At 69.0% G+C, this 57,151-nt stretch carries 49 protein-coding genes and 4 pseudogenes (2 of these 53 running past the window's edge); 27 read left to right on the top strand and 26 right to left on the bottom strand.

Annotation, left to right across the window (positions count from 1 at the left end; translation table 11 throughout):
* The 3 genes and pseudogenes from ACQP1V_RS24900 to ACQP1V_RS24890 form a co-directional block, all read right to left on the bottom strand.
* Positions 1-262 carry the beginning of a valine--pyruvate transaminase gene (locus ACQP1V_RS24900; protein WP_433412209.1) on the bottom strand. It extends 1,004 nt beyond the left edge of the window, so only the first 262 of its 1,266 coding nucleotides appear in the window; it begins with the start codon at positions 260-262; its stop codon lies off the left edge, out of view.
* Positions 263-391: 129 nt separating this feature from the next.
* Entirely contained in the window at positions 392-880 is a 489-nt protein-coding gene (locus ACQP1V_RS24895) for an N-acetyltransferase family protein (protein ID WP_433412207.1), read from the bottom strand.
* Between the two features lie 226 nt (positions 881-1,106).
* Positions 1,107-2,044, bottom strand: a pseudogene (locus ACQP1V_RS24890) (AraC family transcriptional regulator).
* Positions 2,045-2,307: 263 nt separating this feature from the next.
* Between ACQP1V_RS24890 and ACQP1V_RS24885 the strand changes: the two are divergent.
* The 4 genes from ACQP1V_RS24885 (at position 2,308) to ACQP1V_RS24870 (ending at position 6,326) form a co-directional block, all read left to right on the top strand.
* On the top strand, positions 2,308-2,964 hold the full coding sequence (locus ACQP1V_RS24885; RefSeq protein ID WP_433412205.1) for an NAD(P)H-binding protein: 657 nt from the start codon (positions 2,308-2,310) through the stop codon (positions 2,962-2,964).
* A 263-nt stretch (positions 2,965-3,227) separates the two neighbouring features.
* On the top strand, positions 3,228-4,079 hold the full coding sequence (locus ACQP1V_RS24880) for an alpha/beta fold hydrolase (protein WP_433412203.1): 852 nt from the start codon (positions 3,228-3,230) through the stop codon (positions 4,077-4,079).
* Between the two features lie 59 nt (positions 4,080-4,138).
* Complete coding sequence (locus tag ACQP1V_RS24875; protein ID WP_433412201.1) at positions 4,139-4,555, top strand: hypothetical protein; 417 nt, start codon at positions 4,139-4,141, stop codon at positions 4,553-4,555.
* 151 nt (positions 4,556-4,706) lie between these two features.
* Positions 4,707-6,326, top strand: a complete 1,620-nt coding sequence (locus ACQP1V_RS24870; RefSeq protein ID WP_433412199.1) for an OmpA family protein — start codon at positions 4,707-4,709, stop codon at positions 6,324-6,326.
* 48 nt (positions 6,327-6,374) lie between these two features.
* Here ACQP1V_RS24870 and ACQP1V_RS24865 read toward each other — a convergent pair whose 3' ends face one another.
* Positions 6,375-7,916, bottom strand: coding sequence for an LCP family protein (locus ACQP1V_RS24865; protein WP_433412197.1), 1,542 nt, complete (start codon positions 7,914-7,916; stop codon positions 6,375-6,377).
* A gap of 49 nt (positions 7,917-7,965) precedes the next feature.
* Positions 7,966-9,030, bottom strand: coding sequence for a sodium:calcium antiporter (locus ACQP1V_RS24860; RefSeq protein WP_433412195.1), 1,065 nt, complete (start codon positions 9,028-9,030; stop codon positions 7,966-7,968).
* A 398-nt stretch (positions 9,031-9,428) separates the two neighbouring features.
* On the opposite strand from ACQP1V_RS24860, the gene ACQP1V_RS24855 reads away from it, so the two are divergent.
* On the top strand, positions 9,429-10,751 hold the full coding sequence (locus ACQP1V_RS24855) for a YibE/F family protein (RefSeq protein ID WP_433412193.1): 1,323 nt from the start codon (positions 9,429-9,431) through the stop codon (positions 10,749-10,751).
* Positions 10,752-10,842: 91 nt separating this feature from the next.
* Here ACQP1V_RS24855 and ACQP1V_RS24850 read toward each other — a convergent pair.
* Positions 10,843-11,076: pseudogene (locus tag ACQP1V_RS24850) on the bottom strand (transposase); the annotation flags it as partial.
* A 345-nt stretch (positions 11,077-11,421) separates the two neighbouring features.
* On the opposite strand from ACQP1V_RS24850, the gene ACQP1V_RS24845 reads away from it, so the two are divergent.
* The 9 genes and pseudogenes from ACQP1V_RS24845 to ACQP1V_RS24805 all read left to right on the top strand — a co-directional run bounded on the left by ACQP1V_RS24845 (position 11,422) and on the right by ACQP1V_RS24805 (position 23,359).
* Positions 11,422-12,168, top strand: coding sequence for a hypothetical protein (locus ACQP1V_RS24845; RefSeq protein WP_433412191.1), 747 nt, complete (start codon positions 11,422-11,424; stop codon positions 12,166-12,168).
* Positions 12,126-14,855, top strand: coding sequence for a PQQ-binding-like beta-propeller repeat protein (locus tag ACQP1V_RS24840; RefSeq protein WP_433412189.1), 2,730 nt, complete (start codon positions 12,126-12,128; stop codon positions 14,853-14,855). Before ACQP1V_RS24845 ends, ACQP1V_RS24840 begins: the two co-directional genes overlap by 43 nt.
* A 926-nt stretch (positions 14,856-15,781) precedes the next feature.
* On the top strand, positions 15,782-16,831 hold the full coding sequence (locus ACQP1V_RS24835; protein ID WP_433412187.1) for an NAD(P)-dependent alcohol dehydrogenase: 1,050 nt from the start codon (positions 15,782-15,784) through the stop codon (positions 16,829-16,831).
* 36 nt (positions 16,832-16,867) lie between these two features.
* Positions 16,868-18,697: a glycoside hydrolase family 15 protein gene (locus ACQP1V_RS24830; protein ID WP_433412185.1), complete on the top strand. Its 1,830-nt coding sequence runs from the start codon at positions 16,868-16,870 to the stop codon at positions 18,695-18,697.
* A complete protein-coding gene (locus ACQP1V_RS24825) occupies positions 18,694-20,061 on the top strand; it encodes a glucose-6-phosphate dehydrogenase (RefSeq protein WP_433412183.1) in 1,368 nt (455 codons plus the stop codon). The genes ACQP1V_RS24830 and ACQP1V_RS24825 overlap by 4 nt, the downstream gene beginning before the upstream one ends.
* Before the next feature lie 454 nt (positions 20,062-20,515).
* Positions 20,516-21,922, top strand: coding sequence for an amidase (locus tag ACQP1V_RS24820; protein WP_433412181.1), 1,407 nt, complete (start codon positions 20,516-20,518; stop codon positions 21,920-21,922).
* Between the two features lie 345 nt (positions 21,923-22,267).
* Positions 22,268-22,510 (top strand): annotated as a pseudogene (locus ACQP1V_RS24815) (hypothetical protein); the annotation flags it as partial.
* The gene (locus tag ACQP1V_RS24810) at positions 22,498-23,106 is read left to right on the top strand and encodes a hypothetical protein (RefSeq protein ID WP_433412179.1); all 609 of its coding nucleotides are present in this window, start codon (positions 22,498-22,500) and stop codon (positions 23,104-23,106) included. The pseudogene ACQP1V_RS24815 and the gene ACQP1V_RS24810, both read left to right, overlap by 13 nt.
* A complete protein-coding gene (locus tag ACQP1V_RS24805) occupies positions 23,054-23,359 on the top strand; it encodes a hypothetical protein (RefSeq protein WP_433412177.1) in 306 nt (101 codons plus the stop codon). Before ACQP1V_RS24810 ends, ACQP1V_RS24805 begins: the two co-directional genes overlap by 53 nt.
* Here the strand turns inward: ACQP1V_RS24805 and ACQP1V_RS24800 are convergent.
* The 4 genes from ACQP1V_RS24800 to ACQP1V_RS24785 are packed head-to-tail and all read right to left on the bottom strand — an operon-like array spanning position 23,334 to position 27,481.
* Positions 23,334-24,365 carry a carbohydrate ABC transporter permease gene (locus ACQP1V_RS24800; RefSeq protein ID WP_433412175.1) on the bottom strand — a complete coding sequence of 344 codons (1,032 nt, stop codon included), beginning with the start codon at positions 24,363-24,365 and terminating at the stop codon, positions 23,334-23,336. The genes ACQP1V_RS24805 and ACQP1V_RS24800 overlap by 26 nt on opposite strands.
* A gap of 4 nt (positions 24,366-24,369) precedes the next feature.
* Entirely contained in the window at positions 24,370-25,269 is a 900-nt protein-coding gene (locus ACQP1V_RS24795) for a carbohydrate ABC transporter permease (protein ID WP_433412173.1), read from the bottom strand.
* Between the two features lie 38 nt (positions 25,270-25,307).
* Positions 25,308-26,696 carry an ABC transporter substrate-binding protein gene (locus ACQP1V_RS24790; RefSeq protein ID WP_387417065.1) on the bottom strand — a complete coding sequence of 463 codons (1,389 nt, stop codon included), beginning with the start codon at positions 26,694-26,696 and terminating at the stop codon, positions 25,308-25,310.
* A complete protein-coding gene (locus tag ACQP1V_RS24785) occupies positions 26,693-27,481 on the bottom strand; it encodes a GntR family transcriptional regulator (RefSeq protein WP_433412171.1) in 789 nt (262 codons plus the stop codon). The genes ACQP1V_RS24790 and ACQP1V_RS24785 overlap by 4 nt, the downstream gene beginning before the upstream one ends.
* Before the next feature lie 143 nt (positions 27,482-27,624).
* On the opposite strand from ACQP1V_RS24785, the gene ACQP1V_RS24780 reads away from it, so the two are divergent.
* From ACQP1V_RS24780 to ACQP1V_RS24770, 3 genes are read left to right on the top strand one after another with little or no spacing between them, the layout of a single operon-like run.
* Complete coding sequence (locus tag ACQP1V_RS24780; RefSeq protein ID WP_433412169.1) at positions 27,625-28,245, top strand: polysaccharide deacetylase family protein; 621 nt, start codon at positions 27,625-27,627, stop codon at positions 28,243-28,245.
* Positions 28,242-29,240, top strand: coding sequence for a Gfo/Idh/MocA family protein (locus ACQP1V_RS24775; protein ID WP_433412167.1), 999 nt, complete (start codon positions 28,242-28,244; stop codon positions 29,238-29,240). Before ACQP1V_RS24780 ends, ACQP1V_RS24775 begins: the two co-directional genes overlap by 4 nt.
* The gene (locus tag ACQP1V_RS24770) at positions 29,237-30,247 is read left to right on the top strand and encodes a zinc-dependent alcohol dehydrogenase (RefSeq protein ID WP_433412165.1); all 1,011 of its coding nucleotides are present in this window, start codon (positions 29,237-29,239) and stop codon (positions 30,245-30,247) included. The genes ACQP1V_RS24775 and ACQP1V_RS24770 overlap by 4 nt, the downstream gene beginning before the upstream one ends.
* Positions 30,248-30,326: 79 nt before the next feature.
* Here the strand turns inward: ACQP1V_RS24770 and ACQP1V_RS24765 are convergent, their stop codons facing one another.
* Positions 30,327-31,043: a hypothetical protein gene (locus tag ACQP1V_RS24765; RefSeq protein ID WP_433412163.1), complete on the bottom strand. Its 717-nt coding sequence runs from the start codon at positions 31,041-31,043 to the stop codon at positions 30,327-30,329.
* A gap of 230 nt (positions 31,044-31,273) precedes the next feature.
* On the opposite strand from ACQP1V_RS24765, the pseudogene ACQP1V_RS24760 reads away from it, so the two are divergent.
* From ACQP1V_RS24760 to ACQP1V_RS24750, 3 genes and pseudogenes are all read left to right on the top strand, one after another.
* Positions 31,274-32,413, top strand: a pseudogene (locus tag ACQP1V_RS24760) (IS701 family transposase); the annotation flags it as partial.
* Positions 32,414-32,608: 195 nt separating this feature from the next.
* Positions 32,609-33,706, top strand: coding sequence for an IS630 family transposase (locus tag ACQP1V_RS24755; RefSeq protein WP_433412161.1), 1,098 nt, complete (start codon positions 32,609-32,611; stop codon positions 33,704-33,706).
* A gap of 595 nt (positions 33,707-34,301) precedes the next feature.
* Positions 34,302-34,763 (top strand): hypothetical protein, encoded by a 462-nt coding sequence (locus ACQP1V_RS24750; RefSeq protein WP_433412159.1) that lies wholly within the window; start codon positions 34,302-34,304, stop codon positions 34,761-34,763.
* A gap of 191 nt (positions 34,764-34,954) precedes the next feature.
* Here the strand turns inward: ACQP1V_RS24750 and ACQP1V_RS24745 are convergent, their stop codons facing one another.
* The 7 genes from ACQP1V_RS24745 to ACQP1V_RS24715 all read right to left on the bottom strand — a co-directional run bounded on the left by ACQP1V_RS24745 (position 34,955) and on the right by ACQP1V_RS24715 (position 41,818).
* Complete coding sequence (locus tag ACQP1V_RS24745; RefSeq protein WP_433412157.1) at positions 34,955-36,514, bottom strand: IS4 family transposase; 1,560 nt, start codon at positions 36,512-36,514, stop codon at positions 34,955-34,957.
* Positions 36,515-36,762: 248 nt separating this feature from the next.
* A protein-coding gene (locus ACQP1V_RS24740; RefSeq protein ID WP_433412153.1) for an IS3 family transposase occupies positions 36,763-37,949 on the bottom strand; the annotation gives its coding sequence in 2 pieces (ribosomal slippage) (positions 36,763-37,677 and positions 37,680-37,949; 1,185 coding nt in all).
* A 65-nt stretch (positions 37,950-38,014) separates the two neighbouring features.
* On the bottom strand, positions 38,015-38,740 hold the full coding sequence (locus ACQP1V_RS24735) for a hypothetical protein (protein WP_433412155.1): 726 nt from the start codon (positions 38,738-38,740) through the stop codon (positions 38,015-38,017).
* Positions 38,700-39,886, bottom strand: a protein-coding gene (locus ACQP1V_RS24730; protein WP_433412153.1) for an IS3 family transposase whose coding sequence is annotated in 2 segments (ribosomal slippage) — positions 38,700-39,614 and positions 39,617-39,886 — 1,185 coding nt in all. Because the reading frame shifts where the segments join, the coding sequence is not laid out codon by codon here. Before ACQP1V_RS24730 ends, ACQP1V_RS24735 begins: the two co-directional genes overlap by 41 nt.
* A 65-nt stretch (positions 39,887-39,951) precedes the next feature.
* Complete coding sequence (locus tag ACQP1V_RS24725) at positions 39,952-40,311, bottom strand: hypothetical protein (protein WP_433412151.1); 360 nt, start codon at positions 40,309-40,311, stop codon at positions 39,952-39,954.
* Positions 40,312-40,762: 451 nt separating this feature from the next.
* Positions 40,763-41,059, bottom strand: a complete 297-nt coding sequence (locus tag ACQP1V_RS24720) for an alpha/beta fold hydrolase (RefSeq protein WP_433412149.1) — start codon at positions 41,057-41,059, stop codon at positions 40,763-40,765.
* Between the two features lie 9 nt (positions 41,060-41,068).
* A complete protein-coding gene (locus ACQP1V_RS24715) occupies positions 41,069-41,818 on the bottom strand; it encodes a methyltransferase domain-containing protein (RefSeq protein WP_433412147.1) in 750 nt (249 codons plus the stop codon).
* A gap of 46 nt (positions 41,819-41,864) precedes the next feature.
* Between ACQP1V_RS24715 and ACQP1V_RS24710 the strand changes: the two genes are divergently transcribed.
* Positions 41,865-42,299 (top strand): MerR family transcriptional regulator, encoded by a 435-nt coding sequence (locus ACQP1V_RS24710; protein ID WP_433412145.1) that lies wholly within the window; start codon positions 41,865-41,867, stop codon positions 42,297-42,299.
* Between the two features lie 208 nt (positions 42,300-42,507).
* On the opposite strand, the gene ACQP1V_RS24705 is transcribed toward ACQP1V_RS24710, so the two are convergent.
* From ACQP1V_RS24705 to ACQP1V_RS24695, 3 genes are all read right to left on the bottom strand, one after another.
* A complete protein-coding gene (locus tag ACQP1V_RS24705) occupies positions 42,508-43,215 on the bottom strand; it encodes a DUF305 domain-containing protein (protein ID WP_433412143.1) in 708 nt (235 codons plus the stop codon).
* A 179-nt stretch (positions 43,216-43,394) separates the two neighbouring features.
* Positions 43,395-43,790 (bottom strand): hypothetical protein, encoded by a 396-nt coding sequence (locus ACQP1V_RS24700; protein WP_433412141.1) that lies wholly within the window; start codon positions 43,788-43,790, stop codon positions 43,395-43,397.
* A gap of 585 nt (positions 43,791-44,375) precedes the next feature.
* Positions 44,376-45,824 carry an endo-1,4-beta-xylanase gene (locus ACQP1V_RS24695; RefSeq protein WP_433412139.1) on the bottom strand — a complete coding sequence of 483 codons (1,449 nt, stop codon included), beginning with the start codon at positions 45,822-45,824 and terminating at the stop codon, positions 44,376-44,378.
* Positions 45,825-46,150: 326 nt separating this feature from the next.
* Between ACQP1V_RS24695 and ACQP1V_RS24690 the strand changes: the two genes are divergently transcribed.
* Positions 46,151-46,912 (top strand): group II truncated hemoglobin, encoded by a 762-nt coding sequence (locus tag ACQP1V_RS24690; protein ID WP_433412137.1) that lies wholly within the window; start codon positions 46,151-46,153, stop codon positions 46,910-46,912.
* Positions 46,913-46,972: 60 nt separating this feature from the next.
* On the opposite strand, the gene ACQP1V_RS24685 is transcribed toward ACQP1V_RS24690, so the two are convergent.
* A complete protein-coding gene (locus tag ACQP1V_RS24685; protein ID WP_433412135.1) occupies positions 46,973-47,695 on the bottom strand; it encodes a MerR family DNA-binding transcriptional regulator in 723 nt (240 codons plus the stop codon).
* 113 nt (positions 47,696-47,808) lie between these two features.
* Between ACQP1V_RS24685 and ACQP1V_RS24680 the strand changes: the two genes are divergently transcribed.
* From ACQP1V_RS24680 to ACQP1V_RS24670, 3 genes are all read left to right on the top strand, one after another.
* The gene (locus ACQP1V_RS24680) at positions 47,809-49,065 is read left to right on the top strand and encodes an erythromycin esterase family protein (RefSeq protein WP_433412133.1); all 1,257 of its coding nucleotides are present in this window, start codon (positions 47,809-47,811) and stop codon (positions 49,063-49,065) included.
* Between the two features lie 114 nt (positions 49,066-49,179).
* Complete coding sequence (locus ACQP1V_RS24675) at positions 49,180-50,166, top strand: hypothetical protein (protein WP_433412132.1); 987 nt, start codon at positions 49,180-49,182, stop codon at positions 50,164-50,166.
* Between the two features lie 137 nt (positions 50,167-50,303).
* Positions 50,304-51,260, top strand: a complete 957-nt coding sequence (locus ACQP1V_RS24670; RefSeq protein ID WP_433412130.1) for a TIGR01777 family oxidoreductase — start codon at positions 50,304-50,306, stop codon at positions 51,258-51,260.
* Positions 51,261-51,321: 61 nt separating this feature from the next.
* Here ACQP1V_RS24670 and ACQP1V_RS24665 read toward each other — a convergent pair whose 3' ends face one another.
* Together ACQP1V_RS24665 and ACQP1V_RS24660 are read right to left on the bottom strand one after the other, a co-directional pair.
* Entirely contained in the window at positions 51,322-52,581 is a 1,260-nt protein-coding gene (locus ACQP1V_RS24665) for a low temperature requirement protein A (RefSeq protein ID WP_433412128.1), read from the bottom strand.
* A gap of 90 nt (positions 52,582-52,671) precedes the next feature.
* Entirely contained in the window at positions 52,672-53,532 is an 861-nt protein-coding gene (locus tag ACQP1V_RS24660; protein ID WP_433412126.1) for an alpha/beta fold hydrolase, read from the bottom strand.
* 85 nt (positions 53,533-53,617) lie between these two features.
* Between ACQP1V_RS24660 and ACQP1V_RS24655 the strand changes: the two genes are divergently transcribed.
* On the top strand, positions 53,618-54,238 hold the full coding sequence (locus ACQP1V_RS24655) for a TetR/AcrR family transcriptional regulator (RefSeq protein WP_433412124.1): 621 nt from the start codon (positions 53,618-53,620) through the stop codon (positions 54,236-54,238).
* Positions 54,239-54,269: 31 nt separating this feature from the next.
* Here the strand turns inward: ACQP1V_RS24655 and ACQP1V_RS24650 are convergent, their stop codons facing one another.
* Positions 54,270-55,688: an MFS transporter gene (locus tag ACQP1V_RS24650; RefSeq protein WP_433412122.1), complete on the bottom strand. Its 1,419-nt coding sequence runs from the start codon at positions 55,686-55,688 to the stop codon at positions 54,270-54,272.
* A gap of 549 nt (positions 55,689-56,237) precedes the next feature.
* Here ACQP1V_RS24650 and ACQP1V_RS24645 point away from each other — a divergent pair.
* Complete coding sequence (locus ACQP1V_RS24645) at positions 56,238-56,693, top strand: hypothetical protein (RefSeq protein WP_387417039.1); 456 nt, start codon at positions 56,238-56,240, stop codon at positions 56,691-56,693.
* A 60-nt stretch (positions 56,694-56,753) separates the two neighbouring features.
* Here the strand turns inward: ACQP1V_RS24645 and ACQP1V_RS24640 are convergent, their stop codons facing one another.
* Positions 56,754-57,151: the final stretch of a sensor histidine kinase gene (locus tag ACQP1V_RS24640; protein WP_433412120.1), read on the bottom strand. The gene runs 649 nt beyond the window's last position; 398 of the gene's 1,047 nt are visible here — the last part of the coding sequence; its start codon lies off the right edge, out of view — the gene reads right to left on this strand; the stop codon is at positions 56,754-56,756.

Below are 57,151 nucleotides of genomic sequence, written 5' to 3'. Positions count from 1 at the left end.
AAGAGCGGACGATCTCCTCGACCAAGGCGGGCATGCCGCGCGAAGGCCCGTACCGGCTGCTCGTCGCGGTGAAGTCCTCTGCCGCGACGGTCGCGGTCAGGCTGCTCCAGGCGTCGATGACCTCCTTGATCGAGGCAGGGTTGCCGATGCTCAGGTTCAGCCAGTCGGACGCGTCCACGGCGGTGGAAGTCGCGACGTCCTCCATGATGGCGCGAAGGCCCGACATATCGGACATCTTCTGGCCGCTCCGCGATAACTGCACTCTTCCGTATCCCCTTCTTGGATCTCGCCGGCTACCAGCACATGCACACGGCGCCGGCGATGTCAGGTGAGTGTGCCGCCGCACAGACGCCGGCCGCCGGCTCGGGCGGGCCGTGCGACGGGGTGACTGTCACTTCAGGCGCTGATACATGACATGCAGGCCGACGAGGCCGTCATCCGGGTGGTCGAACGCCTCGGGAACGGTGCCGATCACGTCGAAGCCGAGGGAACGCCACAGGTGGACGGCTCGGTGATTCGACTCGACCACCGCGTTGAACTGGATGCTGTGGAACCCCTCGGCGCGGCACCAGTCGAGCACGTACTGTCCCAGCGCCCGGCCGGTGCCCTTTCCCTGGTGCGTGGGATCGACCAGGAAGGACGCGGTCGCCACATGCGAGGCCCGTCCGGGCCGGTTGGGGCCCATCTTGGCCGAGCCGATGATGACACCGTCGCTGACCGCGACGACGGTTTTCCCGGGCGCCTGTTCCATCCACCACGGCCGGGCCTCTTCGAGGGTCTGGTTCTCCGGAAATGGATATGTCCGCCCTTCCGCCATGATTGCAGCGTAGAAGGGGTAAATGTCCGCCCAATCGTGATCGTCGGCATCCCTGATGATCATTCGGTCAGCTTACTCCCTTGGTCCATATTTTTAGCAGTGTGCGGCCCGAAATACTGGAGAGTATTAATGGCACCGATTGTCGCTTTTGTGGCACTGTGTCTTTTGGTGAAGTCCTGGCCGGGCAGTGCGTGCGACAGGGCGTTGGCACGTTCGATGAACCGCCTGGCCCGGGCGTCTCATTCGATCGGACGAGTAGGACGATCCGGGTCGGAACGCGGCGCCGGGATCAGTGCACCCGGCGGCGCCAGACCGAGGGACTGACGCCGCGGGCGCGCTTGAACGCCACGCTGAAGGCGAAGGCGTCCTCGTACCCGACCGTGCGGGCCACGGCGGCGACGGTCGCCTCGGTGTCACGGAGCAGGTCCGCCGCCAAGGTCATCCGCCAGCTGGTGAGGTAGGTGAGCGGGCGCCGACCAGGCTGGTGAAGCGTGCGGCGAAAGCGGCGCGGGACATGCCGACCTTGGCGGCCAGCGCCGCGACCGTCCAGCGATGGGCGGGATCCTCGTGCAGATGCCGTAGCGCGTCGCCGATGGCGGGGTCGGCCAGCGCCCGATGCCAGGCGGGCAGTTCCGACTCCGGTCTGGCGCACCAGGCTCGCAACGCCAGCACGAGCACGAGATCCAGGAGCCGGTCGAGGATGGCGTCCTGGCCGGGTTCGTCACAGGCGACCTCGGCGGCGAGCAGATCCAGCGCTGCCCGGGTCCGCGGCCCGGCGGGCACGACCGCCAGCGGCGGGAGCATGTCCAGTAGGCGGTCGCCCACGTCGCCGCGGAGCTCGTAGCCGCCCCGGATCATGATCGTGGCCCCGGGTAGACCGTCGCCGTAGGTGCGGGGGGCCAGACTCCGGTGCGCCTCTGCCGCCTCCTCGCGTCCGCCGACGACGTATTTCTGCTGCCCCTGAATGACGACCTGGGGCGGGGTCGACGGAGGGTCGGCGATCGTGTACCGGCGGGTGGCGCTGATGAGGGCGATGTCACCGGCGGCAAGACGCACGGACGCGGCGTCGTCGTCCAGCCGGATCGAGGCGTGGCCGCCGAGGGTGGTCACGACCGTGAGCGGAGGAGCGTCGGCGAAGGTCAGCGACCATGGCGGACGCTGGACCAACTGCCTGACCAGCGCGGTTTGGGCTCGGGCCCGGTGCAGCAGATCGCTCAGGACGTCCACGCCGTTCACGGTAGACGATCACAAATGCACGCCGGACGTTCTCCCATGGATCGTCTTCGAATTCTGGAGTTCCCTGAATGGAATGAAGAACATCCTCATCCTCGGCGGCACTGGCAAGGCCGGTCGCCGCATCATCCGGCGTCTCCTGGACGCCGGACGGCCGGCACGGACGGCGCTCCCGCACCGCCGGTGACATCCCCTTCGACCTGGGCGACCCGACGACGTGGGCGCCCGCGCTCGACGGCGTCACCGCCGCCTACGTCATGGAGCCCGACCTGCGGGCGAGTGTCGACCACCATGCGCGCATCCCCGGGTTCGTGGCCGAAGCGGTTGCCGCGGGCGTGCGGCGGCTGGTGTTGCTGTCGGCCTACGGTGTCGGCGAGGCCGACGACAGTCATCCCCTCAAGCCCGCCGAGCGGGCCGTGCGCGACTCCGGTGTCGACTGGACCATCCTGCGACCGGACTGGTTCGCGCAGAACTTCAGTGAGAGCTTCTGGCTGGCGGGGCTCCTCGCCGGGGCTTTGACCCTGCCCACCGGTGACGGCCGCACGCCGTTCGTCGACGCCGAGGACATCGCCGAGGTGGCCGCGTCCGCGCTGACCGAAGACCGCCACAGCGGCCAGATCTACCAGCTCACCGGCCCGCGGGCGATCAGCTTCGGTGCGGCGGCCGACCTCATCGGCAAGGCCACCGGGCGCACGATCCGTCACATCGACGTCGACCCCGACGTCTTCGTCGAGCGTCAAGTGGCCAACGGCGTCCCGGCCGACGTCGCCCGACGGCTCACCGGTCTCCTCGTGGAGATCCGCAACGGCCGGGGCTCCGCGGTCTCGGACGGCGTGGAACGCGCTCTCGGCCGGCCACCCAGGCCGTTCGAGGACTATGTCGCCGAGACCGCCGCCGCAGGCCACTGGAACTGAGCGCGGCCAACCGACGAACCGCGTGATGGGCACCCTTGCCTTGGGAGGGTGCCCGTCACGCGGCGGCATGTATTGCGAAGAGCTGATCGCGTTCTTCGCCGCCAGGGCGGAAACCCTATGGCGACCCCATGACCGCTGACTGATCCGCATCGCCGGGGCCTCCGCGCCGGATCAGGTGTCTGCGGGCGGGGAAGCTCGCCACCGCGGATTCGCCGAGAATGAAACCATGATCACGCTGTCTATCTGGGCGGTAGATTCCCGGCATGCGTGAAGTAAGCACGACGGACGGCCGTCTCCTCGCGGTGGAGGAATGGGGCGTCCCGGACGGTACCCCTGTGTTCTACCTGCACGGCAGTCCGATGGGCCGGCTGGCTCGCCACCCGGACGACTCCGTGTTCACTGAGCGCGGCATCCGGCTGATCACTTTTGACCGGCCGGGGTTCGGCGGCTCCACCCCGAGGCCCGGACGCCGCGTGGTGGATGGCGCCGACGATGTCGCCGCCGTCGCCGACGCCCTCGGCCTTGACCGCTTCGCCGTCTACGGAGTCTCGGGCGGCGGCCCGCACGCGTTGGCGTTCGCGGCTCGTCACCCCGACCGGGTCACCCGGGTGGCCTCGCTTGCCGCGCTGGCGCCGCGCGACGCCGGCGGACTCGACTGGACCGCCGGGATGATGGACGGCAACATCCGCAGCGCCGCCGTCGCCCTGCAGGACCGCGAGGCGATGGCGGCCCACCTGGGGACGAACTCGTCCGGCCCGCCGCAGCTGCCCGCGACCGAGGCCGCCGTTCTCACCCGTCCCGAGATCAGTGCCATGCTCACGGCCGCGTACGCCGAAGCGGTCCGCCCCGGCATCGAGGGCTGGGTCGACGACGTCATGGCTCTGTTCGGGAGCCCGTGGGGTTTCGCCCCCACGACCATCACCGTGCCAGTACGGCTGTGGCACGGCGAACTCGACCCGGTCGTACCGGTCGCGCACGCTCGCTGGCTCGGCGCTCGTATCCCGACCGCGACATTGCTCGTTCAGTCCGACGCGGGCCACGCGGGTCATTTCGACGCGACCCCGGCCACCCTGGACTGGCTCCTGAACGGCGACCGCACCCCCTCCGGCGAGTAGGTGCCGAGGCGATGTAGGCGTGTTGGCGAGAGCCGGGAGATCGCGATACTTGTTCCCTTATGAGAAGAATCTTCTTCGGGGCGATCCTCGCCCTGGCCGTGGCCGCTCCCGCTGAGGCGGCCACAGCCGCAGCCCCAACCACGGCCACGGCCACAACCACAGCCACGGTCAAGCGGTTCGGTTTCCTCGCCCCCGCCCATGACGGCTACCTGGGCTTCGCCATGGGCAAGATCTGGCCGAATCCCGAGTTCGAGGCGTGGAGCTGGAAGCGGACCGGCAAGTGGAGCGACTACAAGGTCGCCCCGAAGGCCAAGCTCTACGTCAACATCCTGGCGCACGGCTCGGCCTCCAAGCGGGTGAGCTACGAATGGCTGCGTACGCACCTGAAGCCGTCCTCCGCCAGGACGATGGGCTTCTACGTGTGGTTCGACTCCAGTAAGCGGATCGTGAAGGTCTCCCAGGTCTACACGCCCTAGTTGAGCGGCCGGCCGGGATGGGCGGGCCGAGGTCGGGTCCCGGCGGCGCACCGGCGAGAAAGCCTAGGTCGACACAGCCGAGCTGGGCTTCCGCCATTGAATGATCGCCTCGACGGTGGCCCCCGGCCCAAGATCAGGCAGTATTGACCGGGTGAGTTTTAGAACTGCTGCACCGTTCTTGGCACTGTTCATGCTGTCGGCCTGTGGGGGAGCGGGGGACGTCGCGCCACCGAACTCCGCGCCGCCCCCTACATCCTCCGGCAGCGCGGCGGCGACCGCTGCCTCAGCCGCTCCCGACGCGTCCGAGCCGGCACCGCAGCCCGCGCTGGCCGAGACGCGCAGCACCATGAACCCGGAGCTCAAGGTTGAGGCCGTCGGACTGAACAGGGTCAAGGGCAAGCACCTGGTCGTGCAGCTCAGGCTCACCAACACAGGCACCAGAAAGCTGACATGGACCGGCGAGATGGGTGACCTGACGCGCCCGCTGGGGAAGATCCAGTGGGCGTCGGGCATCGGTGTGCTCGACGCCGCCGCCCGCACCTGGATCCTGCCCTACAAGCCGACCGACTCCGACTCCCCCTGCCTGTGCAGTGACCAGGAACGTGACGGCCTCGACTACTTCATCGCCCCCGGAGCATCGCTGGCGCTGTACGCGGTCATGCCCGCCCCCACCGGCACCGCCGCCACCACCACAGTGGTCACTCCTGTCGGCCCCCCGATGCCGGATGTGCCGATCAGTGACGAGCCACCCGTCACCCCTCCCGGCATGCTCATCCCCGACCCCGATGCCGAACCCGTCACGACCGTGATGCGTGAGGTCGTTACGCCGTCCGAAGCGCTTGACCGGTCCGACGAGACGGCGGACGACGGCAAGGACCTCCATGTGAACCTCTCCTCGGACGTACTGTTCGCGGTGAACAAGGCCACGCTCACCCCGAAGGCCAGGGCGACCCTGGCCCGCACCGCGAAGCTGATCGACTCCTCGGCCGGGCCCGCGGTGAAGGTGGAGGGGCATGCGGACTCCTCCGGCACCGACGCCATCAACGAGCCGCTTTCCGCCTCCCGCGCCCAGGCCGTACAGCGGGCGCTGTCCGCGCTCATCACCCGGAAGGGCGTCGGGTTCGAAGCCAAGGGGTACGGCTCGCGTCGTCCGCTCTACAGCAACGACTCCGAGGAGGGCAGGCGGCGCAACCGCCGGGTCACGGTGACGTTCGCCCGGCCGCAGGCCGTCGAGACCGAGCGGGCCGCCACCTCCTCGACCTCGGCCACCCCGGGCGGGGCCGGGCTGAAGAGCACCGGAAAGGCGGGCGGTCAGCCGATCTCCATGGAGGTGACCGGCCTGCGGCGGCTGCCGGACGGCCTTGGCATGCTCACGTACCGCATCACCAACGAGGGCGACCGCGCGGCCTGGTTCAACGAACTGCACCACTCGCGGGATTGGATGTCATTCCGGCACCAGGCCGCCGCCAACGTCACCTTGACTGATGTGAAGGCGAGGCGCCAGTACCTGCCCGGACGCCTCCAGGCGCCTACCGACGACGGCCGTGTCGACTCCTACTGCGCGTGCAGCGACTTGTCCGGAGTGCGGTTGAGCACCGAGAAGTTCGGGCCGGGCCAGGCGAAGGAGTTCTGGGACCTGTTCGCGCTGCCCGATGACGTGGCAACGCTGAACGTCAAGATCGCAAACTTCCGGGAGTTGGAGGTGCCGGTCCAGGAGCGCCGGGTGCCGGTGAACCCGCATCGCCCGGCGTGGAGTCGGCCGCCCGCGTAAGCGGGCGGCCGCGCCCCGGCCCAGGTTCGGGCTCGCGTGCCTGCGCGCTCAGGCGTGGCAGGCGCCGGTCCTGGCTGTCACCCCAGAGGAGAGCGTCGAGGCCCGGATGATGCCGGCGGACGCGGCATCGCGTAGCCGGATCCCCTGCCGGCCGGGCGCGGCGGCCCAGTCGTCGCCGAGCACCAGCGTGAGAGTCCTGCCGGTGCCGACCTCGCGCGTGAGGGCGGGGGAGCGGGTGAGCGCTCCGGCCAGGACCCGTGTCGCCGCCTGGCCGGCCATCGTGGTGCGGATCGCGGTGCGAGAGGCGGATGTCGGCGCGGTGGCGACGACGGCCCGGGTGAATCCCAGGTTCCGGAGCCGGGCGGTGACCCGACGGGCCAGGCCGGCGCGCCCGCTGCCGTTGACCACACGGACCGAGACCGTCGCCCGGGTGGGGGTGGTCGACCCAGGCGATGCGGAGTTCGGCGGGTTCGCGGCGGGAGCGTGCGTGTCCTTGCTGACGGCGGTGAACAGCTGGGCGGCTTGGGGCTGGGTGAGCGCGACCCGGTTGGGGTCGACCTCCCAGTAGTGGTTGGGGACGGTGAGGAAACGGACCTGGCCCGTGCTCATGCCCCGGACGCTGTCGGCGATCGTGCGCAGGGTGCCCAGATCCAGGTCGTCGTCGGTGGTGAGGGACTTGGTCGCGGCGTTGAGGAATTTGTAGAGGCGGACGGGGCTGGTGATCAGGCCGGTGCTTGTGGCCTTGCGGACCATGGCGGCCATGAACAGCTGCTGGCGCCTGATCCGGCCGAGATCGGACCCGTCGCCGAGCGCGTAGCGGGTGCGTACGTAGGCGAGCGCGGTATTGCCGGTGACGGTGTGGCGCCCGGCGGCCAGTTCCAGATGAGACTTGGGATCGTTCACCGCCTCGGGCAGGCACACCTCCACCCCTCCCAGCGCGTCGACCATTCTCTTGAATCCCGTGAAGTCGATCTGCATGAAGTGATCGATGTGGATGCCGGTGACGGACTCGATCGTCTTCCAGGTGCACGCCGCGCCGCCCGCGCTGAACGTGGCATTGATCATTTCCAGAGCGGGCGGGACGGCCGCGCCGGTGGCCGTGGTGCACGCCGGGGCGTCCACCATGAGGTCACGGGGGAAGCTGATCGCGGTGGCGCCGTCGCGGCGTGGCGATATGTGCAGCAGGATGATGGTGTCCGAGCGGGCGCCGGCGGTGTGCCCGAACCGTGCGTTCTCCCCGGCGCGGGTGTCGGAGCCGATCAGCAGGATGTTGAGGGCCTTGGTGTATTTGGGCGGCCGCACCGTGCCGAGGCGGTCGGTGACTTTCTCGTGGGTGATGTTGCCGGACAGCTGGGTGTAGCCCAGATAGGCCGCACCTACGGTCGGCAGCAGCACCGCGGCGGCGAGGGCCGCCGACCAGCGCAGGATTCGCCGCGAGGACACGCGCCGGACGGCAGGCCGGTGGACGCGGCGTCGGCCCGCGCCGGCACGGGCGCCGCCCGGCCGGTCGCCACGGTCCACCCGGGTGGGCTGTCCGGCACGCGATGGCCCGTCGGGACCGTTCTCCAGCGTTGTGTTGTGCTTGTCCACGTCCACTGCCCTCTCTGCGCCGCGGTGATCTGCCGCGTCAGCTGGAGCCTCAGGTGAGGATCGGGATGAGCCCGAGTGCGAAGACCAGGTAGAAGCCGGCCGCCACACCAAGTCGTAGCGGGGTCAGCTTGTGGGCGCGCATGGTCGCCAGCAGGTAGACGATCGCCGCCATGGTGACCAGCCCCGACCACAGGAGAGCGCTGTCGAACTTCCAGGCGGTGAACAACAGCCCCAACCCGCTCGGCACGGTGGCCTGGATCATCATGGCACCGGAGATGTTGGCCAGAGCCAGTTTGGTCTTTCCCTGTCGAATCCAGATGATCGCATTCATGGTCTCGGGAAGCTCCGTGGCGATGGGCGACAGCAACAGCGCCGTGACGGAGGCGGACAATCCGATCATCGGGCCGATGATCTCAAGCTGGTTCACGAACAGACGTGACGCGAAGAAGATCACCACGAGAGTGGCCAGGGTCTGGGCGATCACCGCCCAGGTGGCCGGTGAGGCGGCCTTGGGCTGGAACTTCAGCGGTTCCAATTCCAGCTCGTCGTCCTCGCCGTCCTCGTCGTGCCCGCCGCGGATCTCCCGCCAGAAATACACGGCGTAGGCGGCGAAGAAGACCAGACCCAGCACGGGCTTGAACGCGAAGGCGACCAGGCCGAGCCCGACCTTGACGATGAAGATCGGCAGGAACCACTGCTGGTCCTTGGCCAGGCGGGCCATATCCCGCGCGGTCCCCAGGGCCTGCGCGGAGCTCCCCGGAGGGTCCGCCTCAACCGCGCCGGAGCCCGCCACCATGACAGCCGCACGGCGCTTGCGCCGGTGGAGGAGCAGGACCACACCGCTCACGCCGTACGCGACGGTGGCCAGGGCCAGCGGGCCACCCATGGCCGCGCCCACTCCGATGTTCCTGGCCTCCTCCGTGTCGCCGGTGGTCACCGCGACCAGTGTCACCACGGATTCGGGCAGCGCGGTTCCGAAGGCGGCCAGGATGGTGCCCACCGCCATCTTCCCGACATTCAGCCGCTCGCCCAGCCATTCGACCGCGTTGACGAACCACTCACAGGAGAAGTAGATCGCCACCGCGCAGGCGATGAGCAACAGGACATTCAGCACGACCTCGTCCAACCTTCCCGCATCCGCGGGGTTCGAGGTCGACCGGCGTGGAAGGCGGCGGTACGGCTTCGGCCCGCGATGCGCACACGTCATCGACAATAGGCCGAAGGTCTCGCCCGCCCGCATGAGATCGCAGGCCCGGCCACCGGGAGCCGGGGCTCCAGTGTGTCGATGACCGGTTTGCGGGGCTACTCCCCTTCGCAGCGGCTCAGCATAGCTCCTCATCGCGGTCTTCGAAAGCGGCCGGCGGGGCGCGGCAGGCGGACGCCTCGTGAGTACGGCTCAGCGAGCACCGCTCACGCTGAGCGGTACGGAACGATGAGAGCGGCGCGAGGGAACGGACCGCGCGCCACCTTCCCACGTCGAGGAACCGCACCCCGAGGAGACGAACGTCCATCATGGGCGCCAACCACAGCCACGGCACCTCCGCTTCGCCCCTGCCCGCCACCCGTAAGACGGTGTGGGCGACGCTGGCCGTGCTCGTGCCCATCACCCTGACGACCCTGGCCGCCCTGATCTGGTTGTGGCCCGGAGACCAGAGGCCCGCACGCCCGCCATCGCCCGGGTTGCCGCAGGTAACCGGGATGATCATCGGCGTCTACCCCAAGCCGTGCCCCGCTTTGCCGGAGGAGGTGGCGACCTCCGAGACCGCGTCGGCGACTCCCGATACGTGTGCCGACGTCCGGGTCCGGCTCACCAGCGGGCCCGAAGCAAATCGGACCGTCATGACGGAGCTGCCCAGCGGCCCCGGCGCGCAGCGGTTCGCCGCGGGCGACGACGTCGTGCTGGTCCACATGCCGCAGGACACGCCCGATGCGCCGCAGTACCTGTTGTCCGACCACGACCGATCCGCACCGCTCTGGATGTTCGTCGCCGCCTTCGCCCTGGCCGTGGTCGCCTTCGGCCGCTGGCGCGGACTGACCGCGCTGATCGGCTTGGCCGTCACCTTCGTCTTGCTGCTGGCCTTCATCATCCCGGCGATCCTCGCGGGCGAGTCGCCGACGCTGGTCGCCATCGTGGGTTCCGCGGCGATCATGCTCACGGTCCTCTACCTCACCCACGGCTTCACGATCCCGACCTCGATGGCCGTGCTCGGCACGCTGGCCAGCCTCACCATCACCGGCGTTCTCTCCGCGGTCGCCATCGACGTCGCCCACCTCACCGGGATGACCGACGACAGCTCGTTCATGCTGGACACCGGCTATCGCATCAACGCGCAAGGCCTGCTCCTCGCGAGCATCATCATCGGCGCCCTGGGAGTCCTCGACGACGTCACGGTCACCCAGGCCGTCACGGTGGGCGAACTGGCCGTCGCCAACCCCGGCTACTCCTTCGGCCTCCTCTACCGGGCCGCGGCCCGCGTGGGGCGCGCGCACATCGCCTCAGTGATCAACACGATCGTCCTCGCCTACGCCGGTGCGGCGCTTCCCCTGCTTCTGCTCTTCAGCGTGGGGGAGCAGCCACTGGGAGACGTACTGCGCAACCCGATCGTCGCCCAGGAGATCATCCGCAGCATCGTCGGCACGCTCGGGCTCATCGCGGCCGTCCCCATCACCACCGCTCTCGCCGCACTCACCGCCGCGCGGCAGACCTCACACGAGGAGCAGCCACCGCCTCCCGCGCGCCATCGACGGCGCGGCTCGCCCGACCCGGACGTCTGGTCGGACCTCCCGCCCGATGACAGTGCCTGGTCCGGTGCCGCTCCGCGTCCGGGACGGTGAGCGGGGCCGTTGGGCGCGCCCGGTGGCAGCTCCACGGCGTTCGCCATGTTCGGCGCCGTCGTGACCCGAACCAAGCAGATAGCCCGCCTGCTCAAGGCTGAGACCGGTTCGCTGGTGGGCACGAACCTTGGCCGGCAGCGAGCTGCCACTTGGGGCGGTGCCGCTCGTCATCGGGGATCTGGCGCCGCCGCCGCTGGGCGATCCGGCCCGCCTGATCGTTGTCGGCGGCCAGGGTGTCGTCCCAGCCCTCGGGGAGGAACAGCCGCCAACCGAGCGCGGCCGAGCAGGTGTCGGTCACCGCGTGCAGGCTGACGGCGATCTGACAGTTGGTGACCTTGCACTAAATAGGAGTGTGCAACGAACTGATCCTGCAGCATTTCGGCATCCGGATTAATGCGAGGCACATCAGCTACCCTTCCGAATCCCGTTCGCGACGATAGTCCCGATGCGACTTTTCGCATCTTCTGGCTAATCCCTGAGCCGATTTGTCGATAGTTCGACAACGCGGCCGTCCCATCAGCTATAAATCAGCTACCGTTCGCAGCCGGCAAAGGGGGGACGTCCCATGGCCAAAGCGCGTCAGAAGAGGCGTGCCGCTTCCGCCCCCCAAGCCGATGAGTCCGGGGGATGGAAATCCCTGCGGACGTGGCTGGCGGGAATTCTCAGCGCCGTGATCGTCGCGGCCGTCGGGGTGGTGTTCACCGCCTGGTTCAACGCGCGCGGCCCCGACGCCGTCGACAGCATCAGCGGCGAGCCCCCGATCAAGGTCGGCCACGTGGCCGTCGACTACGCCGCACAGGACACCACCCTGAGGCAACCGGTGACCGACCCTGCGGACCGGGCGGTCCTGCTGGGAGGCGCATCCGGCTCGCGACGTGACGAGGTCATGGCGCGCCACGACTGGGCCCCGCTCGAGACCGCCGACCTCACCGTCGTCCTCGTCGGCAACCGCAGCAGCCTGCGCATCGTCGACATCCAGCCGCGCGTCCTCGACCGCAAGCCCGTCTCGGACGGTGCGCTGTTCATCTACACCCCCGCCGGAGAGGCCGACACCATCGAACTGTCCGCCGATCTCGACGAACCCACACCCCGCTTCGCCACTCCCAAAGACCCGGACACCTCGTACTTCAGGAAGAAGCAGATAGACCTCAAACGGGACGAACGGGTCACGCTTTCCATGACGGTCACGGGCACGGCCGCTTACTACGCCTTCGACCTCCTGGTCACCGTGCTCGCGGCAGACCAGACCGAGCAGATGACGATCCAGGGGCCGGACAGGACCCCGTTCCGAGTGACCGGTACCTCCAGCACCTACCATGCCCACTACACGACCTCCCCGCTCGGCGGCTGGCAGCCGATCTCCAGGAGCGACGCGTGCGCGATCGAACGGAAGCTCGCCAAGGCCGGGAAGTGCTGACCGCGCGCGGGTACCGGTCGGTCGCGATCCTGGTCGTGGTCATCCTGGCGACCTGCTCGGCCGCGGCCGTGGACAACACCACGGGGCTCTCGCGCGTACCCATCGAATGGCGTGCGGTGTGGTCGGTGCCCACCGTCGCCGAGAACGGCAACAAATTTCTGAAGGCCCCGGGCCACGCCGTGTCCGGTCGGGCGGTCGCCGTGGCGACGCGCCAGGGCATCGTACGGATCCATGACCCGCGCACGGGCGCGCTCCAACGCACCATCCCCACCGACGCGGCCCAGCCCGCGCCCATCACCGGCGTCTGGATCGCGGGCGACACGCTCGTCGTCGCCAGAGGGATACCGGACGGTGCCGAGCAGGCCCTGTACGGCCACGACCTGGACACGGGTGCGGCGCTGTGGCGGCGTACGATCACCACGGCCCTCAGTCAACCCCGGGTGGACGACACCGGCTCGTACCGCGGCCCGCGGATCATGGTGACCGAGCGCGGCATCGTGGTGTTCGAGCGGATGGACGAACCGCTCGACATCCAGGCCCTGGATGCGCGGACCGGAAAGACCACGGCCCAGGCGACCTACCCGCGAAGCTGTCGGCTGACCGGCGCCGCGACGGCCCGATCGGTGCGGCTGCTCAGCTACTGCCAGGGGAACGAGCTGCGGCTGGCCTCGATGGATCCGCGCACCCTGCGGCAGGGATGGACGCGCCTGCTGCCGTCATCGGCCTCCCCGAAGGACGGAGGTCCGCCGATCAGGCTCACGGCCAACGCCGAAGGGTACGTGCAGGCCAGGGCGGGCGAGGACGACTTCTTCTTCGGGCCCGACGGCCGCCTGCTGTCCACCGGCTCGCAAGCCGTCAAGATCACCGATCCAGACCGCTGGAACCCGCCCCTGTATGCCGGCTTCTCCACCGTGGCGAACGACCGGGGCGGTATCTCCACCTGGCCGCTGCCCGCCTACTTGATCTCCGTGGACCCTGGCACCGGGCGACTCGGCGGGCTACCGATCGACCTGCCCGCCCGCCTGGTCTCCCTCGCCGGGGCGAGCCGGGACATGGCCTTCGTGTTCAGCGATGTCCCCGGGGACGGGCGGCTCACCGCGTACAGGCTGATCTACGGGACCGTCCACCCAAAGACTGCCTGGCCGGACGCCTGCGGCCTGCTGACCGGCCGCGACTTGGCGGCGTTCGCGGATGGCTACCGCGCGGCCCCGGCAACGGACGGTGCGGCGAAATGCGACTGGATACCGCTGGCCGACGACGGCGCCGTCGTCTCGCTGTCCGTGGAATGGGTGTCGTCGTCGGAGGCGAGCGCGCGCAAGCTGTACAGCGCCGAGGTCGCCGCCATCAAAGAGGGCGGCGACATCGATCCCACCACCGAGACGCCGGGCTTCCTGTCCTACACCGCGGCCACGACGAACGGCTTCTACGGCGCGACGATCATCAACGTGGGCCCCGTCATCGTCCGGCTGACCTCGTCCTCCCGGCAGGCGGTGCGGCTCATCTCCCCGTTGCTGCGCGACCGACTGCTCGCCCGGTACGAGCCGGACGCCCCCGCCCCCGCCCCCGCGCGCGACCGCGGATGGAGCTTCCCGACCGACGCGGCCGTGCGTACCGATCTGGTGGTGACCGGCGGCGTCGTCTATGCCACCAGCGGCGACGGCACGGTGTCCGCGCTGGACGCCGCCACCGGCGCGGTGCGCTGGCGCTTCCGGACGGGCGGTTCCATGATGAATGACCACGTGGTGGCGCACGGTTCCGTGTACGCGGCTAGCAGCACCGGCAGGCTGGTGGCGCTGGACACGGCCACCGGCCGCCTGAGGTGGAGCCGCAAGATCTTCGTGTTCGCCGACCTCGTGGTCGCCGCGGGCCGCCTCTACGTCTGGACCCGGCGCCCCGCCTGGTTCTCAAAGGCCAAACTCGTCGCGCTCGACGCCGCCTCCGGGAAGAAGCTGTGGACCTTTCAGCTACCGGGCGATGTGCTCAACCCTGATGCCGTGCCGGCCGGCGACGTTGTTCTCACCGGCGGTGACCACGGCATGATGTACGCGCTGGACCCGGCTACCGGAACCGAGAAATGGCGCTACCGGGCCGGCGCGGAACGCGCCCGCATCCAGCTGGTACGGGCCGGCGCGACCGTCTATGCCACGAGCAGCTACGGCGACGTGAGCGCCCTGGACGCCGTCTCCGGCGAGGTCCGATGGAGGTCACGGATCACCGGCACCCTCTCCCTCTACTTCCGTCCGGTGGTGGCCGGCGAGACCGTGTACGTGGGCGACAGCGCGGGCGTCACGTACGCGCTGAACGCCACCGCCGGCACGCTCCTGTGGAACTTCCGGGCCGAGGGCGACAAGCCCGCCTACCAATGGGACGCCGTGGTGGCGGACGGGCTCATGTACACCGCCGGCCCCGACCGTACGCTGTACGCGCTCGACGCGGCCACGGGCAAGGCGCGCTGGCGCCTCCCGCTGGACGGGGGCCGCGACACCGGTCCCGTGGCAGCGGGCGGAACCATCTACCTCTCCGACGTCGCGGGAACGCTGTACGCCCTCGACGCCGCGACCGGCACGGTGCGATCGCGGTTCCGGACCGGCGGCGCCGTCGAAACCGACCCTGTGGTGTCGGATGGCTTCGTGTATGTCGGCAGCTCCAACGGAAACATTTACGCACGGCCCACGACTAGCCCCTAGTTAGCTGTACACCTGAATCGCGGCACCCCAGCTTTCGATAGAGGCTGGGGTGTCTGACGTTTTAGGGCAGGGAGCGGGAGGAGCGGCCGGCGTCAACGCGAAGCACCCCGAAGGGGCCGCGTAGCGGTTGAGACCGGTGGCGGAGCGAGACCGTGGGGGTAGAAGGAGGGACTCGGCACATCACGACGGGCCTAGACGTCCGAGGTCCTTCTACCGGTCAGTGGCGTTCGGGTCAGGGGGCTGCCCACCACCCAAAGGCAGGAAAGTTGCTGTAGCGGCTGGGTTGCCGTAGGTCTCGGGCCGGTGGTGGGGTCGAGCTGATAGAAATCACCTTTCCTGTGGCCGCATCGACCTGTATGTACTGCTTCGAGGGAGCGGCGGTCGGGTGATTTGTTGTGGCGGCGGTGGCGGCAGGTGATGCGATAAGAGCTGAGGAGGCAATCGATGTCGCCAGAAGTGGCAGTATGAGCCATTTGCCGCTAATTGACTGCTTACGCATCGCCCCTCCACGGAACAATGGTGTTGCCGTGGTCATGAAGAAAACAGCGTAGCGGCGGTTCGGGATGATCCTCCATTTTGTTCCCTATTCAGGTAGTCGTGAAGCCCGCTTCGCCGGGCTTTCGCTCCGGTCCTTGCTCCCTCCGCTCCGCTCCCGCGATCCGGGTGAGCGGACAGCGCACTGGCCGCCGATCGCGGAGCCGGGCTTCCTGGTTGTCGGCGACAGGTCGGGGCATGAACTGTCTACAGGGGCGCTCACCACTTGACCTGCGGAAACAGATCACATGGTGGCGGCGCGTCCGCAACCTCACCGGGACATGGCCGCGCGGATGCGGTGCGGTCGGCCGCCGCCAACCGGCAGGGAGCCCGCCCGGCAGGCGGGCCGCCGTCCCCGCGGCGGTGAGGCGCCGACAGGAGGGACGGATCAGGTGAAGGCGTTCGTGATGAAGGAGATCGGGCGCGTGGGCTTCATGGAGAAGCCCGTTCCGCAGCCGGGCCCGGGGGACGCCATCGTACGGACGACGAGGGCCCTCATCTGCACATCGGACTCCCACACGGTCAGAGGCGGCATCGGCCCCCGGGAGAACCTGACCCTGGGGCACGAAGCGGTGGGCATCGTGCACGCCGTCGGAAGTGAGGTGGCGTACTTCCGGCCCGGCGACCGCGTCCTGGTCGGCGCCATCACCCCCGACTGGGGCGACCTGTCCGCCCAGAACGGCTACCCGTCGCAGTCCGGCGGGCCGCTCGGAGGCTTCAAGTTCGCGAATTCCAAGGACGGAGTGTTCGCCGACTATTTCCACGTGAACGAGGCCGACGCCAATCTCGCGCGCATCCCCGACGGCATTGCCGACGAGATGGCGGTCTACTGCGCCGACATGCTCTCGACCGGATTCATGGGGGCCGAGAAGGGGAGCATCCCGATCGGTGGCACCGTCGCCGTCCTCGCGCAGGGCCCGGTGGGTCTGATGGCGACCGCGGGGGCCAGGCTCCGCGGCGCGGGCCTCGTCGTCGGGGTCGAATCGGTCCCACGCCGGCAGCGGCTCGCGCGCACGTACGGCGCGGACGAGATCGTGGACTTCGTCAATGAGGACGTCGCCGGGCGGATCCTGGAGCTGACCGGGGGCGAGGGCGTCGACACCGCCATCGAGGCGCTCGGCGCGGATGCGACGTTCCAGACCGCGGTCAAGATAACCAAGCCCGGCGGCACGGTATCCAACATCGGCTATTTCGGCGAAGGGGAGTTCGTACGCATTCCCCGCGTCGAGTGGGGGGTCGGAATGGCCGACAAGACGATCGCCACCGGCCTCTGCCCCGGAGGCAGGCTGCGCATGGAGCGCCTGCTGCGGGTCCTGGAGGCCAAGCGGGTCGACCCCTCCCACATGACGACGCACGAGTTCCGCTTCGATGACATGGAGCGGGCCTTCGAGGTCGCGGACCAGAAACTCGACGACGTCGTGAAAGTGCTGATCACCTTCTAGCTCTGTACTCTTCCGGCGCTGCGGAAGTGAGGCGGCATGATCAATTCGGATCCACCGTTCCGGCCGGTTCGCAGGACTGACGGCTACCTCCCGTTGGAGGATCTCGGCCTCATCGGGGACGGCGCGACGGCCGCGCTGGTCGGTCTCGACGGGTCCATTCCGTGGCTGTGCCTTCCCCGGTTCGACGCCGAGCCGCTGTTCTGCGGGCTGCTGGATCACGCACGGGGCGGGCATTTCACGATGAGGCCGGAGGAACTGGTGGAGGCCCGGCAGCGGTACGCGCCCGACACCGGGGTGCTGGTGACCGAGTTGCGCAGCGCCACCGGCCTGGTCCAGGTCACCGACGCGCTGGCCCTGCGCTCCGGCGCAGACCTGACCGATGACGCTCCCGTCGACAGGGCCGAACTCGTCCGGTCGGCCGTCGTCCTGGCCGGGAACGTCCGCCTCCGGGTGGACGTGGAGCCCCGCGGCGGCGCACAGGCCAGGGCCCTGCTCAGCGGGCTGGAAGTGCGGGCGTACCGGCGGCCGGACCTGCGGCTGCACCTCCGCGCCAACCGTCCCCTGGCCGGTCTGCACACCACGCACGACCTGGAGCAGGGCGACCGCCTCGACCTGGTGCTGTCCTGGGGACGCTTCCACCGTCACCACCGCTTCGACGCCGAGGCGATGCTGCGGGGGACCGCGGACGCGTGGCGTCGCTGGATGACGCATTTCCACTACGAAGGGCCCGAGGAACCGCTGGTCAGACGCGCCGCGATCACCCTGAAACTGTGCGATCACTGGGTCAACGGCTCGCTGGTGGCGGCGCCCACGTCCTCGCTGCCCGCACCGATCGGTGGGGTCCGGAACTGGGACTATCGTTACGCCTGGATCCGCGACGCGGCCTTCGCCGTGTTCGCCATGCGCCGCATCGGCTTCGCCGGCGAGGCGGGCGCCTTCCTCGGCTGGATCCTCGACGCCTTCGAGCAGAGCCGGCGGCCTCGGATCATGTACGACGTCGACGGCAGCCCGGTACCCGACGAGGTCGAGGACGGCGAGCTGGAAGGCTACCGGCGCTCCGGCCCGGTGCGCTGGGGCAACGGGGCGGCCGACCAGCGCCAGCACGATGTCTACGGCGAGGTGCTGGACTGCGCCGACCAGTGGCTGCGCTCCGGCGGTGACCTCCAGCCCGCGCTCTGGCAGAGCCTGGCCGGGCTGGCCGACGCCGCGGGCCAGGCGTGGCGGCAACCGGATCAAGGCATCTGGGAGGTACGCGGCGAAGGCCGGGTGTTCACGTACTCGGCCGGGATGTGCCAGGTGGCCGTGGACCGGGCCGCGGCGATCGGTGAGCGGCTCGGGCTGCCCGGGCAGGTCGCGGCGTGGCGCGCCTCGGCGGAGCAGCTGCGCCGGCTCATCCTGGCCCAGTCCTGGAACGAGGAGGCGCGGTGCCTGAGTGAGCACCTCGACGGCAGCGGCGGTCTGGACGCCAGCCTGCTCGCGCTTCCGCTGCGCGGCGTTGTGCCCGCCGATCACCCGCGGATGGTGGCCACCACCCGGGCCATCGCCGATCGCCTCTCGGCCGGCGGCGGCCTGCTCTACCGCTACCTGCACGATCAGTCGCCCGACGGCATCTCCGGTGACGAGGGCGCCTTCCTGCTGTGCAGCTTCTGGCTGGTCGACAACCTGGTACGGCAGGGCCGGGTCGGAGAAGCCGGCGAGCTCTACGCGTCCCTGTGCGCCCGGGCGAGCCCGCTCGGGCTGCTGCCGGAGCAGATCGACCCCTCGACCGGCGCGTTCATCGGCAACTTCCCGCAGGCCTTCAGCCACATCGGGGTCATCGCCAGCGGAGTGAACCTCACACGGGCGAAGGCAGGCGCGACAGCATGATCGATCGACTTGCGGTCTTCGGAGCGACCGGTGACCTCAGCGCACGCTATCTGCTGCCGGGGCTGGCCGCCCTGCGGGCGGCCGGGCAGCTGGGCGACGGGTTCCAGCTCACCTGCGCCGACCTGGCGAGCTGGGACGACGAGCGGTTCCGAGGCTGGGCGGCCTCCCAGCTCGACCACCACGGCGCCGCGTGGCCGGTGGACGCCAGGGAGGCGATCATCGGCTCGGCGCGCTATCGGCGGGCCGATATCACCGACGCCGCCGACGTCGCGTCGGTCGTCGCCGGTGCGGGACCCGTCGCTGTCTATCTCGCGCTGCCCCCGGCGCTCTTCCCCGTCGCGATCCAGGCGCTGCACCGGGCGGGCCTGCCGCCGGGCAGCCGGATCGTGCTGGAGAAGCCGTTCGGCGAAGACCTGGACAGCGCGGTCGAGCTGAACCGGCTGCTCGCCGACCTCGTGCCGGAGCGGGCGGTCTTCCGGGTCGACCACTTCCTCGCCATGTCGACCGTGCAGAACGTCCTCGGCAGCAGGCTCGCCAACCGCGTGCTGGAGCCCATCTGGAACAGCACGCACATCGCCGAGGTGGAGATCGTCTGGGACGAGACCCTCACCCTGGAAGGCAGGGCGAGCTACTACGACGGCGTCGGGGCCCTCAAGGACATGGTGCAGAACCATCTGCTGCAGTTGCTGTGCCTGGTGGCCATGGAACCGCCGATCACTATCGGCGAGCGCGATCTGCGTGACCGGAAACTCGATGTGCTGCGGTCGGTGCGGCCCCTCACCGGCGACGATGTCCTGCGCCGTACCCGCCGCGCGCGCTACCTGCCCGGCCGGATCGGTCACCGTGACGTTCCCGCCTACGTCGACGAGGACGGCGTGGACCCGGGGCGCCGAACGGAGACCTTCGCCGAGGTCGAGCTGGTACTCGACTGTTGGCGCTGGTCGGGAACGACCTTCCGGCTCCGCAGCGGCAAGGCGCTCGGGACTGACCGCAAGGAGGTCGCGGTGCGCTTCCGGCCCGTGCCCTACGTGCCCTTCGGCCACCACGGGGAAGCCCTGCCCAACGTGCTTCGCTTCGGACTCGAACCGGAGTGCGTGACCCTGGATCTGACGGGCATCGGTTCCCACGCGCGCACCTTCGTGCCGCTCGCGCTGACCGCGCGGATGGAGCCACCCGACCTCCCCGCCTACGGCCGGCTCCTGTTGGACGTCCTGAACGGGGATCCCACCCTGTCCATCCGCGGTGACGAGGCCGAGGAGGCGTGGCGGATCCTCGCGCCCGTGCTGTCCGCCTGGTCGAGGGGCCTGGTTCCGCTGGAGGAGTATCCGGCCGGCTCGGACGGGCCCGCTCCCGGGCAGCCGTAGGGAGGCGCCTTCCCAGGCGCCGCGGATTCCCACGTTCGGCAGATCCCCGTCGCGGTCCTCCTTGTCGATGCCGGATGGCGGAAACTGACGCTGATGCGGATCGCGCGCCCCTTCCTGATCACGGCGGTCATCGTGCCGTTCGTGATGCCCGGCTTCGATCTGCAGGGCCGGGGTCTGCTGCTGGAGATCGTGGTGGGTGCGCCGCTCGGCCTGGCGGCGTATGTTCTTGGGCTTCGCGATGCTGATCGCGCAGCGCGGCAGTCTCTCCTGCGCTCGAAGCGCCTCGCCCCGGCCGCCGTCAGCGCGGCAGGGGGCGTTTTCCCATTGAAGGTGGGCTTACGCCGCCTCTATGGCGGTATGTACCGTGGCGATCACCCCTTTGCTCGACATGATCCCCGGCTTCCGGAACGCATGGCGGCGGTCACCGAGCTCACCGACCGACAGGATGGCGTCCTTGCCCCCTTCCACATCGATCACCACCCCCTTTGGCCCTTTCGTCGACCGGTCGATCAGCGACCTCGGCGCGGATTTGCGGGCCGGCCGGACCACCGCGACGGACCTCGTCCGTGCCGCGCTCGACGCCGTCACCCGGCTCGATCCGCTCGTGAACGCGTTCGTGACCGTGGCCGCCGACCAGTCGCTGGCCGAGGCCCGGCAGGCGGATCGCGAAATCGCCGACGGCGTCGACCGGGGCCCACTGCACGGCATCCCCGTCGCGGTCAAGGACCTCATCATGGTCGCGGGCCGGCCCACGACGATGGGGTCACGGCACTTCGCTGATCACGTGCCCACCTCCGACGCCGCCTGCGTGCGGCAGCTGCGTGCGGCGGGCGCGATCATGGTCGGCCAGACCACCACCCACCAGTTCGCCTACGGGCCGACCGGGGATCGCTCCGCCAACGGGCCCGTCCGCAACCCGCACGACCCCGAGCGGATGACGGGCGGATCCAGCGCCGGAAGCGCCGCCGCGGTGGCCGCGGGCATGGTTCCTCTGGCCCTCGGCACCGACACCGGAGGTTCCGTCCGGATACCGGCCGCACTGTGCGGGATCGCGGGTTTCAAGCCCGCGTACGGCAGGATTCAGGCCGACGGCGTCTTCCCTCTGTCGGAGACGCTGGACCACGTCGGCCTGTTCGCCCGGGACGCGGAGGACTGCCGGATCGCGTACCAGGTCCTCGTTCCGGACGGTCTGCGGCCGGCCGGGCGGGAGCCTCGGGTCGCCTGGCTCGACACCGGCGCGCTGTCCCCCTGCGACCCCCGCGTCCTGCGTTCGGTCCGCGCGGCGCTGGAGGCCGGGACCGGCCCCGTCAGCGAACTCTTCATCGCGCCGCGAGTCGTGCAGGACCTCCGTGAGGGGTTCACCGCCATCCAGAGCGGCGAGGCGGCGGCCGTGCACGCGGACCGCATGGCGGAGACGCCCGACCTGTTCGACCCCGAAGTCCTCGAACGCCTCCAGGGAGCCGCCGCCGTGCCGGCCTGGCGGTACGTCCGGGCGCTGCGCACCCGCCCTCTGCTCGCCGAGGCCGTCGACGGGTTGTTCGAGCGCCACGACGTCCTCGCGCTGCCGACCGTGCCGCTCACCGCGCCCTTCCTCGGCCAGCGGGAGACCGAACTGGACGGCACGCCCGTGGCCGTACGGAATGCTCTGCTCGCGCTGACCAGCGCGTGGAACCTGCTGGGCCTGCCCGCGCTCACGGTCCCGGCCGGGACGGTCGACGGCCTCCCCGTCGGGTTGCAGTTCCTCTGCCGGGCCGGTGACGAACGGCTGCTCTTCGACGCCGCCGCCCTCGTCGACCGCGCGGTCCGGGACCTGCCGGCCACGGATGTCACGGGGGTAGAGGGAGGACGGGTGACCGCTTAGGAGGAGCCGATCCAGGCCGTCGGCGGCGCGTCTCGCGCCGCCGACGGGGCCGGGGTGGGTGATCGGGTCAGGCGGGTTCCCCGACGCTGGTCACGATCGGGCCGACCTGCCGGATCTGGGGAACGGTGGTGACCATGTGGGCCACCACCCGCTCGCTGAGGCAGATGTAGCGATGCGGGATGTCGCCCGGGGGCCGTACGAAGTCGCCGGCCGCGAGATCGACCGGTTCGCTGACGGGCCCGGCCCGCAGCTTCCCGGTGATGACGTAGAGGTGATGGAGCGTGCCGGGGGAGTGGGCGTTGATGATCTTCGGCTCTTTCGGGCCGCGCTCCAGGCTTCGCCCAGCCGCTCGAGGTGCTCTTCGGCGGCATCGACCGGGTACCCGTTGTGCCCGTCTTCGTCAACGGCGTCGCCGCCCCGCTCGGCCCGGTGAGCCGGATCCGCGCCCTTGGCACCGCCGTCGGGCAGGCCGCCGCCGAACTCGACAAGCGGGTGCTGTTCATCGGCTCCGGCGGCCTCTCGCACGACCCGCCGGTTCCGGTGCTGGAGGGCGCGCCCCCGCGATCGTCGCGGCGGTGTCCCGGGTGACCCCCGTGGCGTACGCGGAGATCGTCGCCTCCATCTCCTCGCGGTCGGCGGGCCCGGGCACCCGCGCCAACATCGACGAGTTCACCGAGACCACCTCCCACGCCATCGAGAAGGTCGGCGGCGCGGCCCGCGGCAAGGCGATCATCATCCTGAACCTGGCGGATCCGCCGCTCATCATGCGCGACACCGTGTTCTGCCTGATCGGGGACGCGGACCAGGACGCCGTCCGCGCGTCGATCAGCGAGATGGTCGCGCAGGTCGCGGAGTACGTCCCGGGGTACCGCCTCAAGCAGGAGGTGCAGTTCACCCCGATCCCGGCGGACGAGCCGGTGCACACGCTGATCCCCGAGGGGTCGGGCCCGGTGACGACCCGTGTGTCGGTGTTCCTCGAGGTGGAGGGCGCGGCGCACTACCTGCCCGCGTACGCCGGCAACCTCGACATCATGACGTCGGCCGCCCTGCGGGTCGCCGAGTCGATCTCCCGTCGCGCCGTCGCGCCCGTCGTGCTTCCGACAGTGACCAGACCCCCGAGGAGGTGGCCCGGTGACCAGCCCCGTCGCTCAGCGGCTCTACATCCAGGACGTCACCCTGCGTGACGGCATGCACGCCATCCGGCACCGCATCGACCCCGCGGACGTGGGCCGGATCGCCGCCGCTCTCGACGCGGCCGGAGTGGACGCGATCGAGGTCGCGCACGGCGACGGCCTGGCCGGCGGCTCGGTGAACTACGGTCCCGGCAGCCACACCGACTGGGCCTGGATCGAGGCTGCGGCGAGCAACGTCAAGAACGCCGTGCTGACCACCCTGCCTCCGGCGCCCCGGGTCATTTGTCGACTCCGGTGCTCATGATGCCCCGGACGAACGTGCGCTGGAAGCAGACGAACAGCAGCACGGGCACCGCGATCGTCATCATCGTGCCGGCCTGGATGTAGGCGGGGTTGTGGGTGTAGAGACCGTTGAAGGCGGCGAGCCCCACCTGGAGCGGCTGCAGGTCAGGCTGTCCCGACAGGTAGACCAGCGGGGTGAAGTAGTCGTTCCAGGTGTAGACGAAGTGGAAAAGGGTGACCGCGGCGATCGCCGGCCACGCCTGCGGCACGATCACCGAGCGCAGGGTGCGCAGCGGTCCCGCCCCGTCGATCGAGGCCGCCTCGTCCATCTCGCGCGGGATGGTCATGAAGTACTGCCGCAGCAGGAAGACGTTGTAGGCGTTGGCGAAGAACGTCGGCACGAGCAGCGGCAGCCAGGTGCCGACCCAGCCGATCTTGGCGAAGACGGTGTACATCGGGATCAGCGTCACCGTGGCGGGCAGGAAGATCGTGGCGATGAGCAGGGTGAACAGCGGTCCGCGGCCGGGGAAGCGGAAGCGGGCGAAGCCGTAGGCGACCAGCGTGCAGGACAGGACGGTGCCGAGTGTGCCGATCAGCGCGATCGCGACGGTGTTGAACAGCAGCCGGGGAAAGTCGATCAGGTTCCACACGTCGGAGTAGTTCGACCACTGCGGTGCCAGGGTCCAGCTCGGCTGAAGGCCGCGCCAGGAGCCCCGCCAGGTGATGACCCCCTTCTCCGGCTCGGCCGGGTCGACGAATCCGCTCTCCGTGCGTCCCTTCTTCACCAGGGCCAGCTCGCGGACCGCGCCGTCGACGGGCACGAGGTACACGTCGTACCGCTGCCCCCGGTAGGTGTAGGTGCGCGGGTCGGACGGCAGAAGCGGCGCGTGCGCCTGGCTGATCTGCCGCTCGCTCTTGAGCGACGTCAGCGTCATCTGCGCCAGCGGGGCCAGGAACGCCACGACGATGCCGAACATCACGATCGTCATCAGCGCGACCCGGGTGCGTCGGGCGATGTGCGGTGCCACCGGATCACCTTTCGCTCGTGTAGTGGACCCAGTGCCGGGACAGGCGGAACAGCACAAGGGTCACGATCAAGGTGATGACGAAGAGCAGCCAGGCCAATGTCGACCCGTACGACATCTCCTGGAAGGTGAAGAACGTCTGGTACAGGTAGAGGTTGAAGAAGCGGGTCGCTCCGCCGGGGTCGCCACTGCCGTCGAAGAGCACCAGTGGGACGAGGAAGTACTGCATGACGTCGACTACGGCGAGGATCATCGTGTAGAAGAGCACCGGCGACATCATCGGGATCGTCACATGGCGCAACCGGCGCCACCAGCCTGCCCCGTCGAGCCTGGCCGCGTCGTACAGGTGGGTCGGGACGGCGCGCAGTCCGGCGAGGTTGATGATGATGCCGGAGCCCAGCCCCCACAGGCCGATCAGGACGAGCCCGGGGATCACCCAGGTGGGGTCGTTCAGCCAGCTCGGCGGGTGGGCGACGCCGATCCAGCGCAGGGCCGAGTTGATCCAGCCGTCCTCGACCAGCATGTTCTGCCAGATCAGCGCACCGGCCACGAACGGCACCACGTACGGCATGAACAGCAGGACGCGTAGCAGCCCGCCGCCGCGCACGTTCCGGCTGTTGACGGCGACGGCCAGCAGGAACGGCAGGACGACGACCACCGGCAGCCAGAGCAGGGCGAAGCGGGCGGTCACCAACAGCGAGGCCCACGCCTGCCCGTCGCCGAAGAGCCGCCGGTAGTTCTCCAGGCCGACGAACCTGAGCGGCTCCGACTCGGACAGCGAGACGTTGAGGAACGTGAACGCGAACGTGGCCACCATCGGGATCGCGGTGAACGCGAGGAACCCGATGATCCACGGGAGGATGAACAGGAGCCCGTGCCGGGCTTCCCGGCGGGCCATCCGGGACATCCGGGACATCGTGGCACGCCGGCGGACAGGGACGGCGGTCACCGAGACCGGTCCCAGACGTCCTGGATCTCGTCGCGCATGTTCTTCAGCTCCACGTTCATGTCGAGCCCGCTCTTGGTCATCCAGCGGCTCCGGTAGGTGCCGAGGATGGAGAGCGTCTGGTTGTACTTCGGCGTGTACGCCTCGGAGTGCGGCTTGTCGGCGTACCGCACGCTGTCCTTGACGACCTGCCAGTCGACGGTGTTGGTGAACTGGCCGGCCAGTTTCTGGAAGAAGGCGTCCTGGTCGGCGGTGCGCGCCGGCATCGCGCCGTACGCGGAGAGGAGCTCGCCGGACGCCGGGCCCACCAGGTAGCTCAGGAACGCGAACGCCTCGGCCGGGTGCTTGCTCCCAGCCAGGATCCGGAAGGTGTCGGCGCTGGTGGGTGAGGTGGTCGTGCCGTCGTGCGAGGGCATCGCGGCCAGGTTCCAGTCCGTGCCCGCGCCCGCGACGCCGTACGTGGACCAGAGGAAGTTCACGCTCATCGCGACGTGCCCGGAGAAGAAGGCGGCGCCGTCGCCGTTGAACTGGTCGGTCTCGAAGACCGGCCCGGTCATGATGAACCTGTCCTTCCACATGCCGTCGTAGAAGAAGCGCCACGCGTCGGCCCACGCGTCGGGGATCCGCACGGTTTTGCCGTCGCCGGAGTCCAGCGATCCCGCGCCGAAGGCGGCGCCCTGATAGCGCAGGTCGTCGCGGGCCGGCTCGAAGCCGTACTGCACGATGTTCTGCGGATCGAAGCCGTCCTCGGTGGCGTCCTTGCCGTTCTTGTCGACGGTCAGCTTGAGCGCCAGCTCCTTGAGCGTGTCGTCGTTCCACTCGACCTCGCGGCCGTCCGGCCACCTGTACTTCTCGCCGTACTTGTGCGGAGGCTCGGCGAGACCCGCCTCCTCGAACAGGTCGGCCTTGTAGTACAGGGTCGAGGGGTAGATCGCGAACGGGAGGCCCTCCCGCACCGAGCCGATCCGGTAGAGGTCGGCCGTGCCCTCGGCGTACGAGCCGAGGTCGACGTCGCCGGACGTGATGAACGGGCCGAGATCGAGCCACTGACCGTGGAAGGCCGCGGCGCCGCCGACGCCGACGGGGCCGACGACGTCGGGCCCGTTGCCGGAGGCGATCTGGGTCGCGAGCGTGTCACGGGCGGAGTTGTAGGTGACGACCTCCAGCTTCACCTTGATGTCGCGATGGAGGGCGTTGAACTTGTCGATGACCGCCTGCTGCACCTTGACCTGGTCGGCCTGCTCGCCGGTGCCGAGGCAGCAGTACCAGCGCAGTTCCACCGGCGCGGCGCCGGTGCGGGTGCCGGCGCCGGGGCCGCAGGCGGCGAGGACCAGGGCGGACACGATCACGGCCAGGGCGGGCAGGAGCCGGGGGCGGGTCCCGTTCATGCGTCTCCTTCAGGGGGTGTCGGTCTCCCCGGTGCCGGGTCGGGGGGACGAAGGATGCTTCCTTCGAAGGACAGGCGGGCCCTGTCGCCTCTTATGTAGCTGCGGGTGAACTCGATCGGCTCGCTCTCGGGGCCGAACGCGACCCCCTCCACGAGCAGGGCCGGGCGACCCGACGGCTGGTCGAGCAGGTGGGCCTCGTGCGCCCGCAGCAGCACCGGCTCGATGGCCTCGCGGGCGCGCACGACCACGGCTCCGTACTGCTCGGCCAGCAGGTCGTACAGGGAGTTGCGTTCGAGGTCGTGGTCGAGCAGGCCCGTGAAACGGTCGGCGGGGAGGTACACCTGTTCCAGGAACAGCGGCTCGCCGTCGGCGATGCGCAGCCGTTCGAGGTAGATGGTGTGCGTGCCCGGGGGCAGCGCGAGCGCGGCGGCCACCACTTCCCCGGACGGCTCGATCCGGGAGGTGATCAGCCTGGTGTCCGGGTCCATGCCGTGCATGCGCATGAGGTCGGCGAAGCTCCCGCTGTGGCCGATCTCGACCTCCAGCCGGGGATGCAGGACGAACGTGCCGCGTCCCCTGGTGCGCTCCAGGCGGCCTTCGCGGGTCAGCTCGTCCAGCGCTCGCCGTACCGGGATGAGGCTGCAGCCGTAACGGCGGGCCAGCTCACGCTCGGGGGGCAGGCGGTCACCGGGGCGCCATTCCCCTTCGTCAAGCGCGGTGCTCAGGTCCAGATACACCTGGTGGTGCAGAGGGGTCGAGCCGGATTCCAGCCGATAGCGGGCCACCAGGTGTTCCGTCCCTCCGGTTAAGGATAGGAATCCCTACCAAGCGGTTGATTGATGATAATCTTGTCAGCAACAATCGCCATGGCTGTCAAGCCTGTCAAGACGGCAACAACCGACTCCCTCGACACAGAGGTAGACAAGACATGGCGAAGTCCCCCCGACAACACGCTTCCTGGCGGGTCGCGCTGACCTTCGACGTCGAGCACGCCGACCGCCCCGCTCACCCGGACGGCACCCGGCTCGTCCTCGACACCCTGGCCGAACGCGATGTGGTGGCGACGCACTTCGTCCAGGGCCGCTGGGCCCAGGCGCACCCGGCGCTCGCCAAGGAACTGACGCGGCACGGCCACCTGATCGGCAACCACTCCCACCACCACGCGCGGATGACATGGCTGTCCCCCCAGGGGCTGGCGGGCGACGTACGGCTCGCCGAGCAGACCATCCGCCGCATCACCGGGCACGACCCCCGGCCCTGGTTCCGCTGCCCGTTCGGTGACGGCACCGACGACCCGGCGGTCCTGGCCGCCCTGGACCGGCTCGGCTACCAGGAGGTGAGCTGGCAGGTGGACGCCCTCGACTGGCGGACGAAGGCCACCGGGCCCCAGGTCGCCCGCACCGTCATCGAGCAGGCGACCGCGCACGGCGACGGCGCGGTGGTGCTGTTCCACCCATGGACCCTCGCGACCGGCCGCGCCATGCCGCTGGTCATCGACGGCCTGCGCGCCGCCGGTGCCCGTTTCGTCCGCCTGGACGAGCTCGGATGAGCGCCCCGCGCCTGGCCATCGCCGGAACCGGCTACATCGCCGACTATCACGCGCGCGCCATCGCCGCCGGTGGCGGCGAACTGGTCGCGGCCGTCAACCACCGCGCCGAGTCCCTGGCCGCGCTGTCGGAGCGGTACGGCTTCCACCGCCGCTACCTCGACCTCGACCGGCTCCTGGCCGACGGCGAAGTGGACGCGCTCATCGTCGCCACGCCGAACGCGATGCACGCGCGGCAGACGGTCACGGCACTGGAGGCGGGACTGCCGGTGCTGCTGGAGAAGCCGATGGCGATGACGGCCGCCGAGGCCCGGGCCGTCGCCGCCGCCGAGAGCCCGCGCGCCCGGGTGACGCTCGCCCACTGCCTGCGCTTCGACGAGCAGGTCGGCTGGCTGCGCGACCTGGTGCGGGACGGGACGCTCGGCCGTCCCGTACACACGACGGCGTACGCCGTGCACGCGGGGTTCGGCCCCGGCGGTTGGTTCACCGATCCCGCCCTGTCCGGCGGCGGCGCGCTGATGGATCTCGGGGTCCACGCCATCGACGCCAGCCGCTACGTGCTCGGAGATCCGCAGCCGGTCAGCGTGACCGCGCATTGCGGGACGCACTACCGGGACCTTCGGGTCGACGACACGGCGATCCTCACGATCGTCTGGGACAACGGGGTCACCTCCGGCGTCGAGGCGGGCTGGTGGCATCCGCACGCGCCCGGTCCGTCGGGGAGCGTGCATGTGTGCGGCACCGAGGCGTACGCGCAGACCTTCCCCGGCACGCTCGTGCGCGCAGGGGCGGAGCCGGTGCGGAAGTTCCCGGCAGAGCTGTCCGAGCAGGCGATCCAGCGGAGGTACGACGCGCAGATGCGCGCGTTCCTCGGAACCTTGGCCGGGGCCGAGCCCGCGCCCGGCGCCGCCGACGGCATCACCTCGATGCGCATCATCGACGCCGCCTACCAGAGCGCGTCAAGCGGCCAGACGATACACCTGGGGAGGGACCGATGAGGTCGTGGTTCGTCGAGTTCGTCAAGCCGGGGGAGGTCCGGGTGGCGAACGAGGACGTCGCACCGCCCGGCGCGGGCGAGGTGCTCTGCCGTTCGACGCTTTCGCTGATCAGCCCCGGCACCGAGCTGTCCTGCCTGCGCGGCGACTTCGACCCGGGCTCCAACTGGGAGGAGTGGGTGCGCTACCCGTTCCGGCCCGGGTACAGCATGGCCGGGGTCGTGGAGGCCGTAGGAGCGGGCGTCACGAACCTGCGGCCGGGTGACCGGGTGCAGAGCTACGCCCCCCACCAGGAACTGATCACGCTGAACGTCAGTGAGGCGCGGCTCCTCCCCGATGATGTGTCCGACGAGGAGGCGGTCTGGGTGCCACTGGTCGTCACCGCCGCCGCCGGCGCCGCCAGGGCGGCGATCACCATGGGCGAGACCGTCGCGGTCCTGGGGCTCGGCCCGGTCGGACAGCTCGTCGTCCAGTACGCCGTCGCGCACGGCGCCTCGCGCGTCGTGGCGATCGACACCGACGCCCGGCGCCTCGGCCTGGCGCGGGAGAGCGGTGCGACGGACGTGCTGGCGATGCCCGCGGCCGACGCCCGCTCCGCCGTCGCCGACCTGACCGGCGGGCGTCTCGTCGACGTGGTCTTCGACGTCACCGGCAGCCCCGCGGTGCTCTCCCAGGCGGTGCGGCTCGCGCGCCGGCTGGGCCGCGTCGTGCTGCTCGGCGACACGCCCACGCCGTCCAGGCAGATGCTCGGCCCCGGCGTGGTCAGCGACTCGCTGACGATTCTCGGGGCGCACGCCGACATCGTCTCCGACGACCCGTCGGCCGGCCCGCTCAACCGCGACGCGGTGACCGAGCTGTACTTCCGCCGTCTCGCCTCGGGCGCCTTCCGCACCGCCGGGATGATCGCCGGACGGGTGTCGCCCCTGCGTGCGGCGCAGGCGTACGAACAACTGCGTGACGGCGACGCTCCGGCCGGGGCGATCTGTTTCGACTGGTCCGCGCTGCCGTAGGGTCGGCCGAGATGATCGCCGCCGCGATCCAATTAACGATCTTGCGCTTTTAAGCCGTTCTTGAGTTCGGACGTGGTTCCTACGACCCGGGCAGTCCGATCAGCCCAGGCTGCGGCCGTACCAGGCGTTCAGCTGGGAAGAGCCGGTAGATCGCCTCGCGCACGGCCGCGTGCTGTGCGCGGACGATGAAGGACTTCGGGGTGGTGCCGCAGAGGCGGCGGAGCCGGGGAGACTCGTCGAGCAGGCTCCGGATGAGATCATGCTGCGTGGTCAGCCGCCGCGTCCGCCCGTGCGCGTCGACGAGATGGCCGTGCTTGCCCACGTAGACGAAGCACCGCGGCAACGGCGCCCCGGACGCCGACACGACGGGATGCCGTTCCGCTGGCAGCCGGCACCGCCGATAGTTCGGCTCCGTCCGGTCGAGAGCGGCAAGTTCGTCGTCATCGAGCCACAACACGAACAACCGGGAGACCTCGGCCGCCTCGACCGGGACCGCGGGAACGTACCCCGGCCTGCTCACGTGCGCCGAGACCCCGGGGATGATGCCGGGCACCTCCGCGAGGGTCATGGGAACCACCGGCCGCACGGAGTGGCGCAGAAGCTTCCGTCGCATCTGACCGGGCGAGGCGTTCGACCCGACCGCGACCACCGGGTGGCGTGCGCTGAGCCCGCTGACACCCAAGCTCTGCAAAAGCCCGTCCAGCGTGACGGTCGCGCCGTCACGGCAGACGATCCACTGCCCGACAGGCAGGTGCGGCACCGGACGAAGCGGGATGAAGCGATTGTCGAGCAGCACACCAGAGGTGTCCGGGATCCGTCCAGGGTAGGTGAGAGGACTCGCGATCGGATCGGTTTGACATAATTTTCCCACATCATGTCAACTTCCATCACGTCTCAGTCATTCCTCGGTAAAGACCCACCCACCTCTGCCACCCAGGACACGGATCGTGGCAATGGAAACGCCGGAGGGGCAAGACCACAGCTGCTAGTAGTGCTTTGTTACTTTGGGATCTTGTCTGAGATGATCTGCTGGACGGTCGGCGTAAGTCAATGGTGCCGATGGCGGAGCGGCTGGGAGTGGATCACCAGCGGCTGCAGCAGTTCATCACCTCCTCGACCTGGGACTATCGGGCGGTGCGGCGGCGCCTTGCGGCTCGGGCGGTCGGGCTGGTCGCGCCGGAGGCGTGGGTGCTGGACGACACCGGGCATGTCAAGGACGGAGACGCCTCCCCGGGGGTGGCCCGGCAGTACACCGGCACGGCAGGCAAGGTCACCAACTGCCAGATCGCGGTCAGCGTGCACGCGGTAACCGACACTTGCTCGGCCGCACTGGACTGGCGGTTGTTCCTGCCTGAGCGCTGGGACGATGCGCTGACCGCCGACAGCGGTGAGGCGGCCCGGACCGCCCAGCGCCGTCAGCGCTGCCAGATTCCCGACGAGGAACGGCACCGCCCCAAGTGGCAGCTCGCCCTGGACATGCTCGATGAACTCGCGGCTTGGGGGCATGTGCCGCCGCTGGTGGTGGCCGATGCCGGGTACGGGGACATCACCGCGCTACGGCTCGGCCTGACTACGCGGAACATCCCCTACATCGTGAGCGTCAAGGGCACCACCAGCGCCCACGCCGCCGATGCCGTGCCGGAGACGACACCGTATGCGGGGACGGGCCGCCGGCCGACTGCCAGGTACCGCACCAAGCCGTCCAACCTGCGTGAACTGGTGATGTCCGCAGGCCGTTCCCAGCTACGCCGGGTGACCTGGCGATACGGCAGCAAGCACACCAAGGGCAACCCCACCGCGAAAATGACCTCCCGGTTCATCGCCTTGCGGGTGCGCCCGGCCAACCGCGACATCCCTCGCAGTGAGGACGGCCAGCTGCCCGAGTGCTGGCTGCTGGCCGAATGGCCGCCCGGCGAGAGCGAGCCCACCGACTACTGGTTGTCCACCCTGCCGGCTGATATCCGGCTGCGGGACCTGGTACGTCTGGCCAAGATCCGCTGGCGGATCGAGCATGACTACCGGGAGTTGAAGACCGGCCTTGGCCTGACGCACTTCGAAGGCCGCTCCTTCACCGGTTGGCACCGCCACGTGACCCTGGTCTCGGCCGCACACCTGTTCCTTACCGAACTGCGCTTGACCAGCCCAAAAGCAGCTGGGGCGGCCTGACCTTCTACAAGATCCTCCACATGCTCCAGGTGCTACTGGCGACCTGGGCAGGCCGATGCCCCACTTGTCACCAACGCCCACCATGACGATCTAACAAAGTCCTACTAGTGGCCCGTCACCGAATCTTGGACGGGTAATTGATCTCCGGTGGTGAACCCGTCAGGCTGGCTACCTCTTCAACGTTGGGAGGTGGTCGTGGCTCGCCGACCGGAAGTGTTCGTCCGGCCGTTAACCATGGAGGAAGGCCGCAAGCTGCAACGGATCACGCGGAGCGCTAAAGATCCGATCAAGCTGCGGCGGGCGATCGTGGTGATGATGTCCGGCCAGGGCCAAAGCGTCCCGGACATCACCTCGTTGATGCAGGTCAGCGACGACTACGTACGGGATGTCATCCACGCCTTCAACGAGAAGGGGTTCGACGCGCTCGACCCAAAATGGAACGGGGGCCGTCCACGAGCGATCAGTAGCCAGGTGCGTGAGCACATCTGCCTGATCGCCAAGACGGTCCCCGCCGAATGGGGCATCACCGGACACTCCACCTGGAGCCTGCGCACCCTGGCCGAGCACCTCATCACCCGCGGAGTGGTGGCGGCGATCAGCCGCGAGCACCTACGGCGGATCCTCCGTAAAGGCGGGGTGAGCTGGCAGACCACCACGACGTGGAAGTCCTCCACCGACCCGCACTTCATCGCCAAGATGCAGCGCGTCCTGGACCTCTACGATCACCCGCCCGCTGATGGGCGGGTGATCTGCGTCGATGAGTTCGGGCCGTTGAACCTGATGCCTCGAAAGGGCAAGCGGTGGCGGCCGGCGGGTTCACCGGCCCGGCTGCGTGCCACCTACAACCGCTACAACGGCGTCATGCACATGATCGCCGCGCTCGACCTGGCCACCGGCAAGCTGTACTACCGGATCCGCAAGCGCAAGCGCTGGCGCGAATACCTGTCGTTCCTCAAGACGTTGCGGGCCCGCTGGCCTGGCGAGAAGCTGTATGTGATCGCCGACAACTACTCGCCGCACAAGCATCCCCAGGTCCGCACCTGGGCTGCTGACAACGATGTTGAGCTGGTGTTCCTGCCGACCTACGGCTCCTGGTTGAACTGGATCGAATCAGAGTTCGCCGCGCTGCGCTACTACGCGCTGAACGGCACCGACCACCGCACCCATGACGAGCAGAACGCGGCGATCGGCGCTTACGTGCGCTGGCGCAACGCCCGAGCCGAGCCCAAGACCAACTTCGCTGCCAGCTCACCGATCAGAAGCTGGACGAGTTACCCGGCCAAGGTTGCGTGACGGGCCACTAGTGCGGCTTGGTTTGCGGTTCTTGCGGTGCGGACTCGATCATGGTGGCGTTCCCCTGTCCCTCTGCAGCCAAGATCGAGCCCATGCTGTACGCGAGGCCATGCTGACGGGCGACTCGTCACAGATCAACGCCTGGGCTGGAGGCGTGGCGCCGGATCCGGTCACCGAGCTGCCGCCGGTGGACCACAGCACTGCGGATCAGCCGGCGAAGCGAAGGCTCCTGGTGGGAGCGCGGCTGGAAGGGTGACTCCTTCACGTTCGCAGCGGCGAACAAAAATTACGAGCACTTCATGCGGCAGCGCTTCGGGCAGTCCGATCAAACTCGGGCCACCGTCTCCGCCACGTACACGCCAACCGACTCGCGGCTTTCCAACGTCAAGATCGGTGACACGATCTACTTCCTGAACAGAAAGACTGACGATTACACCTATATGGGGATCGTCACCGACGTGAAAGAGGCCTCCGATCAACATCAAGCAGGTGTACTTCGCCCAGCACGGCGGAGATGGCGGCACGGGTTCCGGCCCCTCCATGAATCTCGGCGAGCGGTTCAACGTCACGCAGTTCAGCGGGCTGGTGTTCGGCCGTGTTGCGTGGTAGCGGCATTCGCCGGGCGCTGCTGGTGCTCGCCCTGATTCCGGTGCTGGCCGGCTGCTGGTGCGGGCAGGTCGTCAAGCGCGAAGTGCCGGTTCCGCCGGCCTCGGCCAGCCCGGAGGAGGTGGTGCGCGCCTACATCGATGCCCTGCTCGGCAAAGACGCGGAGACCGTCCGTGCCGTCATGGTGCCCGAAACGGATTTCGACAACGAGTTCAACAATCCAATCGGTGCGTTCCGGAACTGGATTTCGGCGAGTGACATCACGATCGACGAATCGTACACATCGAACCTCTGCCCCGGCCCGGCCGGGGAGAAGTGCCGCGACATGAATGTCACCATGGAGCTGTGCGAGGTCGACAGCGGGTCATACCCCGACGGTGACTTCGCTCAGAGCTTCGGGGTGCGGTACGTGAAGGACCGGTGGCTCGTGACCGGGTTCGGAAGCGGCTGACCGAGACCGATGGCCGTGACCCCTTCGCGGGTCACGGCCATTCGGCATGTGTCATGCGCCGGTGGATGCCAGAAATTCACCTGCGCAGCGTAGCTCCTGGACAGGCATCGGTGTCGTTGCAGGTCTCTGGCTAGGAGCAGCCCTCGAACTGCGGCACCGAGACCACCTGGGCTTCCCCCAAGGCCGGGTAGTTAGCGTTTTTGCGGCTTTGGCAAGGGAGCCGGCGGGTGCGTAGCGGCGGCGTAGAGGCCGGAATCGATCTTGAGGATGAGGCCGTTTTCGGCCCATCGTGAGAGCTGTCGATACATGGTGCCGAGCGTGATGTCGCCCAGGTAGCAGGCGATGTCCCGGGGGCGCCAGGACCGGCCGGGATCTTCCTGAAGCAGGGCCAGAACCCTTTCCCTACGGCGGTCGGTCAGTGCGGTGAGCCGGTCGTCCCGGGACGCGATGGGAAGCGGGGGCTCCGTAGGCGCTGCAAGGACGATGATGGTGAGAGCAGTGACAGGCTGACTTCGGTCGGGCCGGCCATCGTCGCGTCGTTCGTTGTAGCGAGAGATCGGTGACTTGACCTTGCGGGTACTCACCCGCGGGCGGCGGGACGGAAGCAGATGAGCCAGGACGCGGAGCCCGATGACCCCGACCAGGTTGGTGCCGCGGTCGGCGACGCATGCGGCTTGAACGAGCAGATCGCGCGCCGTGTGCAGGGCGATGGAGAAGCCGCAGCGGTCCGGGTCGGTGCCGGGCCGGGACTCGGCGGCGTCGACCATCACTGTACGAAGGAGCTGGTAGAGCGTGAGCACCGACCACATCTCCTGCTCCAGCCCGGCGGCATCGCCCGAGCGCAGCACCCGCCCCTGCATGATGGTGTGACGCAGCGCGTAGTAGGCCGACTCGTGATCCCACCGCTGGTGGTAGAGGGCGACCAGGGCGGCGGCCGGATAACGGCGTGCGTCGGTCAACGTGGTGGCCAGGCGGTAGGAGCCGGTGAAGGTGGTGCCGTCCGCGCAGGTCACGGTCACTTGGGCCTCGACGACGCGGATCTGGAGGGTGCCGACCATCGTGAGGTAGGAGCCGTCGGCGAACAGGGCCAGGACGGGGGTGCGCCGGTTGCTGCGCAGCCGGCCGAGGATCTGCGCGCCGGTGGCGGCGACCTGGGCGAGGAAGGCGTTGCTGTCGAAGCCCTTATCCCATAACACGAGCATGTCCGGCTTCAGCAGGTGCAGCAGGCGCCGGGCATAGCCGGTCTCGCCTTCGCTGGTGGGGCCGAAGACCGCGCCGATCAGGGCCCGTGTTCCGGTCTCGACCAGCGTCATCAGCTCCAGTTGGGGGTAGCCTCCGTGGCCCGGGCTGCCGAGCCAGGCCCGGTTGCGGACGGTGTCGGGCGCCTTGAGCGAGCTGCAGCCGTCGAAGGAGACCGTGCGGTAGGGCCCGAACCTCACGCCGGGGGTTGTGGGTTGGGCCAGCGGCCCGCACAAGATCTCAAACAAGCAGCGCATCGGTGCGCTGCCGACTCTGCGGCGCAGGTCGCGCAGGGCTTTGGCGGTGGGCGTCACGATCGGCGGGGTGGTCAGCGACGCTGTCAGCTTCTGCCAGACCAGCTGGTAGCCGACCTCGGGGAACAGGCACATCGCCAGCAGGAAGTAGACCCCGACACGCGAGGGCAGAGAACGCAGGCGGCGCTGCATGTTGCGCGTCTCGTGAAGGATCGCGTCGACGAGCTCGAACGGCACGAGCGTTGTCAGTTCACCCAAATGCCCGGGCGCGAATACTCCCTCGGCTGCTGGGCAGGGCGGGTGACCCGTCTCGATAGCGCTGGGCACAGCAGACCTGGCAGACTCGGCGATCAACGGAGATCCAGTTCTTCGACGGATGGCTGTGGAAGATCACCTGTCTACTGGATCTCCGTTCCCATGTCTGGGGAACTCACGTTCTTGACAGCGCCACGAGCGCCTTAACTACCCGGCCTTGGGGCTTCCCCCCGGGGCGTGGACACCCGGTTTCATGCAGCCAGTTCGGCCACTCTAACAAGCCGATCTTCATAGACGGCCGGGGGTAGGTTCCCGGTCGCCGAGTGCCTTCTCCGGTGGTTGTACCAGGCGATCCAGCGGAAGATCTCGGTACGGGCCTCTACCTCGCTCGACCAGCGGCGCCTGCCCCGGCCGTGCAGCAGTTCACGCTTGAGCGTGGCGTTGAATGCCTCCGCCAGGGCGTTGTCCAGGCACGTCCCGGTCCTGCCCACCGATCGGCGGATCTCGTACTTCTCACACAACTTCGCGAACTCGGCCGAGGTGTACTGACAGCCGCGGTCACCATGAAAGATCACCCCGTCGACCTGGCCGCCTCGCGCTCCGACCGCCGCCGTCAACGCGTCGCTGACCAGCTCGGTCCGCAGATGGTCGGCGATCGACCAGCCGACCAGCCGCCGTGACCCGATATCGATCACCGTCGCGAGATACAGCCACGCGTCACCGACCGGCAGATAGGTGATGTCCCCGCACCACCTCCGGTTGACCTCACCGGCCGTGAAGTCGCGTTTGAGCAGGTCAGGGACCGGCGGAGCGAGCTCGTCAGGGATCGTGGTCCGCCTGCCCTTACGCAGATGCAGCCCGACGATGCCGTTCACGCGCATCAACCGGGCCACCCGCTTGGCGTTGACGCGCTCACCGTCATCACGCAGGTCCGCCGTGATCCGCGGGGAGCCGTTCGTCCCACCCGAGGCGCCATGAAAGCGCCGGATCTTCTCCACGATCCGCTCGTCCTCAACGACACGCGCCGCTCGGGCCGGCTCCCGCCCCAGCCAGGCATAGAAGGCGCTACGCGCCACGTTCAGCACCCGGCACAGCCGCTTGACCCCGTAGACGAGGCGGTGGACGGAGATGAACTGCAAGCGGCCGATCAACGATCCATCTCCTTCGCAAAATACGCGGCTGCCTTGCGGAGGATCTCCTTTTCGATCTCCAGCTCGGCCACCCGCTTACGCAGCCGCGCCAGTTCCTCGCGTTCACTGCGGGCCAGCCCGACTCCGGCATCGGACTCCTGCTGTTCGGCCTCACGCACCCACACGCGCAGGGTCTCGCGGTTCATCCCCAGTTCCCGCGCGACATCCGCGCAGGTCCGGCGCGACTCGCGGACCAGCTTTACCGCGTCCTTCTTGAACTCATCGCCGTACTTCGACGGACGTGCCACCCGACAGTCTCCCCTTCATGGAACGAGGTCCAATTGTCAGGGGTGTCCACGCCGAAGGGGGAACCTCAGAAGTTCGTGCGCAGTTTGGTCTGGTAGTCCGGCAGGCTGGTGGACTCGACGGTTGCGATCGTCTGGGACTGGTCCAGGAAGGTGTGTTCGTAGGTGTCCTTGCGGAAGCGGTCGAGCAGGTAGCGGCTCTGGTCTCCGTGCATGCTCTTGCTGATCGCCCGTGCTCGGGTCAGGGTGAGCACCGAGTCGAAACCACGGCGCTTGGCCTCCTCCAACGCCTGGCCCTGTTGGTTGACCAAGGCCAGGCCCGTTACCAGACCGGCAGCGGTGAGCACGGTGGCGACCACCAGGGCCGGCGCGAAGATCCGGCGAAACTTGCTGGTCAGGTAGACCTGCAGGCCGAGCAAACAGGCCAGCGCGAGCAGCCCGGTGACAACGACGGCAGCGCGGGCCAGCGAGGTGGTCGAGCGCTCGGCGACGTGCGCGCGCCTGACGATCGTCCCGCTTTCCAGAGCCAGGTTGTAGGCCCGGGGGAGCAGTTCGCGACGCATGAGGTCGGTGGCCTGCTGATACGCCTCGACCACATCGTCCGGCGGTTGTCCCGCGGTGTGCTTGGATCGCAGGTCCAGCAGCCGGGCCTGAGCTGCCAGCCGTTCGTAGCGACCCAGTCCCTCGATCAGCGACCCGACCGTGCGTTGCTCGACGGGGTTGGGCTTCCCCCCGGGGCGTGGACACCCGGTTTCATGCAGCCAGTTCGGCCACTCTAACAAGCCGATCTTCATAGACGGCCGGGGGTAGGTTCCCGGTCGCCGAGTGCCTTCTCCGGTGGTTGTACCAGGCGATCCAGCGGAAGATCTCGGTACGGGCCTCTACCTCGCTCGACCAGCGGCGCCTGCCCCGGCCGTGCAGCAGTTCACGCTTGAGCGTGGCGTTGAATGCCTCCGCCAGGGCGTTGTCCAGGCACGTCCCGGTCCTGCCCACCGATCGGCGGATCTCGTACTTCTCACACAACTTCGCGAACTCGGCCGAGGTGTACTGACAGCCGCGGTCACCATGAAAGATCACCCCGTCGACCTGGCCGCCTCGCGCTCCGACCGCCGCCGTCAACGCGTCGCTGACCAGCTCGGTCCGCAGATGGTCGGCGATCGACCAGCCGACCAGCCGCCGTGACCCGATATCGATCACCGTCGCGAGATACAGCCACGCGTCACCGACCGGCAGATAGGTGATGTCCCCGCACCACCTCCGGTTGACCTCACCGGCCGTGAAGTCGCGTTTGAGCAGGTCAGGGACCGGCGGAGCGAGCTCGTCAGGGATCGTGGTCCGCCTGCCCTTACGCAGATGCAGCCCGACGATGCCGTTCACGCGCATCAACCGGGCCACCCGCTTGGCGTTGACGCGCTCACCGTCATCACGCAGGTCCGCCGTGATCCGCGGGGAGCCGTTCGTCCCACCCGAGGCGCCATGAAAGCGCCGGATCTTCTCCACGATCCGCTCGTCCTCAACGACACGCGCCGCTCGGGCCGGCTCCCGCCCCAGCCAGGCATAGAAGGCGCTACGCGCCACGTTCAGCACCCGGCACAGCCGCTTGACCCCGTAGACGAGGCGGTGGACGGAGATGAACTGCAAGCGGCCGATCAACGATCCATCTCCTTCGCAAAATACGCGGCTGCCTTGCGGAGGATCTCCTTTTCGATCTCCAGCTCGGCCACCCGCTTACGCAGCCGCGCCAGTTCCTCGCGTTCACTGCGGGCCAGCCCGACTCCGGCATCGGACTCCTGCTGTTCGGCCTCACGCACCCACACGCGCAGGGTCTCGCGGTTCATCCCCAGTTCCCGCGCGACATCCGCGCAGGTCCGGCGCGACTCGCGGACCAGCTTTACCGCGTCCTTCTTGAACTCATCGCCGTACTTCGACGGACGTGCCACCCGACAGTCTCCCCTTCATGGAACGAGGTCCAATTGTCAGGGGTGTCCACGCCGAAGGGGGAACCTCAGGGGTTGTCCAAGGCCAGGCGGTAGGCCTTGAGCAGGTTCTCGGAGATCGCCAGCCGTTGCTGGTCATAGCGGGTCAGGTCGGTCTGCTGCTGCGGGCCGTACTCCCTGCCCAGCAGCAGGGTCTCGGCCACCAGCGCGTCCAGCTCCGACATCTGCCGATAAAGGTTCGCGGTGGCGAGCACTTGCGGCCCGGCGACATGCCCGATGGTGCGCAGGCTGGAGCCCGTACTCGCCGCGCCGGCCAGGATCGCGGCCAGCAGCGCAGCCAGCATCAGCAGCGACAGCCCGGCCAACGTGCGTACCCGTCCGGAGACCGACTTCCTGCGCTGGACCGGAGGCGTCGCCGTCACCGTCATGACCTGCACCGGTGGGAGGCGCCGGGATCGTTGGTGTGCACCAGGCCTCCCGAGATCGACTTGTGCTGGGAAAGCGTGCATCGCTGCGGGATCGGCAGGTCCACAAGAGCGAGTATCGGTAGCAATTACGAAAATATCAACGGATTTCGGGGCGGCCGACTCCTCATTCTTGTCCGGGTCCGTGACACGGGCGCACGACCAGGCCACGAGCGCTCCAAATGTAGCGACTCTGATATAAGGGCGAAATCTAGACAATCAATCGGGGCCGTCAGCTCGGCAACCAGCGGACGAATAATCTGCTGGCTGCCGCGCTCCTCCATCCGGAATCTCCGCTGCCATAGAGACGCGACGACACGAACCAGGCCCGTGCTCCGCGGGGAGCAGTCTCACCTCGGTGGATCGCCGTGGCAGCCAGGTGAGCATGCCCAGATGCCTAGTCGCTCCCTAACTCCTAATGCGTCGCTATGAAATCCGCGACGGCCTGACCGATCTCCGTGGCGGCGTCGAAGGCGCCGTTGCCATGGGCGACACCGGCGATCCCCACGTAGGACGCCCCTGGCCACTCTTCGGCCGCCTTCCGAACAGCGCGGGGCGGAAACTGAATGTCGTGCTCGAAGGCCACCATCAAGGCGGGCACTTTCATATTCGGCCAGTGCTCTGCGCGCCGATCGTCGAGCACCCAGTCGCGAGCCGCGGCACTCTGGCCCAGCCGACCGTTCTCATTCGTGGTCGTGGCCTTCTCCGACATCACTGGTGCTCAGCGGCGGCGGGCCGCGGCCAGGAACAGCGGAAGCGCCAGGAACATGCGGCCCTGACCGGCCCGTTCCCTCTGGTCTTCGACCCAGACATCGTGCTCCTCCCGGCTGACAGCCCCGGCGGAGAAGGCGGCCTCGGCGATGCCCGTGAGCATCGGCAGCATGGCGGCGTCGCTGAACACTCCCGTGTGCACCTCGACTCGAACGTCGGTGAAGCCCGCGTCGATCAGCACGTTGCGGTAGCGGCGGGCGGCACGGGGGTTCGCGACCATGTCGGCGCGGGACCGCACGATGGTCCGGGTGAGCTCGGGATGGTCGGAGTCGATGACGAAGGTGTCCCAGTCCTGCCCGAGCAGGACGATCCGGCCGCCGGGCGCGAGCACGCGTGCCGCCTCCTCCAGCGCCTTGGGTGCGTCGGCCAGGTCGTGGAAGACCTTGTCGGCTCTATATCCCGCCATCTCGGCGTCGCCGAACGGAAGCGCGTACGCGTCGGCGACATGGAACTCCGCGTGCGGCCACCGCGCGCGTGCGACCGAGATCATTTCCTCGCTCAGGTCGACGCCGATCGCTTGAACCCCTCGCTCCGCGATCTCGTTCACGGCACGGCCGGCTCCGCAGCCGACGTCGACCACGGAGGTACCCGGCGCGAGTTCGAGCAGGTCGTAGGTGCGCGCGCGTAGTTCCTGCGCACCGGCCCGCAGGTCCGCGGCATCGAGCAGGCGAATGAGCGGATCCACTGTGTTGTTGGACATGCGGGCCATACTCCGACTTAATGTCGACATGAAGTCAAGTGCGCTGATGAGCATCGGTGATGTCGCCGAGCGGTTCGGGCTCGCCACCCACGTCCTGCGGCACTGGGAGTCGGTGGGATTGCTGACGCCGGCACGGATCGGCGGTGCGCGTCGCCGATACGGACCGGGCGACCTCTATCGCGTCGCGGTCATACTGCGGGCCAAGGAGGCGGGATTCGGACTTGACGACATCCGCGAGATGATCGCCACCGCGGATGCGGCCACGCGTGGCGAGATCCTGCGGCGTCGGCGAGCGGATCTCGCCCGACGGATCGCAGAGGCACGGGCTTCGCTGGAACTCATCGACTGCGCCCTGGCCTGCGATCATGAGGACTTCACGGCTTGCCCTGACTTCCGGGCGTTAATCGCGGAACGCCTTCCCGGAGCAGAACAACTAGGACAGCGCTTTTCTTCGTACTCCGTGCCGACCGCATGTGGCTGAGGTTGCACGTCGACGAAGTTGAGGCCGGACGCCGCCGAGTCGCTTCCTGACCTCCACCGTGCGTCGGCTGGCTCGACTGACAAACCCGCCGTGACACGGCAATACCCTCGAAAACCAACATCCTCCCCGCGGGCCGCGCCGTCGAACTCGGTGCGTGGCAGGCGGGGGGTCCCAGGAGCACGGCGCTCCCGGGACGCATTCTCACGGATCAGAGCCGGTCAAGGATCTTCTGCATTTGCGCGACCTCGGCCTGCTGAGCGGCCTTGATGGTGGCAGCCAGTTTCTTGGCCTCAGGATTGACTCCCTGGGCCTGCTCCGTGCGGGCCATCTCGATCGCTCCGTTGTGGTGGGCGATCATCATTTTCGCGAACTTCTTGTCGAAGGTCACGCCCTTGGCCGCTTTGAGCTTGGCCATGTCGTCCTCGCCCATCATGCCCGGCATGCCGTGGCCTGCCATGCCGTCCGAGGAGGTGACAGGCTTGCCCCAGGCGGTCAACCAGCCGCTCATGGTGGCGATCTCCGGATCCTGGGCAGCCTTGATCTTGGCGGCGAGGTCCTTGACCTCCTGGTCGGTTGCGCGAGTCGCGGCCAGGTCGGCCATCTCAACAGCCTGCTTGTGGTGGGGGATCATCATCTGCGCGAACATGGCGTCGGCGTCGTTGAAGTCCGCACCCGCCTGGGAGCTCGCACCGGCCGCCGGAGCGGTCGACGTCGCCGCCATGCCGGTCATGTTCTTGTGCCCGGTCGTGGAGTCGCCGCCGCAGGCAGTGAGCAAGAGGGCACCAGCGGTCGCGGTGGTGACAAGGGCAAGCCCTCGAGTCAAGGAACGGTTGGTGAACATGGTTGTCTGATCTCTTTCCGGTTGTCGGACGCCGACAATGATCGTCGCCGTTGTGCCGGCGTTGTACGCCGTCATCGCGCTCCCGCGGGTGCTGGCCCGCCTGACCTGGGCCCTTCTGGCTCCGCCCCTGTCAGGGACTACCAGTCGAGCCGCTGCCCTGTCGGGACAGCTATGGGGCAGCCGGGATCCCGGGCTCTCCAAACGAGATCATGGTGGCGGGGCCGAGGGAGCCGAGCATTCCTTGATTGAGTGCTTCAGCTGGCAGGAAGGACTTCCCCGAGATCGGCAGGGAACGTGTATGTGGACGGTACGTCGACCTGTTCACCTGCCGGACCGTACACCAGGGCGATCTCCTGCCTGGGCAGGAGTTCGATCGTTCTCGGGTCGCCGTGCACCTGGTTGCCGTTCACGTACGCTCGCAGGACGTTCTTCCCGCCGGCCGTCAGCCCACCGAGATGAGTGCTGTCAAGGCGCACCTCCCACTCCTTGAACAGCTGGCCAAGGGTGTATCGCTTGTCCGTGGTGAACGCCTCAATGTGGATCACACCGCTCGCATCATGGGTGTGCAATTCCGACATAACTTGCTCAGCCGTCGAGACGCCGAGATTGGCCGCCACGGGAATCGGCTTCCCGTTCACGATGATGTCCATGTGTGAGTGGAAGTGCTTGACCGCGCCCTCCATGGGCTGAACGGACAAACCTGCCTCTCGGGCGCCTTCGACCGGATCAGCTGGAAGCTCCCAGGGCGGCATCCTGCTCTCCGGGCCTCTCTGGACCGCCCCAGCGGGCGTGACATCCTGTCCGGACCCGCAGGCCGCTACTCCCCACAGCGCAGCAACTGATCCGACCACTGTCAGGTTTCCAAGAGCGGCGGCCTTGCGGAGCAAGCTTCGCGAGGATTTCACCGCGCTCGTCAACGCGACCTTCTTCCGCCCCGTGGCCCTGTCAGGGGACGTCACGGCCGACGTCCTTGCGACGTGTTCCGATCTCTCATGGCCCGGATGCATACCCGCCGACCCGGCTCGACCCGGCGCTGCACCGTAAACACCTTTACAAGATCTCCTATGAGGCCCGTAGACCAGGGTGGGCCTTACTCGGGCTATCTGAGCAGGACATTTCGCCCGTATCTTCTCTTTTCGGCCATGCTCCGCCACCGTTTCTCCCGTGACGGACGGGAGAAACGGTGGCCGTCACGATGATGTGGCGCAGCCGCGGGCGCACCTGCCCGCCCGGGTTCAGGGCTGACGAGGCACGCCCGCCAGACGCCACGTCTGGGTGGTCGGCGTCGTGGACAGGTACTGCGCCTGCTCGACCGGGGCCGAGTTCGCCGTGCTTCCCCCCTTCACGGCCACGCACTTGTAGCTGTGCGTGGGTAGAAGCCGGTAGTCCTGGGCTCCGACCTCTCCGATCGGACGCAGCTCGAACTGTTGCTCGGGCTTTCCGGCGACACAGGCGCGCCCCACGATGGCCGCACCGGCCGCGGTGCTCGCGCCGTCGACGGTGAGGCACTTGCCGCCGCTCGTGATGGTGTAGACCTTGGTCGCTACGCGCTGGAAGGTGAACTTCTGGTCCTGACCGTTGGAGCAGGGGGACTGGATGAGCTGCCTGCCGTCAGCCGGCATGGTGAGGCACTGGCCCGAATGCAGCGCCGTGACCGCGCCCGCGAAGTCCCGATCGGCGAGGACGGCCCGAACCTGGGTGTAGGCGGGCTTCTTCTGGAGATTCCGGTCGAGGAGATTGGCCGCTCCCCAGCCCGGGACCCCGCTGTCCACCCATGAGTACTTGTCGGTGAGGCCCCACACGGTGAGCGATACGCATCGGGAGACCCCGAAACAGGCCGCGGCGGCCCGCCGGTAGAGCTCGGCCTGGGCGGCGAGCTTGTCGGCGTCGGCCGGCAGCTTCACGCGCACGTCCAACTCGGTGACGGCCACGTCGACCCCGAGGCCCGCGAAGAGCTTCAGGGAGTCCTGCAGTTGGGTGAGGCCCAATGCGGCGGGGATGGGGTCCTTGACGAGCGTGTGCGTCTGGAAGCCCACCCCGTCGATGGGCACGCCTTGGGCCCGCAGGTCACGGACGAGCTTGTACAGGGCGTCGCGCTTGGGGGTGGCCCATTCAGCGTCGAAGTCGTTGATGTAGAGCTTGGCCGAGGGGTCGGCCTCGCGTGCCCAGCGGAACGCGTCGGCGATGTAACCGCTGCCCAACCGCTCCAGCCAAATGCTCGGCCGGAGCGTGCCGTCCTCATTGAACGCTTCGTTGACCACGTCCCATACGCCGACACGACCGGCATACCGCTTCATCGTTCCCTGGATGTGCTGTTTCAGGGCGTCACGGAGCTCTGCGGTGGACAGCGTCCCATCGGTGATCCAGGTTGGGAGCGACCTGTGCCACACCAGTGTGTGACCGCGCACCGTCTGGCCGTTCTGCACGGCGAAGTCGACGATCGCGTCGGCCTTCTCCCAGGTTGGCTTCCCTCGCGTGGCCTCCAGGTTGGCCCACTTCATGGCGTTCTCGGGCGTCACGCTGTTGAACTCGTACTTGAGTTTGTCCTGGTAGCCCGAGTCTTTCTCAAGCGCCGAGTCGCTGACGGCCGAGCCGATCCGCAGACCCCGCGCGGCCGCCAGCGTACGCAATGTGATCTCGGCCGAGGAGGCCGGACCGGGCGTGCCGAGAACCAACGCAGGCATGGCAACCCCGATCCCCATGGCCAGCGCCGTTGCTCGCTTGGCGTGCCGTATGCCCCTGTGCATGATGACCCCCGTCTTTATCCGTATATACGGAGACAACGTAGTGCATTGGTGATCTTCGGAGGGGGTTGTTGACGGATCCGCCGTACGCCGTGTTGCGAGGCCTTGGGGTGTGGGCGGGCCTTCCCGCGGGCGTCAGCAGGGCGCATGCGCGATCATGCGCGGGGGAGGGCTCGGCCGCCGGGCAATGCCCTCGGCACCCTCGACGACATCGATGCCTGCGTGACTGATTACAAGATTACCCAGAACGCTGTAGGTTCTTGAGCATGATCGTGGAATACATCCGGTACGCGATAGCCGAGGGGCGGGCCGAGGAGTTCGAGGCGGCCTACGCGCGGGCCGTCCACTCACTCGCCGCCGCCCCGCAATGCGTGGACTACGAGCTCTCCCGATGCGTGGATGAGCCCGCCTCCTACATCCTGCGCATCACCTGGACGTCGGCCCGGGACCACCTGGAGGGATTCCGGTCGAGCGACCATTTCCGGGCGTTCTTCGCCGAGATCCGGCCGTACGTGAACGACATCGCGGAGATGCGCCACTACGAGCGCACGGCGGTGCGCGGCTCCGGCGGCTCCATCCCGACGATGTATGACTGGGCGGGCGGCTCCGAGGCGTTCGAGCGGCTCACCACGCGGTTCTACGAACTCGTCCTGGACGACGAACTGATCGGGCCGCTGTTCAAGAACATGGACCCCGGCCACCCCCGCTATGTGGCGATGTGGCTGGCCGAGGTCTTCGGCGGCCCCTCCCGCTATACCGCCGAGCGAGGCGGATACCGCCACATGCTGTCCATGCACCTCGGCAAGGCCATCACCGAGCCGATGCGGCGCCGCTGGGTGAGCCTGCTGATGGACGCCGCCGACGAGGTGGGCCTCCCGGACGACCCCGAGTTCCGTGCCGCGTTCGCCGGATACATCGAGTGGGGGACGCGCCTGGCGCTCGGCAACTCCCAGCCCGGCGCGACGCCCCCGCAGGACGCTCCCGTACCGCACTGGGGTTGGGGCGTCGCCCCTCCATACACCGGCTGAGATCCTGGCCGACGCCCCTTGCCCCGGCGGTCCTCCCGGCCGCCGGGGCGAGGGGCGCGGTCATGCCGGCTGTGCGGGAGCGAGAAGGGCGAGGTACTCGTCGAGCTGCCGCCCGGAGGCGAGCATCGCCCGGCTGCGGTGCCGTAGCCGGGCCCGCCATTCGTGGAGCATGTGCTCCAGGTCCGCCGTGCCTCCCGCGACGCGTAGCTGATCCACGAAGAGCTTGATCTGAGGAAGCAGGTAGCCACCGCGCCGGAGGTGGCGGGCCATCTTCGCGTCACGCACCGCGCCGGGTGGGTAGACGCGGTGCCCGGTGACGCGGTCGCGGTCCGGGCGGAGGATGCCCGCTTTCTCCCACTTTCGCAGCGACGCGGGGTGCATCCCGAGCTGGTGGGCCAGCGCGCCGATGGTCACTCCCTCAGGCCGTCCGTCGTCCGGGGCGGGCGCCGTGGCCAGGGCGTCGAGCGCGGCGGCGACCTCGTCGAGGGTGTCGCGCTCGCGCAGCAGGTCGGCGTGTGCCCGGTCGATGAGGCGGAACAGGTTCTCGTCGTCGCGACGGTGTGCGGCGTGCATGATCGCCGCGGCTGTCTGGTGCCCGTATCCCGGGCGTAGGGCGAGGAAGGCGCGCAGGGCCTGCGCGTGGACGGCGGAGTACTGGCGGTAGCCGGCGGGGCTGCGTTCAGCGGGAGGCAGGATCCCCGCGTCCTCGTAGTTGCGGACCGCCTGGGTGGACAGGCCGTGTTCGCCGGCGAGGTCGGCCGGCCGCAGGGCTCGTCGTGTCATGTTCTCCAGTTTGAGGGTTTATCCGGCGAACGCGGGGCAGATCGGCCGCTGCTCTCAACAGAAGGTTCATGGCTACGGTCGAAGAGACGATTCGCACCCGTGAAAGGTGTCTCATGTCCCTTCATCTATCGGTCCGCGACATCGGCCTGCACTTCGGTGACGACACCGCACAGCTGGGCATCGCCCTGGCCCGGTTCCTCACGACGCTCGATCGGCCACCTCTCCTCCTGGCCTTGGGCGAGCCGACCCACGGCGTGGAGATGTTCCCGCGGCTGCGGAACCAGATGCTGGCGTACCTGGTGGAGCACCACGGGTTCCGGTCCGTCGCCGTCGAGAGCGACTGCGTCGCCGCACCGGCCGTCGACGACCACGTCACGACCGGAAGGGGAGACGTCGACGAGGTGCTCGCCCGGGGCTTCAGCCACGGCTTCGGGGCCTCGCCCGCCAACCGGGAGCTGGTCATGTGGCTGCGCGACCACAACGCCGGGAGCGACCCGAGCCGGCACGTCAGGTTCTACGGCTTCGACGCCCCGCTGGAGATGTCCGGCGCCCCGAGCCCGCGCGCCTGCCTGCTGACCGCCCACGCGTACCTGACCGAGCACCTGGGCCGCGACCGCGTCGCGGCCGAAGGCCGGGCATTGGACGCCCTGATCGGTGACGACGACGCCTGGGCGAACCCCGAGGCGATAATGAACGCCTCGCGGTCCGTCGGAGACACGCATGAGGCCCGCACGCTCCGCCTGATGGCCGACGACGTGATCGCGCTGTTCGAGGTCGAGGCCCCGGGCCTGCGGGCGGCCACCTCGGACACCGACTTCGAACGCGCGTCCATGTTCGCCAGGACCGCTCAGGGGCTCCTTCGCTACCACGCGGCGATGGCCTCGTCCTCGCCGGGAAGGGTGGAGCACATGCTTGGACTCCGCGACGCCATGATGGCCGCCAACCTGCTCGCTGTCGCGCGAGCCGAGGTAGACCGGGGGCCCTGCCTCGTCTTCGCCCACAACGCCCACCTGCAGCGGCACCGGTCCCGGTGGGAGCTCGCGGGGATGGACCTGCGCTGGTGGAGTGCCGGCGCCATCACCGCGACGGCGCTCAGGGACCGCTACGTCTTCATCGCCTCGGACTTCGGCGACGCCACAAGTTCTGCTGCGTCCCAGGCGGACCCGGACAATTTGCAGACGGTGTTGTCGCATGCCACGCCCGATCGGGCGATCTTCCCGGCCAAGCCGCTGAGCGCGGCCCTCGGCCGGCATTCGCGCCTCCGCGCACGGGCCGACGCGGACCCCGGGTACTTCCCCCTAGACCCGGGCCTGCTGGACGGCATGGACGCCGTCGCGTTCATCAAGATCGCCGAACGGGCACCGGCCTGAGTTCACCTCGAACCCGGCGTGTAGGGGGCGAAAAGTCCGGATTATGACAAGGGCATAGTTCAGGGATGATCACGTCTCTGGTTCGTGTCAGCCCAGGCCAGCAGGCTGTTAACCATGACGAACCTCCTCACGCGCCCTCCGGTTGACCAGGAAGCCCGGCACGACCGCCTGCACCGCCCACTGCTGCTCTGTGCGGCAGGCATGGCCGTCCTCGCCGTAGTCAGCGGCATCGGAATGATGGTCGACGGGCGCACCGTGCTCGGCGAACCGGTCTGGTTCAAGCCGTTCAAGTTCGCCGTTTCCTTCGGGCTGTACGCGGCCACATTGGCGTGGATGCTGGGCAGGCTCCAGCGATGGCGGCGAACGCTCTGGTGGCTCGCCACGGTGGCCGTCCTGGGCTTCCTCACCCCCGAGATCGCCGTCATCACCTTCCAGGCCGTGCGCGGTGTGCGCAGCCACTTCAACTTCTCCACACCACTGGACGCGACCCTCTTCGCGGCCATGGGCGGCGCGGCCTACCTCGGCTGGCTGATGACCTTCGCCATCGGTGTTCTCCTCCTCTTCCAGCGCCGGCTCGACAAGGCCATGGCATGGGCGGTCCCGCTGGGCATCGCCCTGTCGCTCGCCGGTATGTCCGTCGGCTACCTGATGACCAGCCCGACCCCCGACCAGGCGGAAGCGCTCAATAATGGGCTGAAGCTCGCCACGATCGGCGCGCACTCCGTCGGCGGCCTCGACGGCGGCACCACCATGCCGCTGACCGGCTGGGCGACCGAGACGGGCGACCTCCGCGTCGCGCACTTCGTCGGCCTGCACGCGCTGCAGGCGCTCCCGCTGATCGCGATCGGGCTCCGCCTGCTCGCTCGCCGTCTCCCCACACTGCACGCCGAGACGACCCGCGCCGCCCTTGTGATCGTCGCCGCGCTCGGCTACGCCGGACTCACCGGCCTGTTGCTGTGGCAGGCCCAGCGTGGCCAGGCCCTGACCCAGCCCGACAGCCTGACGCTTACCGCCGCGGGCGTCCTGCTGGCGGCGGTGGCCGCGAGCACGACGATCATCTTGACGGTGCAGCGAGCCCGCCGGTCACACGGTCGTGCATAGCGGGTCGCGATTTGTCCGGCGCCACGCCCGTTGCTGCGCCAGCCGGTACGGCCGGCCTGAGCAGGGGCATCGACTCACCTTTGAACACGTTCAACTCGCTGCGCTAGGCTCGTCCCGACACACCTGGGGGAAGCCTGATGAAGATAGTGATACCCGGGGGAACCGGACAGGTAGGCGCGATCCTGAATCGCGCGCTGACCGACGCAGGCCATGAAGTCGTGGTCCTGACCAGACGTCCGATGCACGACCGCGAAGTCCGCTGGGACGGCGAGACCCTGGGCCCATGGGCGGAGGAGATCGACGGCAGCGACATCGTGGTCAACCTGGCCGGACGCAGCGTCAACTGTCGCTACACCGCAGCCAATCTGCGGGCCATGATGGATTCGCGCGTGCACTCCACCCGGGTTGTGGGTGAGGCCATCGCAGCCGCCGCGCGGCCTCCCCGGGTCTGGTTGCAGATGAGCACCGCCACTGTCTACTCCCACCGCTTCGACGCGCCCAACGACGAGGCGACCGGCGTGCTCGGCGGCACTGAATCCGGCGTCCCGAACTACTGGGCCTACAGCGTTGAGATCGCGAAAGCGTGGGAGGGGGAACAGGAGCGGGCCGAAACCCCGAACACGCGCAAGGTCGCCCTGCGCGCTGCCGTGGTGATGAGTCCCGATCGCGGCGGGGCCTTCGACGTCTTGCTACGGATGGCGCGGCTCGGCCTCGGCGGCCCGGTCGGGGGCGGCGCGCAGTACGTCTCCTGGATCCACGACCGCGATTTTGTCCGCGCCGTCGAGTTCCTGGCCGACCGGGACGATCTCGCCGGGCCGGTGAACCTCTCCGCTCCCGGTCCTTTGCCGCAGCGCATGTTGATGCGCGCGCTGCGCACCGCGTGGGGTGTTCCGGTGGGCCTGCCCGCGACGAAGTGGATGGCCGAGCTCGGCGCGCTCGCGCTGCGCTCGGACACCGAACTCCTGTTGAAAAGCCGCCGGGTCGTCCCCGGTCGCCTGCTCGAAGCGGGCTTCGCCTTCGACTACGCCCAGTGGCCGGAGGCCGCCGACGACCTTGTGCGGCGCGTGCGCGGCGGGCCTGGCTTCACCAGGTGAGCAGCGCTGGGTCGCACCTTGTGCCCAGACCGTCCCCACCAACTGGTGGACCGATGTCCGCTCAGTGGCCGGAGGGCCGCCCGGCGGAGTTCTCACCATCCGAGCCCGCGCCGGCGACGGGGACCTTTTCGGGTGCGGGATCCAGGTCCGTCCCAACCGGGGCGAGCGCGTTGTCCGGGGTGGCGGGGACCATGCGGCCGCGGTGCTCCGCCACCAGCAGGGCGACCAGCAACACGAGTACTGCGCCGAGCTGTGCCGCCGCCGACCACAGTCCCACCACGCCGCTCAGCAGCGCCGCGGCCGTCCCGATCAGCGGGGCCGGGGCGCGGCGCAGGCCCAGTACGCGCCGATACCAGCGGTGCCCGGCGAGGAACAGCGCGACCCCGACCGCGAGGGCGACTGACGGTCCGAGTTTCATCGGCTCGAAGGGGTGCTCCACGGCCTTCTTGACGCCCGCCGCCGCCGCGACCACGCCGAGCAGCATCGGCATGTGGGCGTAGAAGTACGCGCCCAGGATGAGCCGGGTGCGGCCGACCGGCTCCCGGCGGGCCAGCGCGTGTTCGGCGGCCGTCTCGTCGTCCCAGCCGAAGTACACCCACCACAGGCAGGCGGCCACGGCGAGCCCGAGGGCCGCCGCCACCAGGAACCCGGGCCCGGCGTGGCCGTGCGCGCCGATGCCGATGGCGATGACCGACTCGCCGAGCACCACGATGATCAGCAGACTGTGCCGTTCCACGATGTGCGCGGCGCGCAGCGGGAATCCCTTCTGTCCGATGAAGTACGGACTGCCCCACAGGAGCACGAGCGCCCCCGCCCACAGCAGGTACGACCAGGGATACGGGACGAACCAGGTCAGGAAGATCAGCGTGGTGGCGGCCACGTTGAAGGGGACCACCCGCCAGAACGCGGTCGTCGCCTGGAGGTAGAGGGCGGCGTGCACGGTGATGAGCAGCAGGTAGCCGAGCGCGAACGCCGGACCGCCGCTCCCGAACGCGCTGGGGATCGCCAGCGCGACGATCAGGAAACCCGTCATGCCGAGCAGGAGCAGCACCCGCCGCGCCGCACGGACCGGCGGGATCGTGTTCGTCAGCCACGCGTAGCCGGAGTACATCCACCAGATCACGCCGAACACCAGCAGCGCCTGGAGGGCTCCCTCGCCGACGAAGCGGTCCGTGCTGAAGCCGTCCGTGAGCAGCGTGGTGAGCTGGGTGACGGTGAAGACGAAGACGAGATCGAAGAAGAGTTCCAGCGTGGAGACGCGGATCTCGCCGTCGTCCGAGATCGGCTCGGCTCGCTCGGCGAACCACTGAGGGAGGCGCATGTCGATATTGTGGCAATTCGGGCGATTACATGAATACACAATTGCGGTGAAAGTCGCACCGCCGCGTCGGCGGCGGGGCGCAGTGCGAGATCATGCGGAGCTCGCCGAGGGGATCTCGGTGTCGCGGATGAACTCACGGATGGCGCGGGTGAGCACCTCCGGCTGGTCTTCCGGGATCAGGGTGTAGCTGTTCTCGATCTCGACGAGTCTGGCGTCGGGGAAGAGCTCGGCCAGCCGCCGGCCGTGTTCCCGGGGCATCAGACGGTCCTCGGTCGCCCACGCGACGAGGACGGGCCGGTCGAAGGACCGCATTCGGTCGGCCGTTTCGAGCAGCTCCCGCCGCGGCGGTATCGAGCCGGTGTACTTGGCGAGGTCGCGACGGATCGCCCGCTGCGTGCGGGCGGGGCGGAACCAGGAGTCCATGACGTCACGGGGCACCGGGCGCTTGCTCATCCACCCCCAGCCCGCAGGCATCCGGCGCATGGGTTCCGTCCGGAGCAGCTGCATGGTGGCCAGGAGCCCGCCGGGGACCTTGGCGGCGAGCGCGATCGCGCGCCCGGGGAGGCCCGGCGGGTAGTTGTCGAAGGCCTCGCAGGCGGTGAGGACGAGCCGGCCCACTCGCTCGGCGCGCTGCTCGGAGACCAGCAGCTGCGCGCCGCCCCAGTCGTTGAGCACCAGAGTCACCTCACGCAGGTCGAGGCGTTCCAGGAACTCGCCGACCAGGAGAGCGAGCCCGCGCAGAGAGAGGTCGGCGTCAGGACGCATGGGCCGCCGATGGCTGCCCAGGGGGAGGGTGGGCAGAACACAGCGATAGTCGGCCCGCAGGTCCGCCACGACGTGCCGCCACACCGAGCTGTCGATGGTGAGACCGTGCAGGAGGACGACGACGGGCCCGTCGCCGCCGGTGTCCTCGTACTCGATGGTTCCCGCGGACAGTTCGATCTCCGGCATGGCCGCCCTCGCATTTCGTGGTACTTGATAGATCGTTCTAGCGAGACGTTAGCCTATGGTTGGTTGCCACAGGAATGGAGGCTGGATGGCGCGCGATTCAACGGACAGCAGAGGCGGCAGAGGGACGAACAAGGACACCAGGGGTCGGATCGTGGACGCCAGCGGCGGACTGTTCCGCCGCAACGGATACACCGGCACCGGTCTGAAACAGATCGCGACCGCGGCCGGTGCGCCCTTCGGCTCGATCTACCACTTCTTCCCGGGAGGTAAGGAGCAGCTGGGTGCGGAGGTCATCCGCTGGTCCGGCGAGATGTACCTCCGCCTGTTCGAGACCGCCATGGACGCCGCCCCGGACGTGGTCACCGGCGTGCGCGACTTCTTCGCCGGGGCAGCCGAGACGCTCCGGGAGACCGATTACGCGGACGCCTGCCCGATCGCCGCCGTCGCGCTGGAGGTCGCCAGCACCAATGAGCCGCTCCGCCAGGCCACCGCCGAGGTCTTCACCAGCTGGATCGACGCCGGCACCGAGCATCTCGTCACGTCCGGCCTGTCACGCGAGACAGGACGGACGCTCATGATCTCCATGCTCGCCGGGCTGGAGGGGGCGTTCGTGCTGAGCCGCGCCCTGCGCAGCACGGAACCGGTGGATGTCGCGGGGGCGACCGCGGTCGCCGCTGTTCGCGAGGCCCTCCGCGAGGCCCAGTAGCCCGGTGCCGGATGGTGGCTGCCGGGTGCGGTCATCGCCGGTCATCATCCCCGTGATGGACGGAGCCCGGCCGGGACGGCGGAGCCGCGGTCAGCACGGCGACGAGCGCCGCGCCTCCCAGCCCCGCCAGCGCCATCCGGGCCCCGGCCACGCCGGGCCCTCCCGTGGCGTACAGGGCGAGGGTGACGGCGGCGATGCCGAGCGCGGTGCCGAGGCCGCGCGCCATGTTGATCAGCCCTCCGGCGGTCGCCGACATCCGCGCCGGGACGGCTGCCATGACGGCGGCGTTGTTGGCCGGGACGAACACGCCGAGACCCGCGCCCAGCACGGCCAGGAAGGCGACGAGCGGGCCGGGGGTGGCGGGCGCGAGCGCCGCGAGTCCGACCGCCGCGGCCGCCGTCAGGGCGCCGGCCAGGCAGCGCGGCCGGTTGCCCCATCGGCGCGGCAACAGGTGATCGCCCGCGAGGGCGGCCAGCGCGAAGCCGGCCGGTAGCGCGCTGAGCACCAGACCGGCGTGTGGCTCGCTCAGCCCCGCCGCGAGCAGCACCTGAGGGATCAGCACCAGCGGCCCGAACAGGACGAGGTACCCGCACAGCGCTCCGGCCAGCCCCCGCGCCACCGTGGCGTCGCCCACCGTTGCCGGGTCGAGGAGCGGGGCGGCCGCCCGCCGTTCCCTGCCCCGCAACGCGAGAGCAGACGCCGCGGCGGCGGCCAGCAGGGCCGCGGCCGCCCACGGCGGCCACCCCAGGCCGGACGCCGCCGAGACGGCGAGCAGCAGGCCGGAGGCGGCGCAGGCGAGCAGCAGCAGACCAACCAGATCGAAGGCCTTGCCATGAGCCCGCTCGCGGGTTCGGGGCAGCAGGTAGCGACCGGCGACGACGGCCACCAGCCCGACCGGCACGTTGATCCAGAACACCCACCGCCAGCCGACCAGACCGACGATCACCCCGCCGACCAGCGGGCCGACGGCCAGGCCCAGCGACTGCGCGGCGGCCTGCGCCCCCAGCGCCGCCCGCGCCCGCCGCCGGGGGACGCTCGTCACCACCAGGGCCACGCTGTTGGCCTGCAACATCGCCGCCCCCGCCGCCTGCACTACCCGGCACGCCACCAGGACAGGGAGCGACGGCGCGAACCCGCACGCCGCCGACGCCGCGGTGAAGACGACGAACCCGTGCAGGTAGACCAGCTTGCGTCCCAGGATGTCGGCCAGACGTCCCGCGCCGGCCAGCAGCGCCACCACGGTGAGCAGGTACGCCAGCGCCACCCACTGAACCGCGGCCAGCGGCTCATGGAATCCGTGCTGAAGCGCCGGGAAGATCAGCGTGACGATGCTCGCGTCCAACTGGCCCATGAACGCTCCGATGCACACCGCCGCCACCGCGAACCACGGCGCGTACCGGTGTTCCCGCACCCGTGCCGGGCGGGCCCGTTCCCGCAGCAGCCGAGCCATGACCGCTCAGCGCCCCCGACACCTCGCACGGGGCGGCGCTCCGGTGAGACCGCGGCCGTCAGAACCGGTCGGGAGGACGCGCACACGAGGCGGCCAGTTGCGTGTCACAGCGAGATCCCCCAATCCGGCTGTCCACCACGATGCCCCCGCGCCCGGCCTTGACCGGCCCCTCATCACCTGTCGCGGAAGGCTGTGCGACCCGGCGAAACTCCTGCCGCTCGCTCTGTCGCAAAACTGCTTCGAGTCTACTCTCGCCGCCGATGATCTCGCTCGCGTCCCGTAGCACCTCGAGATCCATTCGCTCACCGTAGTGGGCGCCGCGACCGGGTCACGTGCGGTCCCGGCGAAGCCCGCTTCGCCGGGCCGTCACTCCGGTCAGCGCGGTGGCGGGGACGGCCGTACGCGGGCCTGAAGCGTCGCCCGGCCGCAGTGATGATCACGCAGTTTCCGGCGAGTTAAGGATCTTGCCCCATTCCGGCCATCTCCAATTGGTGATCGAAACCTACGGTCCTGAGTCGACAGCCACGATCACTCCTGGAGGAGATCTCTGTGAAGTTCGCCAAGATCGGCATCGCCGCCGCGGCTCTGGTGGGCGCCAGCATCGTTCCGCTCACGGTCACCGCCGGCCCCGCCAACGCCGCCTCCTGCGGCGGCTCGCTGATCGACAGCATCGCCGTCAAGAACAGCAGCGGCACGACCTACGGCACGGTGAAGCTCTACTACAGCTCCTCCTCCGGCACCAACTGCGCCCGGCTCGACCGTGTGGTGAACCCCGGAACGAAGAAGGGCATGATCCTCTCCCTGTACGCCTGCGGGAGCGGCTGGTCCGTGAGCAAGTGCCACCAGGACTTCTACGCCATCGGCCAGGACAGCGGGCAGTTCGGCCAGTACGCCGGGCCGGTCACGGTGAACGGCAAGGGCCGTTGCGTCCAGGTGGAGGCGAGCGTCCAGGCCGCGAACAACTCATGGGCCAACTACCACAGCCCGGTCTTCCACTGCGGCTGATCGGCGCCGGCCTTGCTCGCTGACGCGCGCTCCCATGAGTTCCGCGTCAGCGAGCCTGTGCTACCCGCTGAGCGATGCCGGCGCGGCCGGTCGGGGGAAGCGTGCGACGAATCGCGCCCCGGAGGGGCTGTCCTCGACGGTGAGGGTGCCGCCATGGTCTTCGGCGATCTGCCGGGCGATCGACAGGCCCAGGCCACTGCCGCCGGCGTCCTTGGCCCGCGCCTCCTGCAGACGCGCGAAACGCTCGAAGATGATCTCCCGCTGCTCGGGCGGCACCCCGCTGCCGTCGTCGTGGACCTCCAGCACCGCCGCGTCCCCCCGATGTTCGACGGTGACCCTGACGGAGGAGTGGGCGTGGCGCTCGGCATTGTCCATGAGGTTGTTCAGCAGCCGGGTGAGGCCGATCCGGTCGCCGTTGACCATCACACCGCTGCCGAATCTTCTGACCACCCTGACCT

This window comes from Microtetraspora malaysiensis, assembly GCF_050947145.1.
In the GTDB taxonomy this organism is placed as follows: Bacteria; Actinomycetota; Actinomycetes; order Streptosporangiales; family Streptosporangiaceae; genus Microtetraspora_A; species Microtetraspora_A malaysiensis.
This window is presented reverse-complemented; position numbering and strand designations above follow the sequence as displayed.

Coding starts and splice junctions, on each gene's coding strand:
- ACQP1V_RS24895 (WP_433412207.1), bottom strand. CDS start 880: ATGATCATCAGGGATGCCGACGATCACGATTGGGCGGACATTTACCCC.
- ACQP1V_RS24885 (WP_433412205.1), top strand. CDS start 2,308: ATGGAGCCCGACCTGCGGGCGAGTGTCGACCACCATGCGCGCATCCCC.
- ACQP1V_RS24880 (WP_433412203.1), top strand. CDS start 3,228: ATGCGTGAAGTAAGCACGACGGACGGCCGTCTCCTCGCGGTGGAGGAA.
- ACQP1V_RS24875 (WP_433412201.1), top strand. CDS start 4,139: ATGAGAAGAATCTTCTTCGGGGCGATCCTCGCCCTGGCCGTGGCCGCT.
- ACQP1V_RS24855 (WP_433412193.1), top strand. CDS start 9,429: ATGGGCGCCAACCACAGCCACGGCACCTCCGCTTCGCCCCTGCCCGCC.
- ACQP1V_RS24830 (WP_433412185.1), top strand. CDS start 16,868: ATGATCAATTCGGATCCACCGTTCCGGCCGGTTCGCAGGACTGACGGC.
- ACQP1V_RS24825 (WP_433412183.1), top strand. CDS start 18,694: ATGATCGATCGACTTGCGGTCTTCGGAGCGACCGGTGACCTCAGCGCA.
- ACQP1V_RS24795 (WP_433412173.1), bottom strand. CDS start 25,269: ATGTCCCGGATGGCCCGCCGGGAAGCCCGGCACGGGCTCCTGTTCATC.
- ACQP1V_RS24790 (WP_387417065.1), bottom strand. CDS start 26,696: ATGAACGGGACCCGCCCCCGGCTCCTGCCCGCCCTGGCCGTGATCGTG.
- ACQP1V_RS24780 (WP_433412169.1), top strand. CDS start 27,625: ATGGCGAAGTCCCCCCGACAACACGCTTCCTGGCGGGTCGCGCTGACC.
- ACQP1V_RS24775 (WP_433412167.1), top strand. CDS start 28,242: ATGAGCGCCCCGCGCCTGGCCATCGCCGGAACCGGCTACATCGCCGAC.
- ACQP1V_RS24770 (WP_433412165.1), top strand. CDS start 29,237: ATGAGGTCGTGGTTCGTCGAGTTCGTCAAGCCGGGGGAGGTCCGGGTG.
- ACQP1V_RS24735 (WP_433412155.1), bottom strand. CDS start 38,740: ATGAAGATCGGCTTGTTAGAGTGGCCGAACTGGCTGCATGAAACCGGG.
- ACQP1V_RS24725 (WP_433412151.1), bottom strand. CDS start 40,311: ATGACGGTGACGGCGACGCCTCCGGTCCAGCGCAGGAAGTCGGTCTCC.
- ACQP1V_RS24720 (WP_433412149.1), bottom strand. CDS start 41,059: ATGTCGGAGAAGGCCACGACCACGAATGAGAACGGTCGGCTGGGCCAG.
- ACQP1V_RS24715 (WP_433412147.1), bottom strand. CDS start 41,818: ATGTCCAACAACACAGTGGATCCGCTCATTCGCCTGCTCGATGCCGCG.
- ACQP1V_RS24710 (WP_433412145.1), top strand. CDS start 41,865: ATGAGCATCGGTGATGTCGCCGAGCGGTTCGGGCTCGCCACCCACGTC.
- ACQP1V_RS24705 (WP_433412143.1), bottom strand. CDS start 43,215: ATGACGGCGTACAACGCCGGCACAACGGCGACGATCATTGTCGGCGTC.
- ACQP1V_RS24700 (WP_433412141.1), bottom strand. CDS start 43,790: ATGGACATCATCGTGAACGGGAAGCCGATTCCCGTGGCGGCCAATCTC.
- ACQP1V_RS24695 (WP_433412139.1), bottom strand. CDS start 45,824: ATGCCTGCGTTGGTTCTCGGCACGCCCGGTCCGGCCTCCTCGGCCGAG.
- ACQP1V_RS24690 (WP_433412137.1), top strand. CDS start 46,151: ATGATCGTGGAATACATCCGGTACGCGATAGCCGAGGGGCGGGCCGAG.
- ACQP1V_RS24685 (WP_433412135.1), bottom strand. CDS start 47,695: ATGACACGACGAGCCCTGCGGCCGGCCGACCTCGCCGGCGAACACGGC.
- ACQP1V_RS24680 (WP_433412133.1), top strand. CDS start 47,809: ATGTCCCTTCATCTATCGGTCCGCGACATCGGCCTGCACTTCGGTGAC.
- ACQP1V_RS24675 (WP_433412132.1), top strand. CDS start 49,180: ATGACGAACCTCCTCACGCGCCCTCCGGTTGACCAGGAAGCCCGGCAC.
- ACQP1V_RS24670 (WP_433412130.1), top strand. CDS start 50,304: ATGAAGATAGTGATACCCGGGGGAACCGGACAGGTAGGCGCGATCCTG.
- ACQP1V_RS24665 (WP_433412128.1), bottom strand. CDS start 52,581: ATGCGCCTCCCTCAGTGGTTCGCCGAGCGAGCCGAGCCGATCTCGGAC.
- ACQP1V_RS24660 (WP_433412126.1), bottom strand. CDS start 53,532: ATGCCGGAGATCGAACTGTCCGCGGGAACCATCGAGTACGAGGACACC.
- ACQP1V_RS24655 (WP_433412124.1), top strand. CDS start 53,618: ATGGCGCGCGATTCAACGGACAGCAGAGGCGGCAGAGGGACGAACAAG.
- ACQP1V_RS24650 (WP_433412122.1), bottom strand. CDS start 55,688: ATGGCTCGGCTGCTGCGGGAACGGGCCCGCCCGGCACGGGTGCGGGAA.